54 protein-coding genes and 3 tRNA genes are annotated in these 55783 nt (G+C 61.7%); 30 read left to right on the top strand and 27 right to left on the bottom strand.

Annotated elements, in window-relative coordinates:
- Positions 1 to 240 precede the first annotated feature (240 nt).
- The 4 genes from ACT6QG_RS02470 to ACT6QG_RS02450 all read left to right on the top strand — a co-directional run bounded on the left by ACT6QG_RS02470 (position 241) and on the right by ACT6QG_RS02450 (position 8150).
- Positions 241 to 990, top strand: a complete 750-nt coding sequence (locus ACT6QG_RS02470) for a TrmB family transcriptional regulator (protein WP_444976012.1) — start codon at positions 241 to 243, stop codon at positions 988 to 990.
- Positions 991 to 1194: 204 nt separating this feature from the next.
- Positions 1195 to 2241 carry a helix-turn-helix transcriptional regulator gene (locus ACT6QG_RS16010; RefSeq protein ID WP_507237412.1) on the top strand — a complete coding sequence of 349 codons (1047 nt, stop codon included), beginning with the start codon at positions 1195 to 1197 and terminating at the stop codon, positions 2239 to 2241.
- A 42-nt stretch (positions 2242 to 2283) separates the two neighbouring features.
- A complete protein-coding gene (locus ACT6QG_RS02455) occupies positions 2284 to 4452 on the top strand; it encodes a TonB-dependent receptor (RefSeq protein WP_444976009.1) in 2169 nt (722 codons plus the stop codon).
- Between the two features lie 182 nt (positions 4453 to 4634).
- On the top strand, positions 4635 to 8150 hold the full coding sequence (locus ACT6QG_RS02450) for an ABC transporter ATP-binding protein (protein ID WP_444976008.1): 3516 nt from the start codon (positions 4635 to 4637) through the stop codon (positions 8148 to 8150).
- A 46-nt stretch (positions 8151 to 8196) separates the two neighbouring features.
- On the opposite strand, the gene ACT6QG_RS02445 is transcribed toward ACT6QG_RS02450, so the two are convergent.
- The 5 genes from ACT6QG_RS02445 to ACT6QG_RS02425 all read right to left on the bottom strand — a co-directional run bounded on the left by ACT6QG_RS02445 (position 8197) and on the right by ACT6QG_RS02425 (position 11118).
- Complete coding sequence (locus tag ACT6QG_RS02445) at positions 8197 to 8409, bottom strand: hypothetical protein (protein WP_444976007.1); 213 nt, start codon at positions 8407 to 8409, stop codon at positions 8197 to 8199.
- Positions 8410 to 8439: 30 nt separating this feature from the next.
- Positions 8440 to 8733 (bottom strand): chorismate mutase, encoded by a 294-nt coding sequence (locus tag ACT6QG_RS02440; protein ID WP_444976006.1) that lies wholly within the window; start codon positions 8731 to 8733, stop codon positions 8440 to 8442.
- Positions 8730 to 10214, bottom strand: coding sequence for an Asp-tRNA(Asn)/Glu-tRNA(Gln) amidotransferase subunit GatA (gene gatA / locus ACT6QG_RS02435; protein WP_444976005.1), 1485 nt, complete (start codon positions 10212 to 10214; stop codon positions 8730 to 8732). Before gatA ends, ACT6QG_RS02440 begins: the two co-directional genes overlap by 4 nt.
- Positions 10211 to 10498: an Asp-tRNA(Asn)/Glu-tRNA(Gln) amidotransferase subunit GatC gene (gene gatC, locus ACT6QG_RS02430; RefSeq protein ID WP_444976004.1), complete on the bottom strand. Its 288-nt coding sequence runs from the start codon at positions 10496 to 10498 to the stop codon at positions 10211 to 10213. The genes gatA and gatC overlap by 4 nt, the downstream gene beginning before the upstream one ends.
- A 101-nt stretch (positions 10499 to 10599) precedes the next feature.
- Positions 10600 to 11118: a MarR family winged helix-turn-helix transcriptional regulator gene (locus tag ACT6QG_RS02425; protein ID WP_444976003.1), complete on the bottom strand. Its 519-nt coding sequence runs from the start codon at positions 11116 to 11118 to the stop codon at positions 10600 to 10602.
- A 79-nt stretch (positions 11119 to 11197) separates the two neighbouring features.
- Between ACT6QG_RS02425 and ACT6QG_RS02420 the strand changes: the two genes are divergently transcribed.
- Positions 11198 to 12037, top strand: a complete 840-nt coding sequence (locus ACT6QG_RS02420) for an EamA family transporter (RefSeq protein WP_444976002.1) — start codon at positions 11198 to 11200, stop codon at positions 12035 to 12037.
- Positions 12038 to 12089: 52 nt separating this feature from the next.
- Here the strand turns inward: ACT6QG_RS02420 and recQ are convergent, their stop codons facing one another.
- On the bottom strand, positions 12090 to 13943 hold the full coding sequence (gene recQ, locus ACT6QG_RS02415) for a DNA helicase RecQ (RefSeq protein WP_444976001.1): 1854 nt from the start codon (positions 13941 to 13943) through the stop codon (positions 12090 to 12092).
- 90 nt (positions 13944 to 14033) lie between these two features.
- On the bottom strand, positions 14034 to 14750 hold the full coding sequence (locus ACT6QG_RS02410) for a metal-dependent hydrolase (protein ID WP_444976000.1): 717 nt from the start codon (positions 14748 to 14750) through the stop codon (positions 14034 to 14036).
- Positions 14751 to 15109: 359 nt separating this feature from the next.
- On the opposite strand from ACT6QG_RS02410, the gene alaS reads away from it, so the two are divergent.
- Both alaS and ACT6QG_RS02400 read left to right on the top strand, forming a co-directional pair.
- On the top strand, positions 15110 to 17770 hold the full coding sequence (gene alaS / locus ACT6QG_RS02405) for an alanine--tRNA ligase (RefSeq protein WP_444975999.1): 2661 nt from the start codon (positions 15110 to 15112) through the stop codon (positions 17768 to 17770).
- Positions 17771 to 17995: 225 nt separating this feature from the next.
- The gene (locus tag ACT6QG_RS02400; RefSeq protein ID WP_444975998.1) at positions 17996 to 19243 is read left to right on the top strand and encodes a cyclic nucleotide-gated ion channel; all 1248 of its coding nucleotides are present in this window, start codon (positions 17996 to 17998) and stop codon (positions 19241 to 19243) included.
- A 91-nt stretch (positions 19244 to 19334) separates the two neighbouring features.
- On the opposite strand, the gene ACT6QG_RS02395 is transcribed toward ACT6QG_RS02400, so the two are convergent.
- Complete coding sequence (locus tag ACT6QG_RS02395) at positions 19335 to 20549, bottom strand: NADP-dependent isocitrate dehydrogenase (protein ID WP_444975997.1); 1215 nt, start codon at positions 20547 to 20549, stop codon at positions 19335 to 19337.
- A gap of 225 nt (positions 20550 to 20774) precedes the next feature.
- On the opposite strand from ACT6QG_RS02395, the gene ACT6QG_RS02390 reads away from it, so the two are divergent.
- Positions 20775 to 21650 carry an RNA methyltransferase gene (locus ACT6QG_RS02390; protein WP_444975996.1) on the top strand — a complete coding sequence of 292 codons (876 nt, stop codon included), beginning with the start codon at positions 20775 to 20777 and terminating at the stop codon, positions 21648 to 21650.
- A 226-nt stretch (positions 21651 to 21876) separates the two neighbouring features.
- Here the strand turns inward: ACT6QG_RS02390 and ACT6QG_RS02385 are convergent, their stop codons facing one another.
- Positions 21877 to 23349, bottom strand: coding sequence for a DEAD/DEAH box helicase (locus ACT6QG_RS02385; protein WP_444975995.1), 1473 nt, complete (start codon positions 23347 to 23349; stop codon positions 21877 to 21879).
- A gap of 277 nt (positions 23350 to 23626) precedes the next feature.
- On the opposite strand from ACT6QG_RS02385, the gene ACT6QG_RS02380 reads away from it, so the two are divergent.
- Entirely contained in the window at positions 23627 to 24775 is a 1149-nt protein-coding gene (locus ACT6QG_RS02380) for an MFS transporter (RefSeq protein ID WP_444975994.1), read from the top strand.
- An 18-nt stretch (positions 24776 to 24793) separates the two neighbouring features.
- Here the strand turns inward: ACT6QG_RS02380 and dusA are convergent, their stop codons facing one another.
- A complete protein-coding gene (gene dusA / locus ACT6QG_RS02375) occupies positions 24794 to 25798 on the bottom strand; it encodes a tRNA dihydrouridine(20/20a) synthase DusA (protein WP_444976048.1) in 1005 nt (334 codons plus the stop codon).
- 151 nt (positions 25799 to 25949) lie between these two features.
- On the opposite strand from dusA, the gene ACT6QG_RS02370 reads away from it, so the two are divergent.
- Positions 25950 to 27059, top strand: a complete 1110-nt coding sequence (locus ACT6QG_RS02370; protein ID WP_444976047.1) for a site-specific integrase — start codon at positions 25950 to 25952, stop codon at positions 27057 to 27059.
- Here the strand turns inward: ACT6QG_RS02370 and ACT6QG_RS02365 are convergent, their stop codons facing one another.
- The 7 genes from ACT6QG_RS02365 to ACT6QG_RS02335 form a co-directional block, all read right to left on the bottom strand.
- The gene (locus ACT6QG_RS02365) at positions 27060 to 27323 is read right to left on the bottom strand and encodes a pyocin activator PrtN family protein (RefSeq protein ID WP_444975993.1); all 264 of its coding nucleotides are present in this window, start codon (positions 27321 to 27323) and stop codon (positions 27060 to 27062) included. It abuts the gene before it with no gap.
- Positions 27320 to 27529, bottom strand: a complete 210-nt coding sequence (locus tag ACT6QG_RS02360; RefSeq protein ID WP_444975992.1) for a hypothetical protein — start codon at positions 27527 to 27529, stop codon at positions 27320 to 27322. The genes ACT6QG_RS02365 and ACT6QG_RS02360 overlap by 4 nt, the downstream gene beginning before the upstream one ends.
- A complete protein-coding gene (locus tag ACT6QG_RS02355; RefSeq protein WP_444975991.1) occupies positions 27522 to 27890 on the bottom strand; it encodes an ASCH domain-containing protein in 369 nt (122 codons plus the stop codon). The genes ACT6QG_RS02360 and ACT6QG_RS02355 overlap by 8 nt, the downstream gene beginning before the upstream one ends.
- The gene (locus ACT6QG_RS02350; RefSeq protein WP_444975990.1) at positions 27887 to 28303 is read right to left on the bottom strand and encodes a hypothetical protein; all 417 of its coding nucleotides are present in this window, start codon (positions 28301 to 28303) and stop codon (positions 27887 to 27889) included. The genes ACT6QG_RS02355 and ACT6QG_RS02350 overlap by 4 nt, the downstream gene beginning before the upstream one ends.
- Positions 28294 to 29178 carry a DUF5131 family protein gene (locus ACT6QG_RS02345; RefSeq protein ID WP_444975989.1) on the bottom strand — a complete coding sequence of 295 codons (885 nt, stop codon included), beginning with the start codon at positions 29176 to 29178 and terminating at the stop codon, positions 28294 to 28296. Before ACT6QG_RS02345 ends, ACT6QG_RS02350 begins: the two co-directional genes overlap by 10 nt.
- Positions 29179 to 29264: 86 nt before the next feature.
- On the bottom strand, positions 29265 to 29867 hold the full coding sequence (gene dnaN / locus ACT6QG_RS02340) for a DNA polymerase III subunit beta (protein WP_444975988.1): 603 nt from the start codon (positions 29865 to 29867) through the stop codon (positions 29265 to 29267).
- Positions 29864 to 30229, bottom strand: a complete 366-nt coding sequence (locus ACT6QG_RS02335; RefSeq protein WP_444975987.1) for a hypothetical protein — start codon at positions 30227 to 30229, stop codon at positions 29864 to 29866. Before ACT6QG_RS02335 ends, dnaN begins: the two co-directional genes overlap by 4 nt.
- Positions 30230 to 30346: 117 nt before the next feature.
- Between ACT6QG_RS02335 and ACT6QG_RS02330 the strand changes: the two genes are divergently transcribed.
- From ACT6QG_RS02330 to ACT6QG_RS02315, 4 genes are read left to right on the top strand one after another with little or no spacing between them, the layout of a single operon-like run.
- Positions 30347 to 30517: a hypothetical protein gene (locus ACT6QG_RS02330; protein WP_444975986.1), complete on the top strand. Its 171-nt coding sequence runs from the start codon at positions 30347 to 30349 to the stop codon at positions 30515 to 30517.
- On the top strand, positions 30514 to 31812 hold the full coding sequence (locus ACT6QG_RS02325) for a DNA-methyltransferase (RefSeq protein ID WP_444975985.1): 1299 nt from the start codon (positions 30514 to 30516) through the stop codon (positions 31810 to 31812). Before ACT6QG_RS02330 ends, ACT6QG_RS02325 begins: the two co-directional genes overlap by 4 nt.
- Positions 31809 to 33116 (top strand): hypothetical protein, encoded by a 1308-nt coding sequence (locus tag ACT6QG_RS02320; RefSeq protein WP_444976054.1) that lies wholly within the window; start codon positions 31809 to 31811, stop codon positions 33114 to 33116. The genes ACT6QG_RS02325 and ACT6QG_RS02320 overlap by 4 nt, the downstream gene beginning before the upstream one ends.
- 2 nt (positions 33117 to 33118) lie before the next feature.
- Entirely contained in the window at positions 33119 to 33919 is an 801-nt protein-coding gene (locus ACT6QG_RS02315) for a phage antirepressor N-terminal domain-containing protein (RefSeq protein WP_444975984.1), read from the top strand.
- Between the two features lie 2 nt (positions 33920 to 33921).
- On the opposite strand, the gene ACT6QG_RS02310 is transcribed toward ACT6QG_RS02315, so the two are convergent.
- Both ACT6QG_RS02310 and ACT6QG_RS02305 read right to left on the bottom strand, forming a co-directional pair.
- Entirely contained in the window at positions 33922 to 34335 is a 414-nt protein-coding gene (locus ACT6QG_RS02310; protein ID WP_444975983.1) for a type II toxin-antitoxin system HicB family antitoxin, read from the bottom strand.
- 81 nt (positions 34336 to 34416) lie between these two features.
- A complete protein-coding gene (locus ACT6QG_RS02305; RefSeq protein WP_444975982.1) occupies positions 34417 to 34602 on the bottom strand; it encodes a type II toxin-antitoxin system HicA family toxin in 186 nt (61 codons plus the stop codon).
- 100 nt (positions 34603 to 34702) lie between these two features.
- On the opposite strand from ACT6QG_RS02305, the gene ACT6QG_RS02300 reads away from it, so the two are divergent.
- The 6 genes from ACT6QG_RS02300 to ACT6QG_RS02275 all read left to right on the top strand — a co-directional run bounded on the left by ACT6QG_RS02300 (position 34703) and on the right by ACT6QG_RS02275 (position 37653).
- Entirely contained in the window at positions 34703 to 35812 is a 1110-nt protein-coding gene (locus tag ACT6QG_RS02300; protein ID WP_444975981.1) for a DUF7146 domain-containing protein, read from the top strand.
- Positions 35809 to 36408: a hypothetical protein gene (locus ACT6QG_RS02295; RefSeq protein WP_444975980.1), complete on the top strand. Its 600-nt coding sequence runs from the start codon at positions 35809 to 35811 to the stop codon at positions 36406 to 36408. The genes ACT6QG_RS02300 and ACT6QG_RS02295 overlap by 4 nt, the downstream gene beginning before the upstream one ends.
- A gap of 32 nt (positions 36409 to 36440) precedes the next feature.
- A complete protein-coding gene (locus ACT6QG_RS02290; RefSeq protein ID WP_444975979.1) occupies positions 36441 to 36698 on the top strand; it encodes a hypothetical protein in 258 nt (85 codons plus the stop codon).
- Positions 36695 to 37006 carry a hypothetical protein gene (locus ACT6QG_RS02285; protein ID WP_444975978.1) on the top strand — a complete coding sequence of 104 codons (312 nt, stop codon included), beginning with the start codon at positions 36695 to 36697 and terminating at the stop codon, positions 37004 to 37006. Before ACT6QG_RS02290 ends, ACT6QG_RS02285 begins: the two co-directional genes overlap by 4 nt.
- Before the next feature lie 105 nt (positions 37007 to 37111).
- Positions 37112 to 37471, top strand: coding sequence for a hypothetical protein (locus ACT6QG_RS02280; RefSeq protein WP_444975977.1), 360 nt, complete (start codon positions 37112 to 37114; stop codon positions 37469 to 37471).
- Positions 37471 to 37653 (top strand): hypothetical protein, encoded by a 183-nt coding sequence (locus ACT6QG_RS02275; RefSeq protein WP_444975976.1) that lies wholly within the window; start codon positions 37471 to 37473, stop codon positions 37651 to 37653. The genes ACT6QG_RS02280 and ACT6QG_RS02275 overlap by 1 nt, the downstream gene beginning before the upstream one ends.
- 670 nt (positions 37654 to 38323) lie before the next feature.
- Here ACT6QG_RS02275 and ACT6QG_RS02270 read toward each other — a convergent pair.
- The 4 genes from ACT6QG_RS02270 to ACT6QG_RS02255 all read right to left on the bottom strand — a co-directional run bounded on the left by ACT6QG_RS02270 (position 38324) and on the right by ACT6QG_RS02255 (position 41577).
- Positions 38324 to 38399: transfer RNA gene (locus ACT6QG_RS02270), tRNA-Asn, on the bottom strand.
- A 144-nt stretch (positions 38400 to 38543) separates the two neighbouring features.
- Positions 38544 to 40328, bottom strand: coding sequence for an ABC transporter ATP-binding protein (locus ACT6QG_RS02265; RefSeq protein WP_444975975.1), 1785 nt, complete (start codon positions 40326 to 40328; stop codon positions 38544 to 38546).
- 205 nt (positions 40329 to 40533) lie between these two features.
- A tRNA-Cys gene (locus ACT6QG_RS02260) sits at positions 40534 to 40607 on the bottom strand.
- A 133-nt stretch (positions 40608 to 40740) separates the two neighbouring features.
- Positions 40741 to 41577 carry a sulfite exporter TauE/SafE family protein gene (locus ACT6QG_RS02255; RefSeq protein WP_444975974.1) on the bottom strand — a complete coding sequence of 279 codons (837 nt, stop codon included), beginning with the start codon at positions 41575 to 41577 and terminating at the stop codon, positions 40741 to 40743.
- Between the two features lie 200 nt (positions 41578 to 41777).
- On the opposite strand from ACT6QG_RS02255, the gene ACT6QG_RS02250 reads away from it, so the two are divergent.
- The gene (locus ACT6QG_RS02250) at positions 41778 to 42245 is read left to right on the top strand and encodes a MarR family winged helix-turn-helix transcriptional regulator (RefSeq protein ID WP_444975973.1); all 468 of its coding nucleotides are present in this window, start codon (positions 41778 to 41780) and stop codon (positions 42243 to 42245) included.
- Between the two features lie 72 nt (positions 42246 to 42317).
- Here ACT6QG_RS02250 and ACT6QG_RS02245 read toward each other — a convergent pair whose 3' ends face one another.
- The 4 genes from ACT6QG_RS02245 to aztA form a co-directional block, all read right to left on the bottom strand.
- Complete coding sequence (locus tag ACT6QG_RS02245; RefSeq protein ID WP_444975972.1) at positions 42318 to 43433, bottom strand: CobW family GTP-binding protein; 1116 nt, start codon at positions 43431 to 43433, stop codon at positions 42318 to 42320.
- 106 nt (positions 43434 to 43539) lie between these two features.
- Positions 43540 to 44562 (bottom strand): metal ABC transporter substrate-binding protein, encoded by a 1023-nt coding sequence (locus tag ACT6QG_RS02240; protein ID WP_444975971.1) that lies wholly within the window; start codon positions 44560 to 44562, stop codon positions 43540 to 43542.
- A gap of 11 nt (positions 44563 to 44573) precedes the next feature.
- Positions 44574 to 45446, bottom strand: a complete 873-nt coding sequence (locus ACT6QG_RS02235; protein WP_444975970.1) for a metal ABC transporter permease — start codon at positions 45444 to 45446, stop codon at positions 44574 to 44576.
- A gap of 39 nt (positions 45447 to 45485) precedes the next feature.
- Positions 45486 to 46220, bottom strand: a complete 735-nt coding sequence (gene aztA / locus ACT6QG_RS02230) for a zinc ABC transporter ATP-binding protein AztA (protein WP_444975969.1) — start codon at positions 46218 to 46220, stop codon at positions 45486 to 45488.
- A 471-nt stretch (positions 46221 to 46691) separates the two neighbouring features.
- Here aztA and ACT6QG_RS02225 point away from each other — a divergent pair.
- The 9 genes from ACT6QG_RS02225 to cas2e all read left to right on the top strand — a co-directional run bounded on the left by ACT6QG_RS02225 (position 46692) and on the right by cas2e (position 55692).
- Positions 46692 to 46767: transfer RNA gene (locus tag ACT6QG_RS02225), tRNA-Phe, on the top strand.
- Between the two features lie 538 nt (positions 46768 to 47305).
- A complete protein-coding gene (gene cas3, locus ACT6QG_RS02220; protein WP_444975968.1) occupies positions 47306 to 49840 on the top strand; it encodes a CRISPR-associated helicase Cas3' in 2535 nt (844 codons plus the stop codon).
- A gap of 156 nt (positions 49841 to 49996) precedes the next feature.
- The gene (casA, locus tag ACT6QG_RS02215; RefSeq protein WP_444975967.1) at positions 49997 to 51511 is read left to right on the top strand and encodes a type I-E CRISPR-associated protein Cse1/CasA; all 1515 of its coding nucleotides are present in this window, start codon (positions 49997 to 49999) and stop codon (positions 51509 to 51511) included.
- Positions 51508 to 51996 (top strand): type I-E CRISPR-associated protein Cse2/CasB, encoded by a 489-nt coding sequence (casB, locus tag ACT6QG_RS02210; protein ID WP_444975966.1) that lies wholly within the window; start codon positions 51508 to 51510, stop codon positions 51994 to 51996. Before casA ends, casB begins: the two co-directional genes overlap by 4 nt.
- Positions 51993 to 53114, top strand: a complete 1122-nt coding sequence (cas7e, locus tag ACT6QG_RS02205) for a type I-E CRISPR-associated protein Cas7/Cse4/CasC (protein WP_444975965.1) — start codon at positions 51993 to 51995, stop codon at positions 53112 to 53114. The genes casB and cas7e overlap by 4 nt, the downstream gene beginning before the upstream one ends.
- Positions 53107 to 53784: a type I-E CRISPR-associated protein Cas5/CasD gene (gene cas5e / locus ACT6QG_RS02200; RefSeq protein ID WP_444975964.1), complete on the top strand. Its 678-nt coding sequence runs from the start codon at positions 53107 to 53109 to the stop codon at positions 53782 to 53784. Before cas7e ends, cas5e begins: the two co-directional genes overlap by 8 nt.
- On the top strand, positions 53781 to 54452 hold the full coding sequence (cas6e, locus tag ACT6QG_RS02195; RefSeq protein WP_444975963.1) for a type I-E CRISPR-associated protein Cas6/Cse3/CasE: 672 nt from the start codon (positions 53781 to 53783) through the stop codon (positions 54450 to 54452). Before cas5e ends, cas6e begins: the two co-directional genes overlap by 4 nt.
- Complete coding sequence (cas1e, locus tag ACT6QG_RS02190; protein WP_444975962.1) at positions 54449 to 55402, top strand: type I-E CRISPR-associated endonuclease Cas1e; 954 nt, start codon at positions 54449 to 54451, stop codon at positions 55400 to 55402. The genes cas6e and cas1e overlap by 4 nt, the downstream gene beginning before the upstream one ends.
- Complete coding sequence (gene cas2e / locus ACT6QG_RS02185; RefSeq protein WP_444975961.1) at positions 55402 to 55692, top strand: type I-E CRISPR-associated endoribonuclease Cas2e; 291 nt, start codon at positions 55402 to 55404, stop codon at positions 55690 to 55692. The genes cas1e and cas2e overlap by 1 nt, the downstream gene beginning before the upstream one ends.
- The last annotated feature ends 91 nt before the right edge of the window (positions 55693 to 55783 follow it).

The following is a 55783-nucleotide window of genomic DNA, read 5'->3' as shown; positions in this document are numbered from 1 at the left end:
GGGGCTGGGGGCATGCATTTGGATATGTGGAAGATGCTATGACTGTCGGAAAATTCCGTCAATTGAATATTGTCGGCCTGATGCGGATAGATCAGGCAAACAAGCTGATTTTGGCGACTATATTTCCGGCTTTTCGCTTAAAATATGTGCGATGCACCATATTTTTGTCGGTATAAACCGATGGTAGACCTGGCGTGTCAGATCGGACATGCTTGATCTCTCGGCGGAATGAAAGTGACCATGGATATGGAAGAAAAACTGGCCCGGCTCGGGATAACCGGGACGCTTTACAAGCTCTATCTGACGGCGGTCGGGCTTGGCGGAGCATCGATCACCGAGGTCGCTTCCAAGGCCGGACTGGCCCGCACAACGGCCCATGACGCACTTGCAAAACTGGAGGCGGAAGGGCTCATCAAATTTGTGGATCACGGCAAACGGCGCTTCGTGGTGGCGCAGGATCCGGGTGTTCTGCTTGAGCGTATCGAGGCGCGCCGGCAGATGATCGAGGATGTAATGCCTGTGCTGCGCTCCATGTATCATCATGAGAGCGGCAAGCCGAATGTCCGCTTCCATCCCGGCCCGGAAGGTATCCGCACGACCTTGTGGGATACATTGACGGGGGGTGACAAGGTTCTGCGCGCGACTCTTTCAATGAAGGAGCTGATGGCGGAGCCAGGTCTTGAGGAGATGGAGAAATATCTCTCCGAACGCGCCCGCCGGGGCATATGGCTGCGCGTTATCCGCTCGGCGGAGCGGGATGTTGTTCCCATCTGGCCCTCCAGCAAGGAAAAGCTGCGGGAGCTGCGCTATTCCCCAAGTGCGCATACGCTGGCGATGACCTGCTTCATCTATGGAAACAAGGTTGCGCTGATTTCTTCCGCCCGTGAAAGCTACGGCATGATTATAGACAGCGCAGAATATGCGGCCTTTCAGGCCTCCATGTTCGATGCGATGTGGAGTCTCAGCGTGCCTACGGTGGAGCAGGCATAGGACATCATCTTTTCTCAGCTTTTATGGCGGCCGGGCAGTGGTGGCTTGCCGGAGCGCGTCGTCATGTGCTGACGCGGCTGGTTCTTGTGGGGGCCGAGTGTATCGCCTATTCTGAAGAGAATAGATAAATTGTATTTATTCTATTCTACTGGGTGGGTCACATATTTACACCCATCTGCCCCTGCCTGACAGAGTATTGCGATTATGGATGCGGCATATTCAACACCGGGAAAGATGCTGTTCCTTTCGGATATTGATGCCGTTGCGGATCGCCTTGCCATCATGAGGCATCAGGAGCTCCTTGAGCCGGTTCGAAACAGTGCGGTGATGGAAGGTTCTGTTCTGGGGCTTGAGGTGCAGGCGGGTCTTTTCGCAACCGGCTATAATGTTCGCTATCTCGATGATGTTCAGCTTGATGAAACGGTTGGCCGATCGCTCCTGTTCGCCTTTCCTCTGGAAGGTGAGGTCGCGCCCATCACGATAGATGGTGTTGGGGAGATCCCCATTCGGCGGGGTGAGCCGCTCCTGCTCTGTTTTGGCCGCAGCGGCCGGTGTCGCACGCTGTGCCGCAGCGGGGGAAGCTGTGCCGTGACAGGTTTTACGGTTCATCCGGCTTTTCTTGAGCGGCTTCACCTGCTCAATGGCGGGGAAGAACAGCAGGTGTTTGAGCATATGCTGGGCGACGACTTCTCGCTGCTGCGCCTGAAGCCGACAGAAACGCTCCGCATCATGGCGCATAGAATGCTGGATGAGAATTATCGCGGATCACTGGCGCGGATTCATCTGGAGAGCTGCACGCTCGCACTGGTGGCTGAAACCGCCCGCCTGCTGGAAAACCGGGAGAAGGTGCCCGCCGGCATGTCGCAGCGGCATTTCGATCAGGTCATCCGCGCAAGAGAACTGCTGGATGCGGATGTCGCCTCGCCGCCGGCCATTGATGTGCTCACAAGAGAGCTGGGCGTGAATGCAACGACCTTGCGGGCAAACTTCCTCAAGGCTTTCGGCACGACAATTTTCGGACATGTGCGGAACAGGCGGCTTGAAGTGGCGCAATTTCTTCTGCGCACTCATGATCTGACGGTTTCCGAAGTCGGCTATCGGGTCGGTTTCACCAACCCGGCGGCTTTTTCGACCGCATATCGCAAGCATTTCGGGCATGCCCCCCGCGATGAGGGCGCGCGCCGGGTACCCCAATTTTGCAGCACGAAAGCAAAGCTTCGCCTCACGAAAGTCCGCTCCTCTCTTTCATGAAATAAGCGCTCTTGAAGTGTTCACGCCTCAAGGGAAGCTGTCATGAATTTCAAAGGTCGGGCCAGCCTGCTCGGCGCTGCAACCGTTGCAGCATCTCTTGCCGCACAAGTGCCAGCAAAAGCCGAGGAGGCTCTTGGGGAGGAGGTTGTAACCCTTGATGCGATCGAGGTGACCGCGCGCAAGCGCAGTGAGCTGGTGCAGGATGTGCCAATCGCCGTCTCGGTGGTGGAGGGGCGCGATATTCCCGCCGATTATCTCGATCCCGGCCCGGAAATTGCCCGTTCGACCCCCAACTTCAATTTCGTGGACTTTGCGGTCCCGGGCGGTAATTTCGGCAATATCCGCGGTATCGGCCCTCTCGGCAGCCCATTGAATTCGCTGGATAATACGGTCGGTTTCGCGGTTGACGGCGTGCCAACCAGCTCGTTCGGTTTCGCGCCCACATTGATGGATGTCCAGCGGGTGGAAGTGTTGCGCGGCCCGCAGGGCACGCTTTTCGGCCGAAACGCCCTTGGCGGCATGGTCAATGTCATCAATACACCGGCCGATGGCAGGGGCGAGCTGCGGCTGAATGCCGAATATGGCACGAATGGCTATGGCTTTGTGGAAGGCATTGCCGGCGGATGGCTTTTGCCGGGCAAGATCGCCGGGCGCGGGGTGTTGCGGTTCCAGAATTATGACGGAGATATCCCGAACCCATTGCTGGGGAAGGATGAAGGGGCGGCGCGCGTGCAGGCCGGGCGCGGCACTCTGGCTTTCATGCCGGATGAGACATTGAACATCTCTTTCACCGGCGGGTTCGACTATGACTGGCGCAATAATCCGCTGTATCTGTGGCGTGAGAGCCCTGCATTCCCTGTCAGCGGTGTGGATCTGCCCCAGTATGGCAGCCGGCAGACCGGATATGGAAACATGACGATCACGAAGGAGTTCAACTCCTTCCTGTTCACCTCCATTACCGGATACCAGCATATCAAGCTTAAGCAGCTCAATGATGCAACGGATGCCTTCCTGTTTGGGGAGGCCATGAAGGATTACGGCATGACCGCGATCGATTTCATGAATCCGCTTCAGGACTTGAGTGATGTCGATGAAGTCGAGGGGATCTTCTCGCAGGAGTTGCGGATCAGTTCTCTGGCGGGCAGCGCCATCTCATGGGTGGCGGGGCTGAGCTATTTCCGGTCTGACTATGAAATGGACCGCCTTCAGACGAGCCTTCTGTTCGCATCGAATAATGGAACCTATAACACCCATATCCTGAGCCAGACATGGGCAGCCTTTGGCGATGTCTCGGTGCCGATCACCGATCGTCTCACTTTCTCCGGCGGGCTGAGACTGGCGCATGATATGCAGGGGCTGAACTCCCTTTATGTTTCCAATGGTTATCCCGGCACGGTGCCGCTGTTCCATCAGGTGCGTTCTTATGATGACACCTATCTCACGGGGCGGGCGGCACTTTCCTGGCACTGGAATGAAGACGTGATGAGCTATGTCTCCATCGCGCGCGGATATGCATCGGGCGGATTTGAGCGTTACACCTTGAATGCCGAGATCGGCGCGCTCTCCCCCAGCTTCCTGCCCTCAAAGGTGCTGACATATGAGTTTGGAAACAAGGCCCTGCTGCTGGACCGGCGCCTGGAGCTGAATGGCAGCATCTTCTACAACAATGTCATAGACGGGCAGATGGTCTCCTTCGATGCTGCCAACTTTGTCTATGCCTTCAGCAATCAGGACTATTTCAGCTATGGTGCTGAACTGGAGGCGCGGTTCCATGTGAACGAGAACTGGTCCCTGTCCGGTGGGCTGGGGCTCACAAAGTCCAGCATGGTCAATGTGGATCCGGCATCGGGCAGTGGCGCGGCGGATGGAAACCAGGTGCCGAACTCTCCCGAGGTGACGGCCAATGTGGGTCTTCAATATCGCCAGCCCGCGACATTGCTCAACATGAACGGAGCGTTCACGGCTTCCGCCGTCTATCAATATGTCGGCGCGCGGGAAGCGGATGTGCAGAATTCATTCAGGCTGAATGCCTATCAGATCATCAACTCGCAGATCGGGTTCGAGCATGAGGGCAATCGCTTCTATGTCTTCGGCCGCAACCTGATGGATGAGCGCCCCGAATTCTTCGGCTCCACCTTCAGCTCCACGGCCCGCAGCGTGATGATCGGCCGAGGCCGCATCCTTGGTGTGGGTGCAAGCCTGAGCTGGTAGCGGACCGCCACATCACCAGAATCCGAGTCCGGGCTTTTCAGCTTCCCATTGCCGATGGGAGGGAGATCCCTGCCGCCGGTCCGCACAGCGCCCGGCGGCCTGTAGCCAGCCTTTTGCCAGCCAAACGGATTTCCGCACGGCCCTGCGCCGTGTCGCAACGCCCCTCAGGTGGAGACATGCATATGAAGGCGATCCTCGTCTCGCACGGGCTGTTACTGGGGTTGTCAGCCCTGTTGTCGGTTCTGGCGACGGGGCTGGGGCTTGTGCCCTATTTCGCGGTCTATCTGCTGGCCACCGGCATTCTCGCTTCAGGCACCTTGCAGCCCGATGCCGTGCTGCTGCCGCTGCTGATGGCCTTCGGGGCGATCCTGCTCAAGGGCGTGCTTGCTGCCGCCTCCTCACACCTCTCGCATGTGGCAGCCTATGGCATGCTTCTGAACCTGCGTCAGGCTCTGGCACGGAAGCTTGATCGGGTGCCGCTGGGCTTCTTCACAGCCCATTCCAGCGGTGCGCTGAAGAAGACGATTGCCGATGATGTCGAGCAGATAGAAGAGGCGGTGGCCCATGCCGTGCCGGATCTGGCCGCAGCCATAGCGGTGCCGCTCCTCTCCGGCATCATGCTGGCATATGTGGACTGGCGTCTGGCGCTGGCGACGCTTGTGATGTTTCCTCTTCTGATGGCGGTCTATCCGCTGACAGTGCGCGCTACCGGGCCGATGAGCGCCGCCTATTTCGGCGCCCTGTCGCAGTTGCGCTCCGCCACCATTCAATATGTGCAGGGCATGAGAGTGATCCGTGCCTATATGCGCGCGGATGCCGCCCTTGCAACGCTTCAGGGGGCGATCGGGGATGTTCGCGAGAGCGGGGAGAACTTCTCCACCGCCGCGCTTGCCCCGATGAGCGTGCTCTATACCGGGCTGCGTGCAAACATCCTTGTCCTGATCCCGTGCGGCAGCCTGCTGCTTCTGTCCGGCAGCGTGTCTCCGGCGGATCTGATCCTGTTTCTGCTGGTGGGCATGGGCATGAATGCCCCCATCATGAAACTGCTGTTCACGGGGGGAAGCTTCTACTGGCGCATCAAAACTGCTGGCGGACAGATCAATGCCCTTCTGGCTGAAGCGGAACTGCCGGAGCCTGGCCAGCCCGCAAGCCCGCAGGGGCATGCTCTTGCCTTTCGCAATGTCTCGTTCGGCTATGGCGCGCGGGAGGTGATCCGCCATGCCGATTTTGTGGTGCCTGCAAACACGATGACCGCAATCGTCGGCCCTTCCGGGGCTGGCAAGTCCACACTGGTGCGCCTTGCAGCCCGTTTCTGGGATGTGGATGCAGGGCAGATCGAGATCGGCACTGCCGATATTCGCACTATCGAGCGCAGGAGTCTGGCGGAGCTCGTGAGCTTCGTGTTGCAGGACACCTGGCTGATGAATGACACCATCCGCGCCAATATCCGGTCTGGAAAGCCGGGGGCTTCCGATGAGGAGATCGAGGTGGCTGCCCGTCGCGCACGGGTGCTGGAGTTTGCAGAAGCCATGCCTCTGGGGCTGGATAGCCCGGCAGGTGAAGGAGGGCGTTTCCTTTCTGGCGGGCAGCGCCAGCGCGTGGCGATTGCGCGGGCAATGGTCCGCGGCGCGCCCATCGTGCTTCTGGATGAGGCGACAGCGGCACTGGACCCGGAAAACGAGACTCTGGTTCTGGAGGCCCTTGCCGAGCTGGCAAGGGGGCGCACGGTCATCACCATCGCGCATCGGCTGGAAACCATCCGGAGGGCTGACCAGATCCTCTATCTCGATGCCGGCGAGGTGTTGGCGCGGGGCACGCATGAAGAGCTGCTGGCGAGCTGCATGCCCTACAGGAGGCTGTGGGAGAGTTATCAGGATGTCGCCGGGTGGCATCTTGAGCGCGATGGGGCCGCATGCCAGCCCGTTCCGCATATCCCGCAAGGGAAGGCCGAATCCGGTGTTGCGGAAGATGAGCCGTTCGTGTCCCGGCGGGGGCTTGCGCTTCTTCTGGAGCTGGCAGGTCCCATGCGCAGGCTTCTGGTCTTCAGGGCGCTGCCGCTGCTTTTTCTGGAAGGACTGCTGATGGGTGCGCCGGTTCTGGCCACCTTCTGGATGCTGGAGCAGATCCTTGACGGCACACTGACGGCTGAAACCGCATGGCTGCTGACGGGTGCCGTTGCCCTCTGCCTCATCCTGCAGGCGCTCATCAATATGCGCTCGCACCGTATCTTGTGGCATGTGCAGGGGGAGGCTGTGGCAGCCCTTCAGCGCCGCCTTGCCCGCCATTTGCGCCATGTTCCGCTCGGTGTCTTGCAGGCGCGCGATACCGGTTCTCTTGAGACGCTGATGACCCAGCATGCCGCGGGGCTCAATTTCGTCACCCCGCCCGCACAGGCAATGCGGGTGCTGGTGGGGCCGCTTCTCAGCTTCGCGGTGCTGGTGTGGATTGACTGGCGGCTGGCCATGCTCGCCTTTGCAACGCTTCCGCTGTTTGCCCTCACCGTGGCATGGAGTGAGAGGATTTACGGGCGCATCTGGCCGCGTCTGCTGGCCTCGCAGGAGACGCTGAACAGCCGGATTCTGGACTATGTGCACGGCATGCCGACCCTGCGCTCCCTCGGGCTTGGGGGGCAGGGGTTCGAGGCCCTTGGCGCGGCGCTGCACCAGCACTGGCGCACAAGCTGCGATACCGTCACCAGGCTCACACCCACAGTTGCGCTCGGATGGACTGTCCTTGATTTCGGATTCTGCATCCTCATGGCCGGGGGCGCGTTCATGGTCATGGAGGGAGATGTCGCGCCGGGCATGTATCTCCTGTTTCTGGTCGTCGGTCTTGTCTTCTATGGCCCGATCGCGGATGCGTTTGATCTGGCCGGATATGGACGCCTTCTGGAGCGCACCATGATGCGTGTGCGCGAGGTTCTGGCGCTGGAACAGTTGCCGGAACCCGAGCAGCCGCAAGTGCCCCGATCCCTCGACATCCGGTTTGAGGCGGTCAGCTTCTCCTATGGTGAGACGCCTGCATTGCGCGCGGTCGATCTGGCGTTCGAGGCCGGAAGGATCCATGCGATGGTGGGTGCATCGGGCTCGGGCAAATCCACGGTGCTGGCTCTGCTCTGCCGGTTCTGGGACCCGCAGCAGGGGCGGATCACTGTCGGCGGGGTCGATTTGCGCGACATGGCCCCGGAGCTGAGAGCAAGCCTGTTCGCACCGGTGTTTCAGGACAGCTATCTGTTTGATGAAACGGTGGCCGGGAACATCCGCCTTGGCCGGCCGGAGGCGACGCAGCAGGAGATTGAGGATGCGGCGTGGGCCGCCAGATGCCACGATTTCATTATGGCCCTGCCAGAGGGCTACGGGACGAGGGTCGGGGAGGGTGGCTCGCGCCTTTCCGGCGGTGAGCGCCAGAGAATCGCCATTGCCCGCGCCATTCTGAAGGATGCGCCGATCCTGCTTCTGGATGAGGCGACAGCTTCAGTCGACCCGGATAATGAGCATGATATCCGCATGGCGCTGGCCCGGCTCTGTATCGGCAGAACCGTCATTCTGATTGCCCACCGTCCGGCAACCATCCGCAATGTGGATCAGGTGGTAACTTTCTCCGGGGGATCGGTGGTTTCGGCGGTGCGCCATTTCCAGGCGGCCGTGCAGGCTTCCGGGGAAGGGGCTGCCTCCTTTGCCCGCGCCCCAGATGCATGATCTGGAGCGCTTGTCCTGAAAGGCGGCACCATCGGTACCGCGCCTGCTACCCCTTCTTCTGGAGGGTGTAGGACAGGGCCTCATAGCGTGAATCGAAATGCTTCAGCTTCACATTGCGGCTGCCGCACATGTCGCATCGAAGCCGGGGAGCGACCTGTGCCTCTGCCGGGCCTTCCGCAGGCCCGGGCGGGTTCTGTACAATCGCCTCGTCTTCCAGAAGCGTGCGCTGGCCGCAGCGGCTACATTCTGCGCAATACATGCCGTGCCATCACCTTTTTGCATCCGCACATCACAGATGCTTTTCCTCATAGGCAATGGTGGCGGAAATCAGCTGTCGCCACAAGCTGGAGGCGAGGCCCTCCGGCAAGCCATGCCTGTGGGCCAGCGCTTCCACATTGGCCACCACTTCCTCCACCCTGTCCGGAAGCAAGGCGGGAATCCCCGCCTCGCGCTTGATGCCCACAACCCGTTCCGCAACGGCAAAACGCTCCACGAGAAGGGCGATGAGGCGTTGGTCAATATCGTCGATGTCCCGGCGCGCCTGCTGGAGCGCCGGGGGAACGGGCTGGGGCGCTTCACTCATCGCCGCCACCACATATTCTCGACAGGGAAGCGCCCGGCAGCCTCTTCCACCACTTCGGCGAGGGAGAACAGGCTTTCCTCCTCGAACGGACGGCCGATGAGCTGGAGACCCAGCGGCAGGCCATCCGCCGAAAGACCGGCCGGCACCGAGATGCCGGGCAGACCGGCCATGTTCACGGTGACGGTGAAGATGTCGTTCAGATACATCTCGACCGGGTCGGCCTTCACCTTCTCGCCAATGCCAAAGGCAGGCGAGGGGGTGGCGGGGGTGAGCACGGCATCCACGCCCTGGGCGAAGGCGTTGTCAAAGTCACGCTTGATGAGCGTGCGCACCTTCTGCGCCTTCAGATAATAGGCATCATAATAGCCGGCGGAGAGCACATAGGTGCCGATCATGATGCGGCGGCGCACTTCCGGGCCAAAGCCGGCAGCGCGGGTATTTTCATACATCTGCGCAATATCGGCGCCGGGCACGCGCACGCCATAGCGCACACCATCATAGCGGGCGAGATTGGAGGAGGCCTCCGCAGGTGCCACGATATAATAGGCCGGCAGGGCATATTTGGTGTGCGGAAGGGAGATGTCGACAACCTCCGCACCAGCCTCTTCCAGCCATTTCGCGCCTTCACGCCAGAGGGCGTCGATCTCGTCCGACATGCCATCCATGCGATATTCGCGCGGAATGCCGATCTTCTTGCCCTTGATGGAAGCACCGACCGCCTGCTGATAATCCGGCACGGGGCGGTTCACGCTGGTGGAGTCTTTCGGGTCATACCCGGCCATGGAGCGCAGCAGGAGAGCGGCATCATTCACCGTGCGGGCGAAGGGGCCGGCCTGATCGAGGGAGGAGGCATAGGCCACCACGCCCCAGCGCGAGCAGCGCCCATAGGTGGGCTTGATGCCGACAATGCCCGTGAAGGCCGCCGGCTGGCGAATGGAGCCGCCCGTATCCGTGCCGGTTGCACCCGCGCACAGGAACCCGGCCACGGCCGCCGCCGAGCCGCCGGATGAGCCGCCGGGCACCAGCGCCGTATCGTCCCCTTCACGCTTCCAGGGGGAGATGGTGGGGCCGAAAGCCGAGGTCTCGTTCGACGAGCCCATGGCGAACTCGTCATTGTTCAGCTTGCCCAGCATCACCGCACCATCGCGCCACAGATTGGCGGTGACGGTGGATTCGTACTGCGGCACGAAGTTTTCGAGAATTTTCGAGCAGGCCGTGGTCCGCACGCCATCGGTGCAGAACATATCCTTCACGCCAAGCGGAATGCCTTCCAGTGCGCCGGCCTCGCCAGCCGCACGGCGTTCATCGCTGGCCTTTGCCATGGCCAGCGCCTTTTCGGGCGTTTCCAGCACATAGGCATTCAGCGCGCGGGCCTCTTCCATGGCCTTGAGATAGGCTTCGGTCAGCTCGACAGAGGTGAAGTCACCCTTGGCGAGGCCCTCGCGTGCTTCGGTGAGATTAAGCTGGGTGAGCTGGGTCATTCCACTACCTTCGGCACGGTGAAGAAGCCGCCTTCGGCATCGGGGGCGTTGGCGAGCACCTTTTCGGGGTAATGGCCATCATTGACCACATCCTCGCGCATCGGCAGCTCTGTGGGCACAACGCTGGTGAGGGGGGCGACGCCCGAAACGTCGAGATCGCCCAGTTGCTCCACGAAATGGAGAATGGAATTCAGCTCGCTCTGAAGGTGGCCGAGCTCCTCTTCACGCACCGCGATGCGCGCGAGATGGGCCACCCGGCGGACAGTCGCCTGATCGACGGACATGATGCGCTCCCAAATGATTATGGCCGCTATAGCAAGGGGGAGCGGGTGGTGGAAGGGTTCTGCGCTTTTTCCTGCATATCTGCCTGTTTCTGTCACAGGGTTTATGAGCCGGACGGGGGTGTTTCTCCTGCCATTCGGGTCTCCAGCAGGTTGAGCCAGAGTCGCAGATGGGCATCCAGTTCCGCGCGCACATGCGGGGAGAGGCCGGCGACCAGGGCGTGCTGGTTGGCCACATGTTCTGAAACCACCTGATCGATCAGTGCAAACCCCCTGGGAGTCAGGGCGACCATGAAGCTGCGGCCATCCTGCGGATTGCGCTGGCGCGCGATGAGGCCGGCACTTTCCAGCCGGTCCAGCCGGTTGGTCATGGTGCCCGATGTCACCAGTGTCGAGGCGGTGAGGGCGGTGGGACTCAGCACATAGGGCGCGCCGGAACGGCGCAGGGTGGCCAGAACATCGAAACTGGGGGCGTTGAGGCCGTGGGCTGCATAAACGCGCTCAAGCCCTTCGGCGAGCTGGTCATGCAGGCGCTTGAGCCGCCCGATCAGCCCCATGGGGCCGACATCCAGATCCGGGCGCTCCCTGTTCCACTGGGCGAGAATGCGATCGATATGGTCCATGCCGGAGTGGTGCACTTCATTTATCTTGACGTCAAGGAAAACCCGAATTATCTCGACATCAAGATAAATGGAGCGACCCATGTCCCGAACCGTTGATGCCATGCTTGCCGCCGCCGCGCCGGCGATATGGGGGAGCACCTATATCGTGACCACACAGATGCTGCCCTCAGGCTATCCGCTGACGGCAGCCATGCTGCGCGCCCTGCCAGCCGGCCTGTTCCTGATCGTGCTGACGCGGCAGCTTCCTCCGGCAAGCTGGCTGGGGCGGCTGTTCATACTCGGGGCCTTGAATTTCACGATCTTCTGGAGCGCGCTGTTCGTTGCGGCCTATCGCCTGCCGGGAGGTGTCGCGGCCACGCTGGGGGCCATACAGCCGCTCATTGTTCTCGTTCTGGCGAAAATGGTGCTGGATACGCCCTTGACCCTGCGACACTTGGTGGCCGCGATCGCGGGCATAGGCGGGGTCGCCCTTCTGGTGCTGGGGCCGGATGCCCGGCTGGATCTGGTGGGGGTGGCGGCAGCGCTTGTGGGCGCGGTTTCCATGGCCTGTGGTGTGGTGCTGACCCGCAAATGGCAACCGCCGGTTTCGGCGCTGACATTCACGGCATGGCAGCTCACGACAGGCGGCCTGCTGCTTCTGCCTGCGGCGCTTTTCTATGAATTGCCCTTGCCGCCACTCAGCATCACCAATGTGGCTGGCTTTGTCTGGCTGGGGCTGATCGGCGCGGCGCTGACCACTTATTTCTGGTTCCGGGGCATTGAACGGCTTGGGCCTGCGGCGGTGACCAGCTTTGGTTTTCTCAGCCCCCTGACCGCCGTTCTGCTGGGCTGGGTGATTCTGGGCGAGGCGCTGACTCTGCCCCAGATCTGTGGAGCGCTGATCGTGCTGGTGTGTGTCTGGCTGGGAAGTCGCCGCTAGGTGTACGAATATATATGCATACAGGTATACGCATATAGGTGTGCGGGGGTGCCTATCCCGCGCGCGCCACATCCAGAAACTGTGGCCCATACCGTTCCAGCTTGGCCTCACCCACACCGGAAATATCACCGAAGGCAGCCAGCGAGCGCGGGCGGACGCGGGCAATCTCCATCAGCGTCGTATCATGGAAGATCACATAGGGCGGCACGCCCTGCTCGCGGGCAATTTCCAGACGCAGGGCTTTCAGGCGACGGAAGAGGGCGTCATCTTCAGGGTTGGAAAGGCTCGGCCGTTCAGCGCGCCCCCCGCCTGTCACACGTGCCGGACGCACCCGCTTTTCCGCCTTCAGCTCCACCTTCTCCGCTCCTCGCAGAACAGGCCGGGCGCGTTCGGTCAGGGAAAGGCCGCCATGGCCTTCCACATCCACGCTGAGGAATCCGGCCGCCACAAGCTGGCGGACAATGGCCCGCCAGTCATCGCGGGTGAAGTCCTTGCCAATGCCGAAGGTGGAGAGGTTCTCGTGGCCGAACTTGCGCACCTTGTCATTGTCCAGCCCGAGCAGGACATCAATCACATGGCCTGCACCAAACATCTGCCCGGTGCGGTAAATGCAGGAGAGCAGCTTCTGTGCCGCCTGTGTGCCATCAAAGGTGCGGGGCGGATTGAGGCAGGTATCGCAATTGCCGCAGGGCTCGGCCAGATCCTCCTCGAAATAGGAAAGAAGCACCTGCCGGCGACAGCGCGCCGTTTCGCACAGGCCCAGCAGGGCATCCAGTTTCTGCCGTTCCACGCGCTTGCGCGCATCCGGCGCATCCGAATTCTCGACAAACTGGATGAGCTTGGCCACATCCTCCGTGCCATAGAGCAGCAGTGCTTCGGAAGGCAGGCCATCGCGGCCCGCGCGGCCGGTTTCCTGATAATAGGCCTCGATGCTTTTGGGCAGGTCGAGATGGGCGACGAAACGCACATCCGGCTTGTCGATGCCCATGCCGAAGGCAATGGTCGCCACCATCACGATGCCCTCTTCCTTCAGAAAGCGATCCTGATGGCGCGCGCGCGTCTCCGCATCGAGTCCTGCATGGTAGGGCAGGGCGGTGCGTCCTTCCGTGGACAGCATCTCGGCCGTGCTCTCCACCTTTGCCCGGCTCATGCAATAGATGATCCCGGCATCCCCCTCATGCTCATCCAGAAAGGCGCGCAGCTGCGCGCGGGCATTCATCTTGGGGGCGATGCGGTAGCGGATATTGGGCCGGTCGAAGGAGGAGAGAAAGACCTCGCCCTCTTCCAGCGCCAGCCGCTCGACAATCTCGCGCCGGGTGGGGCCATCCGCTGTCGCGGTCAGCGCGATGCGCGGCACACCGGGGAAGCGCTCATGCAGCAGGGTGAGCTGGCGATATTCCGGGCGGAAATCATGCCCCCACTGGGATACGCAATGCGCCTCATCAATGGCGAACAGGGCGATATGCGCCCCTTCCAGCAGATGGAGGAAAGAATCAGTCAGCAATCTTTCCGGGGCGACATAGAGCAGGTCGAGCGCGCCTTGCGCCAGATCTCGCTCCACCTGTCGCGCTTCTGCCGGAGAGAGGGAGGAATTGAGCATCGCTGCCTTCACGCCAAGCTGGCGCAGGGCCTGAACCTGATCGTGCATCAGGGCGATCAGCGGGGAAATGACGATGCCCGTTCCGGGCCTGACAAGGGCAGGCACCTGATAGCACAGGGACTTGCCGCCACCTGTCGGCATCAGCACCAGCGCGTCGCCGCCAGCCACCATATGCTCGACAATGTCCTTCTGCCGTCCGCGAAAGGCATCATAGCCAAACACGTGGCGCAGAACCTGTTCCGGGCTGGCGCCCGCTTCAAGGCCGGGAAGGGGCTGGGGAATCGCAGAGGCTGGAGCGGTGGACATGAGGTGCCTTATAGCTCTCATGTCCACCGCTGCAATGCGCGCCGGGCGCAATCCGCCTCCGTATTCGCGGGGAGACGGAAGCGTTCCCGGTCAAACCTCGAACGAATCGCCAGAGGCCGGCACCACCACCTTCACCGGATGACCTTCAAGCTCGGCCACGAACTCGGAGGCATCGGCGGCAAGCAGGGGGAAGGTGCCATAATGGCAGGGCACCACCACTTCCACGCCCGGCAGAAAGCGCTTCACAGCCAGGGCCGCCACCTTGGCGCCCATGGTGAAGCGGTCTCCAATCGGCACGAAAACCACCTTTGGCTGGTGGATTTCGGCCAGCAGGGCCATGTCTGAGAAAATGTCCGTATCGCCCATGTGCCACACGGTGGGCTCACCCGGGGCCTTGATGATGAGCCCGGTGGGGTTGCCCAGATACTCGGCCGGCGTGCCCGGCCCGCCGGAGGAATGGTCCGCCCGCACCATGGTGACGGTGAAGCCGCCCATATCCACCGTGCCGCCGGTATTCATCATCACGGCGCTATCGCCCGCGCCCTGGCCGCCCAGCCATGCGCAGACCTCGGGATTCGTCACGACCGGAATATCCACACCGCTTTCCCTGGCGCGGGCCACAATGGCCGGCGTGTCGCCCACATGGTCGGAATGGCCATGGGTGAGCAGAATGTGGGTGGCGCCGCGGGTGGCGGCCTCAACCCCTGCGGTGAAGCTGGGATTGCCGGTATAGAAGGGGTCTATGAGGATGCCCTTGTCTGCAAAATCAAGGCGGAATGCGGCGTGGCCGAACCAGGTGATCTTCATGCGATGCGCCTTTCGGTAGGCCCCATATGGGGCTGAGCCAGAAGATGTGCCGGGCCGGAACAGGGCCCGCTGCACATTCGGCGCGGAGTATCCGGGAAGAGAGGGCCGGGTGCAATGATGAGCTTGAGCGCCGCTCCTGCACGCCAACGCTGCACTTTTCTGGACAAGACACCGCGCCATCGCTAAACGAACCCGGTTACGGTCCATATCTCATGGCGGCAGTGTCATATGTCTTCCATGGTGGCGTGGCACCGAGCGGGCGGCACACGGCTGCGCGTTTTCGCGCCCGGATGCCAGTTGTGAAATTCGCCGGCGCGCCTTACGCGCGGCCGGCCCTAAAGCGTAATGGTGGCCGGCATATGAGCGGCGTGAACGAGATCCGGTCGACTTTTATCGATTACTTCGTGAAGAACGGGCATGAGGCCGTACCCTCCGCGCCGCTTGTGCCGCATAACGACCCCACCCTCATGTTCACCAATGCGGGCATGGTGCCGTTCAAGAATGTCTTCACGGGCATGGAGAAGCGGCCCTACCAGCGCGCTGTCTCCTCCCAGAAGTGCGTGCGCGCCGGGGGCAAGCACAACGACCTCGACAATGTGGGCTACACCGCCCGCCACCACACCTTCTTCGAAATGCTGGGGAACTTCTCCTTCGGCGATTATTTCAAGGACCGCGCCATCGAGCTGGCATGGAACCTTGTGACGAAGGATTTCGACCTGCCGAAGGACCGGCTGCTCGTCACCGTCTATAGCGAGGATGACGAGGCATTCGGCCTGTGGAAGAAGATTGCCGGCCTGCCGGAAGAAAAGATCATCCGCATCGCCACCACGGACAATTTCTGGTCCATGGGTGATGTCGGCCCGTGCGGCCCGTGCTCCGAAATCTTCTTTGATCATGGCGATCACATTTTCGGCGGTCCTCCCGGCTCGGCCGATGAGGATGGCGACCGGTTCATCGAGATCTGGAATCTCGTGTTCATGCAGTATGAGCAGCTGCCCGGTGGCGAGCGCGTGGCCCTGCCGCGCCCCTCCATCGATACCGGCATGGGGCTGGAGCGTATCTCCGCCCTGCTGCAGGGCACGCATGACAATTATGAAACCGACATGATGCGGGCGATCATCGCCGAAGTCGCGGAGCTGACCGGGGTGAGCCCGGATGGCGCGCACAAGGCCAGCCACCGCGTGATTGCGGACCATCTGCGTTCCTCCGTATTCCTCACCGCCGATGGGGTTCTGCCCTCCAATGAGGGGCGCGGATATGTGCTGCGCCGCATCATGCGCCGGGCCATGCGCCATGCCCAGATTCTGGGGGCGAAGGATCCGCTGATGCACCGTCTGGTGCCGGTTCTGGTGCGCGAGATGGGCCGGGCCTATCCCGAGCTGCTGCGCGCACAGGCGCTGGCCGAGGAAACCCTGCTGCTGGAGGAAACCCGCTTCCGCCGCACGCTGGACCGCGGCCTTTCCATTCTTGAGGAGGAAAGCGCCGGCCTCACCTCCGGGGCGCGGTTCTCCGGCGAGGTGGCGTTCAAGCTCTATGATACCTATGGCTTCCCGCTGGATCTGACGCAGGATGCCCTGCGCGCCCGCAATATCAGCGTGGACATGCCGGCATTCGATGCCGCCATGGCGCGCCAGAAGGCGGAGGCCCGCGCCAACTGGTCCGGTTCCGGTGATGCCGCAACAGACACCATCTGGTTCGGCATCCGCGACAAGGTGGGGGCGACCGAATTCCTCGGCTATGATGCCGAGAAGGCGGAGGGCGTGGTGGTTTCCCTGCTGCGCGATGGCGCCGAGGTGGACAGCCTGAAAGCCGGTGAAAAAGGTCTCGTGGTTCTGAACCAGACCCCCTTCTACGCTGAATCCGGCGGCCAGGTGGGCGATACCGGCACCTTCACGGGTGAGGGCGGCGTGGTGGCGCGTGTCACCAATACCCAGAAGAAGCTGGGCGACCTGTTCATCCATGAGGTGGAGGTGCAGGAGGGCGCGCTGAAGCCCGGTGGGGCTCTGGTGCTGGAAGTGGAGCACGAGCGCCGCAAGGCCGTACGCGCCAACCATTCCGCGACCCATCTGCTGCATGAGGCCCTGCGCCGCGTGCTGGGTGACCATGTGGCCCAGAAGGGCTCTCTGGTGGCTCCGGATCGCCTGCGCTTCGACTTCTCCCACCCCAAGCCGTTGACTGCCGAGGAATTGGCCGCGGTGGAGGATCTGGCGAACCGCTTCGTGCTGCGCAATGAGCCGGTGGAAACCCGCGTCATGGCCGTGGATGATGCCATTGAATCCGGTGCCCGCGCCCTGTTCGGCGAGAAATACGGGGATGAGGTGCGTGTCGTCTCCATGGGCTTCGATGATGGCAATGGCGCGCCCTATTCGGTGGAACTGTGCGGCGGCACCCATGTGCGGCGCACTGGCGATATCGGTCTTGTGTCTGTCATCAGTGAGAGCGCGGTTGCATCCGGTGTGCGCCGCCTGGAAGCGTTGACGGCGGATGCTGCCCGCCACCATCTCAATGGCGGTACAGCCGCGCTTCAGGGCGCCGCGGCCATTCTCAAGGCCCCCGTGGCCGAGGTGGAAGAGCGCCTTGCCGCGCTGGTGGACGAGCGCCGCAAGCTGGAACGCGAGCTTTCCGAAGCCCGCAAGAAGCTGGCCATGGCCGGCGGCGGTGGTGCGGATGCACAGGGGCCGGCCGTGGTTGAGGTGAATGGCGTGAAATATCTCGCCATCGCCATCTCCGGTGCTGATCCGAAGGACCTGAAGGCCATCGCCGATGAGGGCAAGACCAAGATCGGCTCTGGCGTCGTGGCCGTGGCCAATGCCTCGGCAGATGGCAAGGGTGCCATCGTGGTGGGCGTGACGGCTGACCTGACAGAGCGTTTCAGCGCTGTGAACCTTGTGCGCGTGGGCTCCGAGGCTCTTGGTGGCAAGGGCGGTGGTGGGCGCCCCGATATGGCGCAGGCTGGCGGACCGGATGGAAGCAAGGCGCAGGCCGCGCTCGATGTCATCAAGGCAACGCTGGAGAGCTGACTTGCCGTGCGGCCTGAAAGCCGCAAGATACAGGAAACAGGCCGTGCCTGACTGATCCCGCCAGGGTGAAAGCAGGCACGGCTTTTTTGTAAAACCATGAGTATCCGGCGGCTTGTTAACCGGCTTTTCTCAAATATCGCTTCAGGCTCCCGCCTCCCGCATGCGATCTTGCCGGAATGTTCTGCGCCATGAAAACTGGTGTGTGTGGGGGAAGCGGGCAGGCCCATGATCTATAATCAAATCCGTCGGCGCATGTTCGACATACTGGAGCACGACACCACGGGTGATCGGGTTGCGGATTGGGTCTATTACTTTCTGGTCAGCACCATTGTGGTGAGCGTTGTGGCGGCTGTGCTGGCCACGGTGCCCTCATGGGCCTGGCAGGACAGTATCCTGCTGAACTCGCTCGAACATTTTTCCATTCTAGTGTTCTCGGTGGAATATGTCGCGCGCGTGTGGTGCGCGCCAGAGCATCCGCTGCGCCGGCATATGCCTGCCTGGAGGGCCCGGCTGCATTATGTGATGACCCCGGCAGCGATTATCGACCTTGTCGCCATCATGCCCATCATCCTTGCCGATTTCATGGATGTCAGCCTGCAAACCCTGCTGGTGCTGCGGCTTCTGCGCTTTTTCAAGCTGGCGCGCTATTCTTCGGGGTTCAATGCCCTCTACACCGCCATCCGGCATGAGCGGTATGCGCTGCTGGCCTGCTTTCTCATTCTTGGCGCCAGCGTGTTGCTGACAGCGACAGCGGCCTATCTGGCGGAACGCACGGCCCAGCCAGACAATATGGGCTCCATTCCTCTGGCCATGTGGTGGTCCATCACCACGCTGACCACGGTGGGCTATGGCGATATTGTGCCCCATACGGAAGCCGGACGTCTGATCGCGGCGGCAACCATGGTGATCGGCGTGCTCATGGTGGCGCTGCCCATCGCCATCATCTCATCTTCCTTCTCGACGCTGATTTCCAAGCACGATTTCGTCGTCACCTATTCGATGCTCTCGCGCCTGCCTTTGTTCAATGATCTGGATTCATCGACCCTGACGGACCTCTTGCCGGTGCTCGATTCCAGAAGCTTTGACAGGGGGCGCGCCGTTGTGGTGCCGGGGGAAACCTCGCACCGTATCTTTGTGGTGCTGGAAGGCTTGCTGGATGCGGAAACGGTTCATGGCCCGGTCTGTCTGGGGCCGGGGGATGTGTTTGGCACGGTTCCCAGCCTGGAGGCCGCCATACCGCCGCCGGATGCCGTGCGCGCCATGACCAAGGTGCGTCTGCTGGCCATTGATGCCGATGCCGCAAAGGTTTTCACCCTGCGCCACCCGGAAATGAGGGAGCGCTTTACGGAGGCGGCCATGCGGCAGGCGGGCGCCAGCGGCATGGCCGGGCTGGGAGGCTCCCGCGCCAAGCCGGCAGCCAGCCCGAAGGCAGCCAAGCCCGAACAGCCGCCCTCCGATCAGAAAACATCCTGATGCCTGACGAAAAAAGCCGCCGATGATGCCATCGGCGGCTTTTCTGATTCTCGGTGCCAATGGCCCGGCTATGGGCCGGGCCAAACTCGCATCAGGCAGCCATGGCCTTCTCAAGGTTCTCGGAAACCTTGTCGAGGAAGCCGGTGGTGGAGAGCCACTTCTGGTCCGCACCCACGAGCAGGGCAAGATCCTTGGTCATGAAACCGGACTCGACCGTATCCACGCAGACCTTTTCGAGGGTGGCGGCGAACTTGGCCAGTTCCTCGTTGTTGTCCAGCTTGGCGCGGTGGGAGAGGCCGCGGGTCCAGGCGAAGATCGAGGCGATGGAGTTGGTGGAGGTCTCCTTGCCCTTCTGGTGCTCGCGATAGTGGCGGGTCACGGTGCCATGGGCGGCTTCCGCCTCCACCGTCTTGCCATCGGGCGTCATCAGAACGGAGGTCATCAGGCCGAGCGAGCCGAAGCCCTGGGCCACGATGTCGGACTGCACGTCACCGTCATAGTTCTTGCAGGCCCACACATAGCCGCCGGACCACTTGAGCGCGGAAGCGACCATGTCGTCGATCAGGCGGTGCTCATAGGTGAGGCCACGCTTGTCGAACTCGGCCTTGAACTCGTTCTCGTACACTTCCTGGAAGATGTCCTTGAAGCGCCCGTCATAGGCCTTCAGGATGGTGTTCTTCGTGGAAAGATAGACCGGGTAGTTGCGGATGAGGCCATAGTTCAGCGAGGCGCGGGCGAAATCGCGGATCGACTCGTCGAGATTGTACATGGCCATGGCAACGCCGGAGCCGGGGAAGTTGTAGACATCCTTCTCGATCTTGGTGCCATCCTCACCCACGAAGGAGATGGTGAGCTTGCCCTTGCCCGGCACCTTGAAATCGGTGGCGCGGTACTGGTCACCGAAGGCATGACGGCCCACGACGATCGGCTGGGTCCAGCCCGGTACGAGGCGCGGCACGTTCTTGCAGATGATCGGCTCACGGAAGATCACGCCGCCGAGGATGTTGCGGATGGTGCCGTTCGGCGACTTCCACATTTCCTTCAGCTTGAACTCCTCGACGCGGGCCTCATCGGGGGTGATGGTGGCGCACTTCACGCCCACGCCATACTTCTTGATGGCCTCGGCCGCCTCAATGGTCACCTTGTCATCGGTGGCGTCACGGTTCTCGACCGACAGATCATAGTATTTCAGGTCGATGTCGAGATAGGGGTGGATCAGCTTGTCCTTGATGTACTGCCAGATGATCCGGGTCATCTCGTCGCCATCAAGTTCGACGACGGGGTTAGCCACCTTGATCTTCGCCATTTGGACGGACCTCTCGGATACCTGCTGAACGCAGAGGAAGACAATGGGGAATCACGGCCCGGCCGCACCATATGGCCGCCGCCCGTTTTTCCTGAGCGAGGCCGCTATAGCATTGCCTTGGTGCATTTCCCAAGTCCAAAGCGCGCCCTTCAACCTTTCGCCTATACACAAGGCTCGACGCGGGGCCGCCAGCATGCGAGAGAAGCGGCAAAACAGGACGATGAGATGCCAGGTTCCGGAACCGACAGTACCAAACCGTGGATCGCCGGCGGGCCGGTTGTGATCCTCGTTGAGCCGCAACTGGGTGAGAATATCGGGTCCGCCGCACGGGCCATGGGCAATTTCGGGCTGGCGCGTCTGCGGCTGGTGAACCCGCGTGATGGCTGGCCGAATGAAAAGGCGCGCATCTTCAGCGCGGGTGCGGACCGTGTGCTGGAAGGCGTGGAGGTTTTTCCCGACCTGCGCTCGGCCATGAGCGATGTGAATTTTGCCTTTGCGGCCACGGCGCGCGAGCGGGGCATGACCAAACCCGTGCTGGGGGCTGATCAGGCCGCGGCCGAGACTCACCGTCGCATGGGGGCGGGGGAGGAGGTGGCGCTGGTATTCGGGCGGGAGCGCACAGGGCTCTATACGGAAGAGGTGTCCTTGTGCGACGCCATTCTCACATTGCCTGTGAACCCGGCTTTCGCCTCGCTCAATCTGGCCATGTGCGTGGCCGTGAGCGGCTATGAGTGGTTCAAGGCCAGCACTGATGGTGCACTGCCTTTCGCCTCGCAGGACAAGTCTCCTCTGGCGGACAAGCAGGATCTGTTCGCGTTTTTCGATCATCTGGAAGGGGCGCTTGAAACGTCGGGCTTTTTCCGCTCGGCAGAAAAGCAGCCCTCAACCACGCGCAATATCCGTAATATCTTCCATCGGCTTGGTCTGACCAAGCAGGATCTGGCGACCCTTCATGGGGTGGTGACAGCGCTGGAGGAAGGGCGCGAGGGGCGGGAGGCGCGCAAGATCGCCAATAATGCCGCGGCTGAAATGCGCCAGAAGATGAAAGCTGCCGCGCGCACGCCCGGTGCATCACCGGCAGGCCCTGTAGCGGAAGACTGACCCGCCGGATAGCGGATGGGGATATTTTCCGCGCGGACGGGCTTGGGCTTTGTGGCTCGGGGTGCGCGGGTAAAATCTAGGTATAGATCTATATTTGTATACAAAACGTCGCCCAGGGGCCTCTTCACCCACCGGAACCCCTTTCCCGTAGGGGCATTCGGTGGTTTTCCGGAGAGCCGGGAGAGTCGAAATGAAAAACCCGGCGTTTAAGCGCCGGGTTTTTTTATCAGCTGGCCTTGATGCGCACGGGGCGCAACAGGAAGGCGGGGAGGTGGGACATATCCGCCGGCTCATTGGCCGGGTTGCGGTCCCTGCGGGAGGGCGCACGCGCCTCACCACTCTCTTCCCGAGGCTGGCGACGCGGGCGTTCAGGCCGCTCGGCCTTGGGGGCCCGTTCGGCCGGTTCCGCGCGTGCAGGACGCTCACTGCGCTCTGCCCGCGGCTCGCTCTTGCGGCTTTCGCGCGCTTCACGCGGCTCCTTCTCCACCTTGCGCTTGCCGCGCAGACGGGTGCTGTCACGCCCTTCGCGCTTCTGGCTGGGAGGAGGGGCATCGCCCAGAGGATCGCCCTGCCAGGTGAGAGCATTGCCGATCAGCTTTTCGATGGCCGCAAGGGACTTGGCATCCGCATGGGTGACAATCGAATAGGCCGTGCCCTCACGTCCGGCGCGCCCGGTTCGACCAATGCGGTGGACATAGTCTTCCGCATGGTGGGGCACATCATAGTTGAAGACGTGGCTCACCTCGGGAATATCCAGCCCGCGTGCCGCCACATCCGATGCGACGAGCAGGGTGGCATCGCCGGCGCGGAACTCATCCAGGGCCTTGATGCGGGCGTGCTGGTCCATATCACCATGCAGGGCCACGGCATTGAAACCGTGCTTCTGCAGGGAGCGCAGCAGAACGGCCACATCCCGCTTCCGGTTGCAGAAGATGATCCCGTTCTGCAACCCCTCGCACTGGCGGATGAGATTGCGCAGCACATCGCGCTTCTCGTAATCCTCCGAACGGGAGGCCACCAGAAGCTGGGTGACTGTTGCCGCCGTGGAAGAGGCGCGCGCCACTTCAACCTTTGCGGGATTGGAGAGGAACTGCTCCGTCAGGCGCTGGATCTCCGGCGGCATGGTGGCCGAGAAGAACAGGGTCTGGCGGGTAAAGGGTACGAGCTTGCAGATGCGCTCGATATCGGGAATGAAGCCCATGTCCAGCATGCGGTCCGCCTCGTCGATGACGAGCACCTCGATGCCGGAGAGCAGCAGGCGGCCGCGCTCCACATGGTCCAGCAGACGGCCGGGGGTGGCGATGAGCACATCCACGCCGCGCAGCAGCTTCGTATCCTGATCGCCAAACGAAACGCCACCGATCAGTAGCGCCACGTTCAGCTTGTGGTTCTTGCCATAGCGGGTGAAATTCTCTTCCACCTGGGCTGCAAGTTCACGGGTTGGCTCAAGGATCAGGGTGCGGGGCATGCGGGCCCGCGCGCGGCCCTGTTCCAGCAGAGTCAACATGGGGAGAGTGAAAGCCGCCGTCTTGCCCGTACCCGTCTGGGCAATGCCGAGCACATCCCGACGTTGCAGCACATGCGGAATAGCCTGGGCCTGGATGGGTGTTGGCTGGGTATAGCCAGCATCGGCGACTGCCTTGGCGACCTTGTCGCTCAGGCCAAGTTCAGAAAAAGGGCCGAGTTCGGAAAATGACATTGCATCTTTTGGATGCGGCTGTGCGCCGTTGATCGAACGTCCCGTGCCGTACGGGCGCAAACGAGTGGTCGTCGGTCGGCGCACTTGGATTCGACATATCTCGGACGACGTCGGCAAAATAGGTGAAATGTATCTCATGTCAATACTGATGCTGTGTTTCCCGGGAAAAAACCGTGGTCATCGCGGTTCCGGGCGTTTTTTGCTTTCCCTGCGGCAGCTTGACCGCCGGGGTTGCGAGGCTCAGGAGTAGGGGGTCTGCTCTTTCCTGCGGGTTGCGATGCCTTTTCTTCTTGTCTTTGGTCTTGCGGCCTTCGCCAGTTCCTTTTCCATGCGCACCGTGGACCCGATGCTGAATATTCTGGCGGCGGATCTGAGGGTGAGCGTGCAGGATGTGGCGTTGCTGGCCACGGCGTTCACCCTTCCCTATGCCGCCATGCAGCTGGTGTTTGGCCCGGTTGGCGATGCCGTGGGCAAGGTCAGGCTCATCCGCATCAATCTGGTGATGCTGGCGGTGGGCCTTGTGGCCTCCGCTATGGCGAGCGGCCATACCAGCCTGCTGGTGGCGCGGATGATTTCCGGGGCATTTGCCGGCGGAATCATTCCTGTCGTGCTGGCCGCCGTGGGTGACAGGGTGCCCTTTGCGGATCGCCCCCTCGCGCTCAGCCGCATTCTGCTGGCTCTTGTGAGCGGGCAGCTCGTGGGCTCGACTGTCGCCGGCTTCATCGCGGAATGGGTGGGATGGCGTGAGGTGTTCTGGACTTCCGCGGCCATTGCCGGTGTTGCCGCTCTGGCCGCCATTTTCGGCCTTCAGGAAAGCCGGAGCGGGGAGAGCGTCTCCGTGCGGGCGGCTGTGGAGCGCTATGTTCTGGTGATGCGCAATCCCTTGTCCATCAAGGTCTATGCTGTCGTCGCGATTGAGGGCGGGTTGATTTTCGGGGCGTTTCCGATGGTTGCGCCCCTCATGGTCTCCCATGGGATTGGCAATGCTGTGGAGGCCGGTGTGGTGCTTGCCGTGTTTGCCGTGGGGGGCGCGCTCTATTCCTTTGCCGTGCAGTTTCTGGTGCGCACGCTGGGGCTCAGCCGCATGGCGGGGCTTGGCGCGGTGCTGGTCGGGCTTTTTCTGGGTTGCGCCGCCGTGGCGACCAGCCTGTGGGGGGCGGTATTGCTGTTCGGTATTGCGGGCTTCACATTCTACATGGTCCACAACACCTTGCAGATTCTCGCCACAGAGCTTGCACCGCAGGCGAGAGGCTCAGCTCTCGCCCTTTTCGCCACCGCCTTTTTTGTGGGGCAGGCGATTGGCGCCATCGTTCTGGCTTCGCTGGAGCCATGGATCGGTGCGGAATGGGTGTTCATTCTGGCGGGAATTGGCATGGTCCTTCTGGCATGGCCAGTCTCGCGCCTGCCGCCAAAGGCTCCGCTCTGATCCGCTTGATGGAGGCGCTCAGGCGTTTTCCGGCTCGCGGATACGCTGGCGCACCTCATTCACCGCGTCGCGCAACACATCAAGGCCGGCACCGGGTTTGATGGCCTGGGTAGCCAGATGGCGACGATAAAGCCGCGAGCCGCGCTGGCCGCCAAACAGGCCGAGCATGTGCCGGGTGATTTCAGAAAGCCGCCCTCCGGCTTCCAGATGGGCTGCGATATAGGGCTCGAAAGCCTCAAGCGCCTCGAATGTGCTGGCATGGGGCGCGGGCGTGCCGTGGAGGCGCGGGTCCACCTCATGCAGCAGTTCGGGCTCATGATAGGCCATGCGGCCCAGCATCATGCCATCCAGCGGGGGGCCTTCGGGGTTGTTCATGGCCTCCAGTCCGTCTGCAATGCTTTTCAGGCCGCCATTCACCGCAACCGGAATGTGCGGCAGGCGCGCCTTCAGGCGACGGACCCGGTCATAATCCAGTGGAGGTATGTCCCGGTTCTCGCGCGGGGAAAGCCCCTTGAGCCAGGCTTTGCGCGCATGGACGATGAGAGCATCCGTTCCCGCGGCGATCACCGCATCCGCCAATATGTCCAGCGCCTCTTCCGGGTCCTGATCATCCACGCCGATGCGGCATTTCACCGTTACCGGAATGGCGACAACGGCTTTCATGGCGGCCACGCAATCGGCCACCAGCACGGGTTCGCGCATCAGGCAGGCACCGAAATTGCCGCCCTGTACCCTGTCGGAAGGGCAGCCGACATTCAGGTTGATTTCATCATAGCCGAAATCGGCACAAATCCGCGCGGCCTGCGCCAGAAGGGCAGGGTCGCTCCCGCCAAGCTGCACGGCCACGGGATGTTCAGGCGGATTGAAGCCGATGAGGCGCTGCCTGTCTCCATGAATGACGGCAAGGGCTGTCACCATTTCGGTATAGAGCCGGGCGTGGCGCGAGAAGGTACGGTGGAATGCGCGACAGTGCCTGTCCGTCCAGTCCATCATCGGGGCGACGGAAAATTTAAAATCCTTTATAATCAAAGTGATATGCCCTATTTGCCCATATATTGAGGGCTAAATTGTCGTCTCATTAGGTACCATTTTGCGCCATTTTCGCCCATTTTACTGCGGCCAGTACGGCGGCGCAGTGCCGTACGTGATGCTGCAGTACCGGGCGAAATCGACGATGGGAACGATTATAACACGCAAGCGCAAGGATGGCTCAGTGAGCTATCAGGCGCAGATCCTAATCAAGCGTAACGGTGAAATTGTTCACCGTGAGGCGCAAACGTTCGAACGCAAACAGGCAGCCGCTGCCTGGCTTGAAAAAAGAGAACGCAGGCTCGCCGAACCGGGCGCACTGGAGCGTGTTCATGCTCATGATCCAACGCTGGGAGAGGTTATAAGGCACTACATTGAGGACAGTAAGCGCCCGTTTGGCGATACCAAGCGACAGGTTCTGGCAGCAATCCAAAAATTTTCGATAGCGTCATTGCGCTGCTCCCAAATCAACAGCGTCGCAATAGTTGAATTTGCCAAAGAGAAGCTCGTGAGTGGTGTACAGCCACAAACGGTTGGCAACTATCTTTCTCATCTATCCGCGATTTTCGAAATTGCCGAACCTGCGTGGGGTTATCCATTACGAAAGGCGGAATTTGAGTCGGCCCGTGTGGTCGCGAAGCGGATGGGCATAATTGGCAAGTCCAAACACCGGGAGCGCCGGCCGTCTCTGGATGAGCTAGATAAGATTCTCACTCTTTTCAGGTTGAATCGTCGGTGGCGCCGTACTGCGCGCCCCATGCAGCACATCATCGCCTTTGCGATTTTCTCGACCCGGCGGCAGGATGAGATCACGCGGCTTCTATGGTCTGATCTAGACGAAGCGGGCGGAAGGGTACTCGTGAGGGATATGAAGCATCCCGATGACAAGGATGGGAATCATATCTGGTGCGATCTCCCCGATCCAGCCTTGGAAATCATCCAGTTGCTACCGCGTAAGGCGCAGGAAATTTTCCCTTATAAGTCAGCGACTATCAGCGCGGCCTTTACTCGTGCATGCAAAATCCTGGGGATTGACGATCTCCATTTCCACGATCTGCGCCATGAGGGCATTAGCCGTCTGTTCGAGATGGGGCTCACTATACCCCATGTCGCAGCGGTTTCGGGGCATCGCACTTGGTCGAGCCTTCAGCGATATACCCATCTTCGTAAGACAGGGGACAAGTATGCTGGCTGGCCCTGGCTTGAAATTTTAAAGGTCCAGGCGGGTGGCGGGTCATTGGAATCCTTATCTTGATCAGGCCGAACGTAATTGCTCACATTCCTTGCGCGCAGCCTCAACGCGTTTGTCCAGATATTGGGCAAGGTCATGCAGGTGCACGCCTTTCGCGCACTTCTGACTGGCCTCCATGCGGACCAGCGGAATGGCTATGTCGCCCAATGAGACCTTCCGAATGAATTTATCCGGGGTTAGATGGCTGAAGTAGTCCCGGCAAACCCATTCCACCGGGATGATGGCGCGGCCTTGGTACTGGGCCATCAACAGGAACGCTGTGTTCATTCTCGTCCCTCCGGTTTCAGGCGGAACAGCCGGGCCTTGAGGTTGCGACAGTCAGCGATTGCCCTGTCATATTTTGTGGGGTCGTTCCCCTCTGCTTTCTGCCTGCCCCGGCTGGTCCGCAGCATATCCTCCCAATGCCAGACGCCAACTTGGAGGAGTTCAAGTTCCTCTTTTGTGAGGCGGATTGTGTAGGGGCGCTCAGTCATGTGGTGCCTCCACTTCGAATAAGCCGAGCTGGCCTTTCATCGGCTGAAATGGCAGGGGCTCGACGTTATCCAGCACCAGCCCATAGGGGCCGAAAAACCATTTGGAGGGATGGTGGGTGACGCACGCTGACAGCCTGGCCATGCCGACAATCCCACCTCGTGGCAGTTCATCGGCTGGGGGCACGGTGAGCCCGAGCGAGGCCGCAAAAGCCCGACAGTCCTCATATTCGGCGCGGGTCATACCCTTTGCCGCGTGGATCAGCAGCGGGCCAGTGTAGGGCGTCCACCACCTGCGGTTTTCGACAGGCTTTCCGTGCAGGATGCACCATGCCCATGGCTGGCGGATGGAGAGGGCTTTCATGATGAGGCCCTCCGCACACTGCTGGCGCGTTGAAATGCACGGAACGTGAGGTCATCATCGCAATCTGATGCGGAGAGGTATGCTGAATAGCGTGCCTTCCCGGTGCTGGTGGCGACAACGCTCATCTCTATGCCGCCGAAAGCAACGACATAGGCCTTGTGCGGGTCTTTGATCTCCTTCAGGTGCTCCGCCAGCGCTTGGCGTCCGGCCTCGGTCACGTAGAAAAAGGCCATGCAGTCTATAGCTTTCCCGCCTTTCCAGAAGGGAGAAGCGCGCATCTCTTCTGCTACCCGGCCATCTGTGTCCGTCGCATAATGATTGCGATAGGTCTCGCTGAGCGGGTTGAGGGGGCGGCCAAGGGCGTGGTCGATACGGTCCATCGCCTTGTCCTTCAGGTAGCGGTTCACCTGCATGGCTCACCTCCCGGAAATCCGCTGTACTCCCAGCCATCTAACTCCCTACCGGCGCCGGCCTTCCCCCACCGACGAATGCCGGCATGAGGTTCGCAACTGGTGCGCTCAATGCTCCATGGGCGATGATCTGATTCGTGCGGAGTGCCCCAAGGCGCTATTGCGTGGGTCGCGCCCTCTGCTTCCGCGCGAGCCTTCAAGTCCTCAATGGCTTCGTCGGGCTGGCGCTCGACTTTCCATTGAGCCGGACCCCATTCACCCCATTGCTTGAAAAAGAATGGCACGCCAGCTTCCGTGCATTCATCGCGCAGCTTGCGTACCCAATCCGGATGCATTGGCCGGGCGTTCGGCCCGCTTTCGCCGCCGACAATGACCCAGTCCAGCCCGGGCAATGCATGGCCAGGAGCACCCCAGCCCTTGAGCAGGCTGACATAGAAACGATGCTGTGGCTGGGCCTCAACACCTGTCGTCAGCTTGATGGGGTCGCGATCTATGAGGGTCACGGGCCCCAAAAGCGGTTCGGCAGAGATGAACCTCAGCTCGGCAGGCGTCCGCAGAAGTTTTGGAATCCGCGCATCCGCGCTTTCCTGATCAGAAATGGAGGTGCCCAGCCAGACATTCGGAAGTGGCTCAAGTACCTTCAGGGTCAGGTATCGAGGAGCAAGAAGATCCTGCACGCGGCTCGCCCAGCCCTGTGTCAGATACGCATAGGCTCTCTCCGGCCGCTTGGTCAGCACCTGAAATATGTGCTGCGGGGCAGCGGCCATGGTCGCGAAAACCTGATCTATCCATTCATCCCGCACCCCGGGGTGGAATAGATCGCCATGAGCGCAGACAAAGATACGGCGCGGACGCCGCCAGCGCAGCGGCTGGTCCAACCAGTCTGCATTCAGTCGCACCTCTCCGGTCCATTTGGGGCGGCTGGCGCTGACACGGGTGAGGCCCGCGCGGCTGGGGTGGTGCTTCAGGCGCGTACCGGCAGGCTGGCTGCGCCTTCAGGTATAGTGAGCGCGTGCAGGCCGAGGCGGTGACCATCGGTGGCCACGGCGGTCAGGCGCGAGCCTTTCTCACCTTCTGCGATATGGAAATAGATGCCGTTGAGATAGTAGCGCGTTTCCTCAGTGGAAATGGCGAACGCCACCCGCTCTATCGCGGCCACCATCTGGCTGGCGGGCAGTTCAAAGCTGGCGAGCGGCTCCGCACCTGTGAAGGTGGGGAAATCTGCCGGCGGAATGGTTGGCAGGTGCAGCCGCGTGCGCCCGGCGCGCAGGGCGATGCGAGGATCATCCCCGGTCTGCTCGAGTGTGACCTTCTGCCCGGTGGGCAGTTTTTTGGCGAAGTCGATCAGTGTGCCCGCTGGCAGGGTGGTTTCACCCGGCTGGGCGACTTCTGCCTGCGCGCGCGTGGTGATGGCGGAATCCAGATCCGTGCCGGTGACGAACAGATGATCGCCCTGCGCCCGGATGAGCAGGTTGCCGAGGATGGGAATGGAGTTTCGCTTTTCCACCACGCGCTCGGCACGAGCTAGGGCATGGGTGAGCGCATCCTTTTCGAGGGTGAGTTTCATCGGGAGGCCCCCGCGAAGGCGGCGCGCATATTCCCGGGAGATTTGCCCAGTGCGGCATTCAGCATGGCGCGGAACGATTTCAGGTCCTGCTCTTTCTGGTTTTCATCGCAAAATCGTTTCGTTGCGAGGATGGCGGCCTGTTCATCATTGGCGCTCGCGGTCTGATATTGGCTGAACCACACAGCAAAACGCATCTCATCTGAAAGATTGTCGCGTAGTGCTCGGATGGCTGCTCTTGCCTCACCCCGTGCGGCTTCTTTTCCCTCATCATTTATAAGGTCGAAGTCGCCGCCATATGCTTTGCAGATAGCGCGGGCCACGATCTCAACCGTCGCGCTGCTTGTTTCGGAATACTGAGTCATGGGCTCTCGCTCGCGTTGAAAAGGTGCGCCGTCGGAAGGGCCGGGCTTTCCCGGTCCAGCCGAACCGGCGGCGCTTTCCTGCCCGGTGCGGTCAGGGCTTGCGCCGGGCAGAAACGGGTGGGGCAGACAGGGGCTTGGGATCAGGCCGCCGGCATTTCCGGCTTGCCCTCGAAGGTGGGCAGGCCGGTTACAGAGGCGACCTTGTCGAGGTCGGCTTCCACGCGCTCGGTGACCGTTGCGCGTGATGGGCTGTTTCTCGCGGTTCTGGATGATGAGGGCGGGGCATGACACCTGAGGCACTTCTTTCTGGATGGGTGCGTCTTTGGCTGGGTGATGTGCGCGCCGCACTGGAGGCGATGCCCCCAGATAGTGTTGATTGCGTCGTCACCAGCCCGCCCTATTGGGGGTTGCGCGATTATGGAGTTGAGGGGCAGATCGGGCTTGAGCCGACCCTTTTCGAGCATCTGTCTGTAATGGTCGAGGTGTTCAATCTGGTCCGTCGGGTGCTGAGGCCGACTGGAACCCTCTGGCTCAATTATGGTGATTGCTACGCGACGGCTCCGAATGGCCGTAGTGCGTCAGATGCCAAATCGGCCGGTGGAGATGACCGGACCTTCCGGGACAAGCCGCTCTCCACCATTGGTGGCACCCTGAAGCCAAAGGATCTCTGCATGATCCCGAACCGGCTGGCTATTGCCCTGCAGGATGCCGGCTGGTGGGTGAGGTCAGAAATAATCTGGGGCAAGACCAACCCGATGCCAGACAGTTCTGGCGCATATCGCCCATCCTCCGCACATGAAAAGATTTTCCTGCTGACGAAGTCCGACTCTGCCGATGTGTGGCGGGCAAGGGATACTGGCGAAATCAGTTTTGCCCCCGATCTGTCCGAGAGGTGCCCGCTCATCACCAGCCCGGATCGTGATGGCCCGCGCTGGATGCGTATGGGGGCTTATTATGATGCCGAGGAAGTACGGCAGGGGCATTATTCTGGCGATGCTCACAAGATGCCAGATGGATGGGATACGGGCCCCGGTAGGCATGGCTCAATTCATCGTGCTGGAAGAGAAAAGGGAATAATCCGGGGGCGTGAGGCCTATGGCCGTCACACACACTCGGCAGTGCTGCCGGAAGGCGAGCGGCGGGACAAGCAACGCGGCCATTCCCGCCGTCATCAGGGCTTCAATGAGCGCTGGGATGCGATGGGTCGCGATGAGCAGCGCGCCAATGGCCGGTATCTGCGCAATTACGAGCCTGCACCGCTCAACGTTTGGCGCATGGGCACAAAGCCATTTTCAGGCGCGCATTTCGCAACCTTCCCTCCTGAATTGGCTCTGCGTTGCATTGCTGCAGGTTGCCCGCCCGGAGGTTTGGTGCTCGATCCATTTGGTGGAGCCGGCACCACAGCGCTTGCTGCCCTCCGGTTAGGCCGGCTAGCAGCGCTGATCGAACTTAACCCGGAATATGCTGCCATTGCCCGGGCTCGCCTTGAGGCGGATTGGGCTGGTGCCATCGCGCGTGCGGCCCGGACTGCTGCGCCTTCAGATACGGCGCGTCCTCTGTTTGGCGGGAAGGCGGCGGAATGAAAGAGCTTGTCGTTGACAGCTTCGCCGGCGGCGGTGGCGCGTCTACCGGCATTCGCATGGCGCTGGGGCACGATGCGGATATTGCCATCAATCATGACTCTTCTGCACTGGCGATGCACCGCATCAACCACCCACCCACCCGGCACGTGGTGCCGGGTGGGTGGGTGAATCACGTTTCTCTCTGTGCCCATATAGTGGTCTTTAACCCATTAGATTTGTCCTTTCTGTGTCTCGGATTTACTTGTGTCATTAGAGATTTTGTTGTTTTGAAGTGCTGCTCTGGCTGCGCTAATTGCAATCAATACAGCAGAAGCATTGCTGAAAATAACCCCCCAAAATCCAAGTTCTGCATCTGGGGATATAGTTTTTACATTCATTATATAGGCAATAGATATTACGGAAACAATGATTACAATTGCAAGTGTTGCAGTCATTATATTGAGATATATGGTGGATTTATCTTTTCTATTCATGATATTATCCTGTATTTTTTTGGGGTTTTTGATCTATCGAGCAAGTATCCGCCTGTCGATCCGTCTTTCGCCCACACCCCCTTGACCCGGGCGGCGAACCGCGCCAGATTCCGCTCGATTGTCGCGCCTCAGAAACGCGCCAATCCGGAAAATACGCACAGGCGGTTCGCGGCTCCCCGAAAGGTCCGTTATCCGCATCCAGTCCAGGGTCTCCACGCGCATGTCCAGGGCGCAAGCCTAAAGGCGTGGGGGCACGACCTGTGCCGTGTTTCTGAACCCTGGGCGCGGTGCCGCTTCAGAAACGGTCCGCGCTCGCAACACGAGCACAGGATCGCTGTCATGGCACGGATGACAGGACGCGCCTACGCGCGCGCTTTCGCACGCCTTCCCCAAATTTCTCCCAGTCTGGTTCCCCACTCCGGCACAGGCAAAAGCCGCCGGCGGCTGGATATTGCCACCGCTGCCGAGGTGCTGGACCTGTTCGAGGAACTGGCCGCCTGCTTTGCCCCTGTTGCGGAAACGCCGGAGGGCACCGCCTTTGTGTGCGTGCTGCCTTCGGAGGTGATGGACCGTCTTGCAACGCTTGGTGTGGAACTGTCCGAGCGTGAGGAAGATGCTGGCGAGATGCCGGAGCAGGACCCTGCAGAGGATGGCCTTGCCGATGATGATGCGCTGCATCTGTGGCGGCAGGAAAACCCCCTCTATCCGCTCAATCTGGCGGCGCCACGCCCCAGCCCAAGGGACGCATTGGCGCGCACGGCACTGCTCGATCGCCTGAACCAGATCAGTAATGCCCATTGCATTATTCTCTCTGCCAAGATGGAGGCATGATCATGACCTCACATGCCCTGACCTCTGTGGATTTTCATGGCGACCTGCTGTGGGCTGGAGAGGCCGATGGCGAGGTGTATGTGGCGATCAAGGGGATCTGCCGTCGCCTCGGTCTGGATTGGTCAAGTCAGTCCAAGCGCCTTCATCGTGATGAGGTTCTTTCCGAGGGCATGGTCATCACGACCATACCCTCGGCCAGCGGCCCTCAACAAACGACACTGCTGCGTCTCGACCTGCTGAATGGCTGGCTGTTTGGCATTGATGAGAGCCGGGTGAAGGATGAGGCAACGCGCCAGCGGGTGCTGACCTATAAGCGCGAATGCTACCGGGTTCTGTATCTGCACTTTTTTGGGCAGGCAGCAGCGGCAGAAGATGGCCTGCAGGCCGGTGTGCGCACCCTGATGCCCGGCCACCCGGATTTCTCGCAGGCGGTGCGGCTGGTGCGCGAGGCCCGCCTTGCCCGTGGGCCGGTTGCGGCCATGGCCGTGTGGCGGGCCATTGGCCTGCCGTGGGTGGCTGAGCTGGAGGAAGCCCCCGCCACAGGCCTTGCCGGGCCGGATGATGCCGTGGCCCGCTTCGCACTGGAAGGCATTGAGCGCGTTCAGGGCGTGATGACCCCGGCTGCCATGCTCTGGCCCGCCTTTATGGAGTTCTGCCTTGTTCGCGGGCTGGTGAACCCCGGCAAGGGCAGTTTCCAGACCCGTTTCGGCCGCATGGGCTTTTCCAAGCGGCAGATGAACGGCCGCTCGGTTTTCGTGAATCTGCGCCCGTGTGCGGCGGCAGGGGTGGGAGAGGCGGAATGATTTCAGGCAGCCCCAGCCTCCACCTGTGCCCGGGCGCGCTCCAGCGCGGCGTTGACCAGATAGCCGCTGCGGGTCTGGCCCACGGCCTTGGCCGCACGGTCGATCCGCTCCAGCGCGCGTTCATCCACCGAGATGTTGATGCGCACACTTTTGCCGGGCAGTTCCACCGGCACGGCCACGGCCACGCCGCCTTCAGCCCATTCAGGCTCTGCATCGCGGATCTGCGCGAAGCTGCGCAGGGGGGGCAGGTCTTCCTTGTCTTCCACCATGCCGTCGATGTGGAAAGCGAGCATTTGCGCGCCCTTGCTCACGGCTTCATCAATGCTTTCGCCGGTGGAGATTGCGCCGGGAAAGTCTGGAAAGCTGATGCCGAAAACCCCATTTTCCTCGTGGATGATGCCGACTGCGTAAGCCATCTGTCTGTTCCTTTGTCTGTTGCCGGGTACTGTGGGAAAGAGTGGGAGGGTTGCCCCTCACCACTCCCAGCCTGCCTGCCGTCAGATGGACCGGAGCGTTCCGGTAGGTATCTCTCTGGCACCCATGTCCAGTGTGACCCTGCCTTTTCGTTCCGGGTGGAAGAACTGGAGGTGATCGCCGGGGCCTTTTCTCCCCATCTGCCACCCATCCTCTTCCAGCATCTGGCGTATCTCGCGAGGTTTGCTGCTCTTGCCCTTGCGACCCATGCCCGTGCTCCCCTCTTTCTGTGTGTATTAATACACAATAAGGGGTGCGGGGTCAAGCGTGATTTGTGTATTGATACACATTTTATGAGGGGCGCGTAGCATGACCGCCCCGGATCTCTCCGCATGGGTTGAAGACGCCCGCGCCGTGCGCGTGGAGGAGGTGCTCACGCGCCGTTCCATCAAATTGCGGCGTGCGGGCACCGAACTGGTAGGCCCGTGCCCCGTGTGCGGTGGGCGAGACCGTTTCGGCGTGAACCTGCGCAAAAACCTGTTTCACTGCCGCAAGTCCGGCCGGGGCGGGGATGCCATTGCGCTGGTGGAATATCTGGATGGTGCGGATTTCCTCGCTGCCTGCGAATGGCTGACCGGGCACCCGCCACCGCGCGGGGAGGGTACGCGCGCCAGTGCCGAGGAACTGGCCGCGCGAGAGGCCGAACGACGTGCGCGTGAAGAAAAGCTGCGGCAGGAGGCGGAATCCTACCGGGAGGTCGAGCGGCAGAAGTTGTATCGCCAGTGGAAAGCCCTGCACCCATTGTCCGGGACGGCGGCCGAGGTCTATCTGCGCGACATTCGCGGGCTGGATATCCCGGCCGGGGCACATCTGCGGTTTGCGCGTGATCTGCCCTATTACCACGGCAAGCACATGGTGAATGGCCGCGAGCGGCACCGCGTGCTGCATTCCGGTCCTGCGCTGGTGGCCGCCACCACGCTGGGCGATGGCCGGTTTGCGGGCCTTCACTTCACCTGGATTGACATCAACGCCCCCAAGGGGCGGCCTGTGTTGCTCTGCCCGGAAACCGGCGTGATGCTTCCGCCCAAAAAAGTGCGCGGACAGCAGCAGGGCGCGCGCATTGTGCTGGTGCCGGGCGGGGATGAACCCTGCGGCATGGCCAGCGGGGAGGGGATAGAAAGCACCCTCTCGGTGTGGACCTCTCTGGTGCGACAGGGCCGGGCCGAGGCGGGCTGGCTGTGGGCTGCTGCGGTTTCGCTGGGCAATCTGGCCGGGCCGTCTCTGGCCTCGGTCGCGCATCCCACGCTCAAAAATATCGGGAAGGATGGCAAGCCGCGCCCCCAGCGCGTGCCGGGGCCGGAACCCAAACTGACCGAGCGCGCCTTGCCGGTGCCGGACAGCGTGCGCGAGCTGCTGCTGTTGCGGTGGACTGGCTTGGCCTTATGCCTGCCGCCCTGCGCCCCGGCTGGGCTGGCATGACCCGCTTTGGCGAACTGCTCGCCGTGGTGCAGGAGCCGGACATCGCGAACCGCTATGGTCTCGCTCCAATTGCGGGCCTTGGCGATGCCGAGCCTCACCCCGACGCCATTATGGTTCATGAAGCCGTGGAGGGGCTGGCCGAATGCCACTTCGCACTGCCGGAGGGCTGGGACCCATTGGCCGATATGGGCGGCATTGATGCATTTGGCCGGGAAGGCTGGGCATCGCTGGGGCGGGCACTGGGCCTGCTCGCAACAGAGAATGCCGCGGGTGAACTGGATCTGCGCCGTCCGCCCCAGCGGCTGATCATCCGGCAGGCCATTCTCGGTGGCAGCCCGGTGTGGGAGGCGGAAGCGCCGGAACGGCGCGTGGTGAGCGAATATGGCCGCGCCAAATGGTTTCGCCGCGCGCGGATTGAAGCCGATGGGCTCTCCGGCCCCTCATCCTACGAGGTTGAGGTGGATGGTTTCGATTACAGGCGGCGCCGGCCCTGTGTGGACGCCTACCAGAAATTCGAGCTGGCGACGCCACCATCAAGCGGCTTGCAACGGCGGGACACCGGCAGGCGACTACCGATTCCGACCGCTCCACACTGACGGCCAAAGACCTGTCCAAGGCTGGTGATCAGGTGGTGAAGGGTGCGGAGACGGTGAAGACGGCCTCCATCGTCGCAGGCGGTTCGGCCGCGGTCATCGGCGTGGCTGAAAAAATCGGCGAGGCCACCGGGATGCTTTCCCCGCTCACCAGCCTGCTTTCCGATGTGCCGGGCTGGATCTGGGCATTGCTGGCCGTGGGAGTGGCTGTGGCCCTCTGGAAGACTGGGGCCAAAGTCGAGCGCACCCGGCTGAAGGCTGTGCGGCTCGGGGAAGATGCGGGGCCTGCATGAGTGATCTTCTCAACTGGTGGCCCTCGCTCATCGTCCTGATCGGCGGGGCCTTGGCTGTTTTCATCACCCTGCGGTTCGGCCTGCGGGCCGGGCTGCTCACCGGGGCAACGGTAGCCGCCCTGTTTATCGACCAGCGCGCACGACAGCAGGGCGCACAATCCCAGAAAGCAAAGGACAAGGCCAATGCCGAAAAGAGGGCGCAGGCGCGCGAGCGTATCCATGAGGACGTGGCGCGGGCTGATGATGACGATCTGCGTCGGCGCGCTGCTCGCTGGGTGCGCGACAATGGGGACGGTACCGGAAGCTGAATGTCGGGGGCGCTATCCCATTCTGCTCAATGAGCGGGTGATTGATGCCATGGACCGCGACCAGCTCGCGCGGGTGGTCGCACACAATGAGGCGCTGGAGCGCGAATGCGGGGCCAGGCCCCCGAGGGGGCGGTGATGACAACAGAGGTACAGGCGGCAGCGCGGGCGTCAGAGGATCCAATCGTTATCACGCGGCGGGAGCTGGTTTCTCTCGTCGAGGATGCGGCGGAGGAGGCTGGCCTGCGAGCGGCGCGGCGTGCCCTTCAGGAGGTGGGGCTTTCCATCTCTGATGAAACCCGGCGCGAGGAAATGCGCGCGGACCTGACGCACCTGCGCAAGTGGCGGCGGGCGTTTGACCGCGCGGCGGTGACGGTGGGCACCGCCCTGCTTATCGTTGTGGTGGGTGGACTGGGCAGCGTGCTCTGGCTGGGGTTCAAACTGCACATTCTGAAGGAGCCGCCATAGTGCCGGACTTTCCAGACAAAGCGGAAAGCGGGCCACGGACCCGCGTCATGATCGTGGTGGAGGATGGCGGGGTTTTCCTCGCCATCACCCGGCCGCGTGCCCCGGTGGAACGGGTGGCGCTGACCATGCGCGATCTGCTCCGGCTGGTGGGGGAGGCGGCGCGGGGCTTGTCCGGGCGATAGGGCAGGCGCTGGCCGGTTCGTGCCCATGCCGCAATCCAGCGGCATGGGTGTTTCGATGGCGGATTTTACAGGCGGGCCTTCGCGGCCTCGTACATGTCATCATAGGCGATGCCATCAACCCAGATGTCATTCATGATGTCCGCATCAGGGGCAGGTGGAGGGGGGGGGTGGGCGGGACGGCGTGATGTGGTACTGCGCCTAGTACTGCGTGTGTCTATCGAGTATATATAAGCATGTGTAATATATTGGAAAATTAATCCGTGGTGTCCAGTCCATCATCGGCGCGACGGAGAACCTGAAGTCTGTACCTATCGATGACATAAGCTCTGCCGGCCTTCCCTTGCTCTTGAAACTGCGCTCCATCATCCGCCCCCGCAGCCATGGTTGTGATGCAGGGGCGTTTGCCGGCCAATGTGGGCAGCCGATGGAGCTGGCTCAACTGCGCAGAGGCAATATGCCTTTGGCCTGAAGTCCGTCAATCTCACACGCCCAGCCTAGGAAGGGCCGGATGTGAGGTCTTTCCCCGCGGAGGCAAAAAGCAGGGCGGGATGGCGATTGAGGATCAAGGCGATCAGGGCGGATGTGGTTCTGGGCGAAATCAACCCGGCATCCTGGAAGGTTGGTGTGCCTTCCAGATCCATCAGGGTGAGTATGTGAGCCAGAAAAGAAGTGGCTCCCCGAGCAGGGCTCGAACCTGCGACAATTCGATTAACAGTCGAATGCTCTACCAACTGAGCTATCGGGGAACAGGTCTGTGCGACCGAGGCCGTTCGTATAGCAAGCACTTTTCCGGTTGTGAAGTCTTGCCGCGAAAATTTCTAAAAGTAATCCACAGGGGCTGTCAGGGCGGCGGGAGAGGCTTGGATTCAAACCCCTCCCGCCACCGGGTTTCAGGCGGCGTTTTCACGCTCGTGGGCGAACTGGACATTGTAGAAGCCGTAATAGCGGCCCTTCTGCTCCAGCAGCTCCTCGTGGCGGCCACTCTCCACCACAATGCCATTCTCCACCACGCAGATCTTGTCGGCGCGCACCACGGTTTGCAGGCGGTGTGCGATGACGATGGTGGTACGGGATTCCTGAAGCTCTTGCAGGGCCTTCTGCACGGCCGCTTCCGACTCGCTGTCGAGCGCGGCGGTGGCCTCGTCGAGCAGCAGAATCGGCGCATTCTTCAGGAAGGCGCGGGCGATGGCGATTCTCTGGCGCTGGCCGCCGGAAAGCTGTGCACCATGCTCGCCAACATGCGTGTCATAGCCATCGGTGAAGCTCATGATGAAGTCATGGGCATGGGCCGCCTTCGCCGCCGCGATGATCTCTTCCTCGCTCGCGCCTTCGCGACCAAAGCCGATATTCTCGCGGATGGAGCCGGAGAACAGGAATACATCCTGGCTCACCAGCGCCACGGAATCACGGACCGAGGTGCGCGTGACAGTGGCCGTATCGACATCATCAAACAGAACGCTGCCCTTCTGCGGGTCATAGAAGCGTTCGATCAGATTGATGATGGTGCTCTTGCCGCCACCGGAAAGACCAACCAGAGCGGTCGTCTGCCCGGGCTCCGCCACAAGGTTCAGGCCCTTCAGAACCGGCTCCTTGGCGCGATAGCCGAACACGACATCGCGCAGTTCCACGCGTCCGCGCGGGCGGGGAAGGGCCGGGGTATCCGGCGGATCGACTTCGGGGGTCTTGGCGTCCAGCAGCTCGAACAGCATGCGCGTGCCCATAAGATGGGTCACCAGCTCCACATTGAAGCGCGAGAGGCGCTTGGCCGGCTCATAGGCCAGCAGCAGGGCGGTCAGAACCGAGAAGAACTGGCCGGGAGAGCGGCCCAACTCCACAACATTATAGCCGGCATAGAGAATCACGCCGCCAATGGCCAGGCCGCCGAGGCTTTCCATCAGCGGGCTGGATTTGGCCTGGGTGCGGATGAGGCGGTTGGTGAAATGCTCCACCTCATCGATGAAGGCATAGCTGCGCGTGCGCATCTGCGGTTCAAGCGAATAGGCCTTCACCGTGCGGATGCCCTGGAACACCTCGATCACGATCGAGGAAAGCTTGACGCCAGCCGTGAAGCCGGAGGTGAACATCTGCTTGGCGCGCTTGATGAGCTTGCGGGTGCCGATAACCGCCGCAGGCATCACCACAAGGGCGATGACGGCCAGGAACGGGTCCTGCACGATGGCGACTGTCGCCAGCATGATCAGCGTCATCAGGTCGCGCCCGATGGATGAGATCAGCAGGTCCAGCGCCCCGCGCGCACCGCTTGCGCCATTGTTGAAGCGCATGATGAGTTCGGCAGTGTGCATCTTGGCGAAATAGCCGACATCCTGAAACAGCAGCTTGTTCAGGGCGCGCTTCTGGTTGTCGGCCACGATGCGGTTGCCGACCCGCGCCATGGAAATGTTCTGCCCATAGGCCGCGACACCCTTGATGATGGACAGGGCCATGACCGCGCCCGCCACACCCCAGACAGAGGCATAGGTCGGATTCACGAAGATGGCATTCACCGCATCATTCATGAGATAGGCCATGCCAGCCGTGCAGGCCGCCATGGCGCCCATGAAGGCAAAGGCGATGGCGTAGCCCTTCCAGTGGCGTTTGCCATCCGACAGCAGGAGGCGCCGTAACAGATGTACGGTTTCCTGTTCACTGATCTTCTTTTGAGCGTGATCGTTCATACCGGTCTCCGGCGGTGCACGCTGGCGCATGCCGCTTTGGTGCGTTGTTGAAACGCCATGGAGTGCGGCAAGTCAATCTCTGACAGTCAAAACGGCCCGCCGGAAAGGTATGAACAGCGGGCTGGCGTGTCAGGATTACAAGGAGCGGAAGCGCTATCTGCTGGTCACTCAGACCTTTCGGGAGGAAATCAGCAGATTCTGAAAATGGAGGCCACGCCCGGAATTGAACCGGGGTACGCGGATTTGCAGTCCGCTGCGTCACCACTCCGCCACGTGGCCTCAACAGAGGGCGTACTTAAAGCAGGATAACGCTTTGTGCAAGGGCATGCCGCGTCATCCACATGTCATTTGCATGGCAGCTTTGCACCCGGCGCCTCCGCCGGAAGGTGCCGGGTGCATATTCTTGTGATGATCAGCCCGCGAGCAGGCCATAAACGAAGCGCGATGCGATGAGCAGCAGGAACACGCCAAACATGATTTCGAGGTGACGCCGGCTGAGGCGATGGGAGAAGCGCGCGCCATAGGGAGCCACCAGTGCGCTGATGGGCGCCATCATCACGAAACCGATGACAGACACATAGCCGAGCGAGAGGGGCGGCAGTTCCGCCAGATGCGGCCATCCGGCAATGGCATAGCCGATGACGCCGGGAATGGGAATGAAGATGCCAATGCCGGCCGAGGTGGCCACAGCCGCATGAATCGGCACGCCATAAAGCAGCAGGAAGTTGGTGGAGATGCCGCCGCCCGAAATGCCGACCATGGATGAGGCAAGGCCGATGACAAGGCCGTAGAACCACATCAGCCCCCGTCCGGGCAGGGTCTCGGCAATACGGATGTCATTGCGCCCCAGCAGGCTTTTCAGCCCCAGCGCGCCAATCACCACCACGAACACCACCTGAAGCACCCAGCCCGCCACAAGACCTGCAATGGCACTGCCGATGATGATGCCGGTGATGGCGGGCACGCGCCACTGCTTCAGCACATCCGGCAGCACCGCGCCCTTTGCCTTGTGCGCCCGGTAGGAGCGTATGGAGGTGGGGATGATGATGGCCAGGGATGTGCCGATACACAATTGCATGCGGACGGATTCATCCACGCCCATCATGCCGAATACCTCATAGAGAATGGGCACGATGACGCCACCGCCCCCCACCCCCAGCATGCCCGCAATCAGGCCCGTGAGAATCCCGCCAAGGAGCAGGGCGCCCAGGAGAAAGGCAATATCGTTCCAGACAATGGCGGAGAGCATGTGGGCCTCTGGCAGGGGAGTGAGACGCATAAAGACAAGAACTGATAGACTGAATATGACACTTGTCCAGTCACCCAGGGGAAGCTGGGCCATCTAACGAAGGCATGAGTGCCATGCCTGTTTCAAGTCATTCCAGTAGTAAGCCATGTATTGAGCGCATGCCTTGAAATGAACAGGATTTCCCTTAACTTGCGCCCGCAATGACTGAGTTGATCAAGGATCTCACCAAACACGACGATGCGCTCTGGATGTTAATCATGCGTGTTGCCCGACACTGGCGGCGTGCGATTGATCAGGAGTTGTCCGGGTCTGGACTGTCTTTGGCTCTGGGCTGGCCCCTTCTTGTGCTTTCCAGCGAGGAGCGGGAGATGCGTATGTCTGTCGTCGCGGCCGCGCTTGGCATTGAGGGGCCTTCACTGGTCCGCACCATGGACGCTCTCGTCCGTGATGGATTGGTCAGCCGCAGGGCTGATCCGGATGACAAACGCGCACGTCTTGTGAAGCTGACAGCTTTGGGCAGAAGCAAGGTTCCCCATTTGCTCGACGCCATATCCGCCATGCAGAAAAGCCTTGTGAGGGATATTCCCGCAGAAGAGCGCAGGGCCATGGTGCGTGGGCTGGAGAGAGTGGACCGGCTTCAGGTCGGTTTGGCTGCAACGGGCGATTGAGCCCCCTATCAACGCGAAAGCCGGGCCCATGGCCCGGCTTTCGTTTGTTGCATCAGGCGGATCTGTGCCTGATCAGGCCACGCAGGACATGAAGCCCTGTTCCAGCGCTTTCTGGTCGAGATGACGGCCAATGAAGACGATGCGGCTGATGCGTGCTTCATCCTCCTTCCAGGGGCGCTGATGGTCGCCATCCAGAATCATGTGCACGCCCTGAAACACGAAGCGCTCGTCATCATCCTTGAAGGAGAGGATGCCCTTCGAGCGCAGGATGTTCTGTCCTTCGGTGGCAACCAGATTCTGCACCCAGGGGAAGAACTTGTCGGGTGAAAGCGGCTTCTCCGTGGAGAAGGAGAAGGACTGCATCTCATGATCATGCACCGCCTTCAGGCCGTGATGATGCCCCTCATGACCGTGATCGTGGCCATGGTTGTGCTCATGGTGATGGTCATGTCCGCAGCCGCAATCCGGGCCATGTTCATGGTGGTGATCATGCTCATGGTCGTGGCTGTGGCTGTGCTCATGCTCGTCGTCCGCCTCCATGAAGGCGGGTTCCAGCTTCATGATGCGGTCGAGATCGAACGCCCCCTGATTCAGCACCTTGTCGATGTCGATTTCAGAACGCTGTGTCCGGTAGAGGCGGGCATAGGGATTGATGCCGCGAATGCGGGCCTCGACCTCCTCCAGCTCCGGCGGGGTGACGAGATCCGTCTTGTTCAGCAGGATGACATCGGCGAAGGCCACCTGGTTCTTGGCTTCCGGTGCATCCTTGAGGCGGTCGGAGAGCCATTTGGCATCGGCAACCGTCACCACCGCATCCAGCTTGGTCTTGGCCTGAACGTCCTCATCCACGAAGAAGGTCTGGGCGACAGGGGCGGGGTCTGCAAGGCCGGTGGTCTCGACGATGATGCCGTCAAAATCATTCTTGCGGCGCAGCAGGCCATCAATGATGCGGATGAGGTCGCCGCGCACCGTGCAGCACACGCAACCATTGTTCATCTCGAACACTTCCTCATCGGCGCCGACGACCAGATCATTGTCGATGCCGATTTCGCCGAATTCGTTCACGATGACCGCGAACTTTTTCCCGTGCGGCTGGGAGAGAATGCGATTGAGCAGCGTCGTCTTGCCCGCACCGAGATAACCGGTCAGCACGGTAACGGGGATCTTCCGGGACTGTGTGTCAGCCATGAGTCTCACCTGATCTGATCCTCCCCGGTTTCAGGCCGGGGCGGGACGCTGATGGGTGGGCAGGAAAAAGCCGGACCTGCCCGTTTAAGCCCGCCGGAGTGCGTCCTCACTGCGACAGGGCATTGGAGAGAGCATTCGCATTGAAGCGGATCATCTCGATGTAAGTGCTCGCGGGGCCTTTGTCATCGGAGAGGGCGTCAGAATAAAGCGCGCCCCCCACCTTCGCGCCGGTTTCCTTGGCGATACGCTCCATGAGGCGGGGATCGCTCACATTCTCGATGAAAATGGCCGGGATTTTCTCCGCCTTGATCTGGCGGATGATGCGCGCCACATCCTTGGCGGAAGCCTCGCTCTCCGTGGAGACGCCATCAGGAGAGATGAAGGTGACGCCATAGGCATCCGCGAAATAGCCGAAGGCGTCATGCGAGGTGATGATGCGGCGGCGTTCGGCGGGCAGCTTTTCGATGGACTGCCGCACTTCGGCGTCCAGCGCATCGAGCTTGGCGGTGTAGGCGGCGGCATTGGCGGTGTAGCTGTCCTTCCCTTCCGGGTCGGCGGCAATCAGCGCATCGCGGATATTGTTCACATAGATCCGTGCATTGCCGACAGACTGCCAGGCATGCGGGTCCTGATCTCCATGGTGATGGTGGCCGTGGGATTCATGCCCGTGATCATCATGTGCATCATGCCCGTGGCCGTCCTTGCCGTGGTCATGGTCATGATCGTGGTCGTGGTCGTTTTCATGGCCCTTGTGGTCATGGTCATCCTCATCCGCCTTGCGCGGGGTGATGCCATTGGTGGCGACAATGATGGGCGCTTTGGTGCCGGAGGCCTTTGCCAGACGATCCACCCAGCCCTCAAAGCCCAGACCGTTCACGAAAATGATTTTCGCATGGGTCAGCTTTTTCGCATCGGCCGGAGTGGGCTGATAGACATGGGAATCGGCATTCGGGCCCACAATGGTGGCCACATCCACCCGCTCCCCCCCAACCTGCTTCACAAAATCCCCCAGAATGGAAAAGCTGGCGACGACGGGCAGCTTGCCATCATCCGCAAGGGCGGGGCGCATGAAACCGGGCGCAACAAAGGCTGCCAGCGTTGCAGCCAGCATAAAGCGTCTTGAAAACATGTTGTTTCCCTTCAGGCTTCCAGATGGCGGCGCGGGAGAAGGCGTGAGAGCACGCCGCCCGCCGGGCCGAAGATGACGGCAAGCCCATAGGCAATGCCGGCCACCAGAACGATGGATGGGCCAGATGGCGTGCCCATGTGATAGGAGAGCAGCAGCCCCGCAGCCCCGCTGCAAAAGGCGATGACGGTCGACAGCGCCACGAGCGCGGTCAGATCCCGCACGAAGAAACGGCTGGTCGCAGCGGGCAACATCATCAGGCCCACCGCCAGCAGCGTTCCCAGTGCGTGAAACCCGCCCACAAGGTTGAGCACCACCAGCGCCAGAAAAGCGATGTGGCATGGCCCGCCGGCGCGGCTCACCGAGGCGAGGAAGACAGGGTCGACACAATCCATCACCAGCGGCCGCCAGATCAGCGCCAGGGTGAAAAGGGTGAGCGTGGTGATGCCGGCGATCAGCAGCAGCGTGGCATCATCAATGCCCAGCACCGTGCCGAACAGCACATGCAGCAGATCCACATTCGAGCCGCGCAGGGAGACGATGAGCACGCCCAGCGCCAGAGAGATGAGATAAAAGGCCGCCATGGAGGCGTCTTCCTTCAGCTCTGTCGCCCGCGCCACCACGCCGGCGCCCACGGCAACCAGCAGGCCGGCAATGAGTCCGCCAAGGCTCATGGCATAAAGGTTGAGCCCTGCGAACAGAAAGCCGATGGCCGCACCCGGCAGAATCGCATGGGACATGGCATCCCCCGTCAGCGACATGCGCCGCAGCATCAGGAGCACCCCAAGCGGCCCCGCGCCAAGAGACAGCGCGAACACGCCGATGAGCGCGCGGCGCATGAACTCGAATTCGGCAAAGGGGGCAACAAGGGCGTCGTAAAGGGTCATGCACTCTGTTCCGGGGCAGTGCCGTTCGGGTCAGCGGATTCAGGCGGCGCAGGAGGGGGCATCATCGCGCCAGGCCTCGCTGTTGAGGCGCGCCTTGAGAAGGTTCTCCTCACACAGGGCATGGCTCGTATCGCCCCATGCGACGGCGGAGCGGGCCATCAGCAATGTCTTGGGAAACACGCTGCGCACCATGTCGAAGTCATGCAGTACGGCCACAACGGTACGCCCCTGCGCATGCCAGTGCTGGACTAGGGCGATCAGATCCGCGGTGGTGCGCGTATCTAGTGCGCTGAAGGGCTCATCCAGCAGAATGAGCTGGGCATCCTGCACGAGCAGACGGGCGAAAAGGGTGCGCTGCATCTGCCCGCCGGAGAGGGTGCCGATGGGGCGCGTTTCAAAACCCTGAAGGCCAACGGTGGCGATGGCCTGCTCGATGCGCTGCCTGTCAGCCTTGCCGATTCCACCAAACAGCCCGGCCCGCCGCCACAGGCCCATCGACACCAGATCATAGACATGGATGGGGAAGGAGCGGTCAATCTCCGCGCTCTGGGGCAGATAGGCGATGTCGTGCGTGGAAAGGCCGTGACGATCCACCTTGCCGCCGAGCGGGCGAAGGCTTCCGCAGATGCCCTTCAGCAGGGTGGATTTGCCGGCGCCATTCGGCCCGCATATGGCAAGCAGGTCGCCTGTCTGTATCTCGCCACTCAGATGATGGACGGCCGGATGGCGTTCATAGCCCAGGGTGAGGTCATGAAAGGAGAGGCATGCCGGCATGATCACCCCATCACCAGAAAAACGGCGATCCACAGGGGCAGCAGCAGAACTGCTGCTATCACCAGCCGGGCCGCAGCCGAAAGGCGCAATATGGATGGGCCAATGTGAACTGCCCGACCGGGAGAGGCTGGCGCGTGGTGATGTTCCGCATGTGAAGGCTGCCCGGCAAAAGGCGTTTCCTTTGCAGGGTGGCTGTGTGGAGCGACAGACAGTTGGGCAGCTTGCGTCGGCATCTGAAATCCATCTTTGTCATTCTTGATACAGTGTATCGCCCGTAAAGTCCATATGAACGCCGCAGGGCCTTCTGGCCGGATAGCGCATGAAGTGGTGCAGGAGGGCGGGTGGGGCCGTCCTTCAGGCTGTTGCGTCAGGCTTGTCCACAGGCGGAGCTGATGTGTGACAGGACTATGGACAGGCGGCTCAATCCTCTCTATACACGCCACCACTCCGGGGCCAATGCAGCCCCGAGATGCCCGGGTAGCTCAGTTGGTAGAGCATGCGACTGAAAATCGCAGTGTCGGCGGTTCGACTCCGTCCCCGGGCACCATGAACTTTCCAACATGTTTTTCTGACAGTGACTTAGGGTTGGGTTTGCCAATTCTGGCTATCGCCCCAACTGGCAAGAACAATGTCCGCGCTCTGATGCTTTCTGATGTCAGCTTGAGCCCGCATTTTCTGGCTGGTCTCGTGTCGTGATCGAGTGACTTTCGGGGCTTGTGACTGTGGCCGGTAACCGCCATGGTCTTGCGATCAGTGAAGCCTCATTCAGCCGCATGTGCTGAAAATACATCCCTGAACCATGCGCAGAACGTTCTTTCAGCCGCGCTGCCAAGCACCGGTCGCGATGCGTGGTGCCGAGGCAAATGGCGCCCCTGTTCGGAGTTTCCGCCAGGCCGCCTGGAATCCTTGCATCATCTCGTTGATCAGTGGCTGAGTGTGACCGGCTTGAGCTTTTGGTCTCGTGCTGGATGGGAGCTATAAGCAGAAATGCAGACACTCCTGAAAGCTCTGGCGAAAAAGAATATGCTGTAGCCGCAGAAATGCGTCCGGGATGACAGGGCCTCAACAGGGCGGGAGATGGGCAGGTGCGTGCAGGCATTCTTACAGATTGGCCGGGCAAGTCAGATGCGCATGGCAGCCGCCATCCAGCCCTGTGGCATATGCTTGATGTGGCGGCCGTGGCATTGGAGCTTTGGCCGCATGGCCCGTTGAGGGACCAGCCGGAGCCTGTGCGCAATGCACTGCTGTTCCTGATTGCCCTGCATGATCTTGGCAAGGTATCCCGCACTTTCAGGCAGCAGATCGAGGCTCGTCGTGTTCCCCCGGACAACGGGCGGCATTGGCAGCTCACCTATCGCCATCTTCGGGACCAGGATGCGCTTCTGGCGCAGCTGTGCGGAGGAAGCCAGGCCGTTCGCAAGGCGTTGTATGGTGCGGTTGCGGGCCACCATGGTGACCCTGTTGGTGTGCTGGAGGCGCAGGCCCTGCGACGGCAGGGGGCATGTATCGGGGCCGACGCACAGGCCGCTGCCATCTGGGTTATCGAGACGCTTGCGGCGCACTTCGCCCCCCTGTCGCTTGATGGGCTGACGGAAGATGCGGCGCTTAGGCTCTCCTGGCTGCTGTCGGGCCTGACTGTTGAGGCGGACTGGATCGGCTCCAATACGGCCTGGTTTCCCTTCTCTCCCTCTATCGATGATCTTGCGGATTACTGGAGCATTGCGCGCAAGCAGGCGGCCAGTGCCGTGCAGCAGGCGGGATTGAGCCTCGCCCGCCCCGCTATACTGCATGCGGAAGAGCTGGCAGGCGGCGTCCTGCGGCCGATGCAGCAGATGGTGGCTGATATTGCCTTGCCGCAAGGGCCGATGCTGGCACTCATAGAGGATGCGACAGGGGCTGGAAAAACCGAAGCCGCGCTGATTCTGGCCAGCCGCATGATGCAGGCCGGAAAGGGACGGGGAATCTATTTTGCCCTGCCATCCATGGCCAGTTCCGAAGCCATGTTCATACGGATGCGGGCACAGATGTCCCGCCTGTTCGAGGGCCGGCCCTCTCTGGCTCTGGCGCATGGACGGCGTGGCCTGAGTGATGCCTTTGCTGAAGTGCGCGGCAACTGGAACCGCTCCGGTGAGGAGATCTTCGCCGAAGATGCCTGCGCACCATGGCTGGCGGATGATCGTCGCCTCTCATTGCTGGCGGAAATTGGCGTTGGCACGATTGATCAGGCGCTGATGTCCATATTGCCGACACGCTTTCACACATTGCGGCAGGCTGCCCTTGCCGGGCAGGTGCTGATTGTGGATGAGGCGCATGATTACGATCCCTATATGGAGAGGGAGCTGCGTGCGCTTCTGGAGTTTCATGGAGCTTTCGGCGGCTCTGCCATTTTGATGACTGCAACCCTGCCGCAATCCATGCGTGCCGGTTACGTTGCCGCGTGGCAGGAAGGCCGGAGGCGTGCAGGCGCGCCCTGTGCGATGGATGTGACGCTGCCTTCAGCCTATCCGGCCCTCACCCTGCTGGGGCAGACGGGGGAGGCGCGGGCTGTCGACCCAGTGCCGCAAACGTGCCGCCGGATCGAGATCGTGCGGCTGGGCCAGATCGAGGCCGCCGTTCAGCTGCTGGCAGAAGGGGTGCAGGCGGGCGCTGCCTGTGTGTGGGTGCGCAATGCCGTGGATGATGCCCATGCCGCGGTCGAGGCCCTGCATTCTGCCGGCATTCCCGCTCAATTGCTGCACGCCCGTTTCGCCATGACTGATCGACAGCGCATCGAGCAGCAGATGATGGCCCGTTTCGGGACGAACGGGCAGGGGCGGGCAGGGCCGGTGCTGGTGGCCACGCAGGTGGTGCAGGCTTCTCTTGATCTCGACTTCGATCTCATGGTCTCCGATCTGGCCCCGATGGGAGACCTGATCCAGCGCGCCGGCCGTCTCTGGCGGCATGCCGACCGGAGCAGGCCGGTGCCGGGACCGCGCCTGCATCTGCTGACACCCGACCCGGATATGGTGACGAGTGCGCGCTGGGTCTTTGATCTCCAGCCTTCCGGGGGCTGGATCTATCCTTCGGATGTGCTCTGGCGCACGGCCCGCGCGCTTCTGCGTGAGGCGGCCATTCTTGCTCCCGAAAACCTGCGCGCACTCATTGCAGAGGTTTATGAGGGGCATCTGCCCGTGCCGGAGGTTCTGGAGCGGGCCGAGCTTGAACATATCGGGAAGGAGCAGGCACAGGTGAGCCAGGCCCGGTTCAATGTTCTCAATGTTGCGGAGGGCTACGGGCAGTCTTCCCAATCTTTCGATGATCGCAGGTTCCCGACCCGGTTGGGGGAGGAGCAGGTTGTGCTGGTGCTGATGCGGCATGTCGATGGCCAGCTCGGCTTTTGGGCCCAGGCAGATACAGATTTCCGCGCCGCGGCGCTCTCCGAAGTCCAGATGTCACGTCGCCTTTATGAGCGTACCGGTCTTGAAGCTGCTCAGACCCAGCCGGATATCGCCCGATTGCGGGCTTCATGGCAGGACTGGGAGCGGGAGGTGCGCAAGATCGCGGTGGTGGAGGAGGACGGCACCATTGTCGAGGGGCTGCGTTATGAAGCGGATCGCGGCCTCGTCATGGCGAGCGCCTGATTGTGCGGAATGCTCTTAAAAGTTGTGTATAGGGTGATGTGGTGCGCACAGCCTCAGGTTTCTCTGATCTAATCCATATGTGAATCGTCAGCCGGAGCAGGGCATCCTCGGTGGCATGCCTGAAGACGGCAGGGCATATGTGACGGGAGGGGCTGCGTGGGGTTGAACCTCATTCTTGATCCGTGGATACCCGTGCGGTACGGCGACCGCCCGGCCGTCATCCGGCCCGATCAGATTGCTGAAGCCGGCCTTACCGCGCTTGACTGGCCGCGGCCGGATTTCAATCTGGCCTGTCTGGAACTGCTGATCGGTCTGGTCTATCTCGCCATGCCTCCGGAATCGGACAGCGCATGGCAGGCCCGGAAGCCGGACCCGGAAGCGCTGCGCGCAGCCCTTGCCCCGCTCGCCCCCGCTTTTGAACTGCTGGGAGAGGGGCCGCGTTTTCTGCAGGACAAGGCCCGCCTTGAGGGCAACCCTTCCCCGCCGGACATGCTCTTCATCGATTCTGCTGGTGAGAGTACGTCCAGCAAGAATGCGGATCTGATGGTCAAGCGGAAGCGTTATCCGGCGCTGGATCTGCCGCTGGCAGCCATGGCCCTGTATACGCTTCAGGCATTTGCGCCTTCTGGTGGGGCCGGTAATCGCACATCCATGCGGGGCGGGGGGCCTCTGGTCACGCTGGCCAAGCCTTCTGTTCCGGGGGAGGCTCCGCTCTGGTCACTGATCTGGGCGAATGTACCGCGGGGGCGTCCGCTCACAGACCTGACCGCTCTCCCATGGATGCGTGCGACGCAGACCTCTGAAGCCGGGCAGCTTGTGCACCAGCCGGAGGGAGATTTCCCTCCTGCTGAAGTGTTTTTCGGCATGCCGCGCCGCCTGCGTCTGGTGGCGGAAGAGGGGCGGGTGACGGGGGTTATCCAGCGGCCCTATGGTACCAATTACGGCCTCTGGCAGCATCCGCTCACCCCTTATTATGCCATGAAGGCGGGGGCGGATCGCTTGCCTGTGCATCCAAAGCCCGGTCCGCAGAGCTATCGCCACTGGCTGGGCATTTCACTGGCCGCCGAGAGTTCGGGCAAAGAGACTTTGCGCTGGCGTGCCTCCACTCTGGAAAACCATATCCGCCGCTCCGATGATGTGTTCGCAACGGTCATTGCTGCTGGCTGGGCCATGTCTAACATGAGCCCGCAGGATTTCCTGTGGTCGGAGCAGCCGCTTTTTCCGTTTGGGCCGGAAGCGCCGGAGGCGGGGCAGGCCGCAGATCTGGTGGCGGCGGCGGATGTGGCCGCGCGGGCCTTGATGAAGGCCGCGACCACGGCACTGGGCTTGTCCGGCAGTGAGGGCACGCCCATTGAGCCTCTGCGGGAGCGTTTCTTTCTGGAAACGGAGAGTGCCTTTCGGGATGCCCTGCGCGCCATCATGGAAGGGCAGGATCAAGACAGCATCGCACGCAAATGGTTGGTCCTGCTGCGCCATCAGGCTCTCGCGCAGTTCGATGCCCTGGCGCGCCCTGTCGACTATGACGCGATTGATCCTGACACGACCCCATTCAGTCGCCGCCCGACCATGAAAACGCTGGTGCAGGCCCGTCAAACCCTGCTGCGCACCTTTTTTGGCCCTGTCATCCACGATCTGCTCGGGCTGGAACGCCCGGTGAAGGAGAAGCCATGAGCGCACTGGAGGTGGGCAAGATCGCCTTTGCCTGGTGGAGGGAAGCTCTGGGGGATACAGGGCCGGGGCGTGCCGCGCGGGCGCAGTTGCGCCGTGCCTCTTCTGCATCCGAGATCATCAGTATCGCCGCAACGCATGACCTGAACGCTTCTCTTGGCGGGGTGCTGACATCGCGGGCAGAAACGCTGGCCCTGATCGCTTCCGCATTGGCCAATATCCGCGAAACCAGTGCCCAAACGGCAGCCGAGCAGATGGAGGGGACTATTTCCCCGCTGCGCTTCCAGAGACTGGTTCGGATCGAGAGGCCGGGCGAGCTGATCCTTCCGCTGCGCCGTGCCCTCATCCAGATCGAGGGCAGGGCACATGTCGGCAAACTGGCGGCAGACCTGTTCTACTGGTCGGATCAGGTCCGCAATCAATGGTGCTTTTCCTATTATGGCGCGGGTTTCCCTGTGCCAGAGACAGCCGGAGAAACTGAAGCATGAGCCGGTTCCTGCAACTGCATTATCTGACGATCTATCCGCCTTCCAATCCCAACCGTGATGATCAGGGCCGTCCGAAAACCGCACGCTTTGGCGGCGTGGACCGGCTGCGCATTTCCAGCCAGTCCCTGAAGCGGGCCGTGCGGACATCCGAGCTTCTGGAAACCCGCCTTGCCGGGCATATGGGTGCACGCACCCAGCGCATTGGTGAGGTGGTGGCCGCGCGCTTGCGGGAACTGAAGGCGGAAGAGCCGCGCCTGAGCGAGATTTCCCGCGCCATTGCCGATGCGTTTGGCAAGATGAAGCCTGCGCCCTCCCTGCTGACCGAGCAACTGGCCTTCATTTCGCCGGCAGAGCGGGCGCGTGCCTTGGAACTGGCCGAAGCCATGCTGGCAGATCCGGAACTGTATCGCGCCAAGGCCGGGGCGGGCAAGAAGGGTGGCAAGAAGGCCGAGAAGGCGGGAGAAGATAATGGCGCTTATGCCATTCCCGTTCAGGATCTTCTGCGCACGGCCGATGGCGCCGTGGATGTCGCCATGTTCGGCCGGATGCTGGCGGATGACCCTGACTTCAACCGTGAGGCTGCGGTGCAGGTCGCGCACGCCATCACCACCCATCGCGCGCTGGTGGAGGATGATTTCTACACGGCTGTCGATGATCTGAAGACAGCCGCAGAAGATGCCGGGGCGGGTTTTGTGGGTGATGCCGGCTTTGGCTCAGGCGTTTTCTATCTTTATGCCTGTGTGGACTGCGACCTGCTGGAGAAAAACCTTGCAGGAGACAGCGCACTTGCGGTTGCAGGTGTCGAGGCGCTGGTCGAGGCGCTGGCGACCACATCACCTTCCGGCAAGCAGAACAGCTTCGCGCATCGCCCGCGCGCCGGTTATGTGCGGGCAGAGTTCGGGCATCAGCAACCCCGCAGTCTGGCCTGTGCCTTTTTCCGTCCTGTGGCAGGGGGAGATCTGCTGACGGCATCCATCTCCGCGCTGGAGGCAGAGGCCGCTGCGCTTGACCGTGCCTATGGCCAGAACTGGGAGAGTGCGGCCATGAATGTGCCGGCCGGTGCCGGTACGCTGGCGGATGTCCTGGCCTTTGTGCGCCGGACACTTGCCGATGGCTGAATTCGTCGTGTTCACCCTTGCCGGTGCCATGGGAGCCTTTGGCGACCTTGCCGGCCATGAGCGGCGCGGCTCCCTGCTGTGGCCCGCGCGCTCTGCCATATTGGGGCTGATGGGGGCAGCTCTGGGGGTGGAGCGCGATGATGGCCCCGGCCAGCAGGCGCTTGGCGTGTGGAAAGTGGCGGTGGGCACCATGATGACAGGTGCCATGCTGCGGGACTTTCACACAACGCAGACTGTGCCTACCGCCCGCATTCGCAGGCCCAATTCCCGCCGCGCGGCCCTTGCCGCCCTCGCACCCGGTGACAATCCGGTGCTGACACAGCGCGATTATGTTACCGATTGCGCCTTTGCTGTTGCGGTGTGGGGTGGCGCGCGCGAGCCCTTGGTCGCTGCATTGGAGAAACCGCATTTCGTGCTCTATCTGGGGCGCAAGTCCTGTCCGCTGACGATGCCTGTGGCGCCGCGCCTGATTGATGCTGAAACGCCGGCGCTTGCACTGGCTGCAGCAGCGCGTCCGCATTGGGCGCAGCACGCCGCCATTGGCTCTGTTGCCAGCGATGTCTTTGATGGCATGGGCGGAATGGAAAGCCTGCGCTGGGATGATCCGGTAGATCGTTCGGTGTGGGGCTTCCGTTCCCGGCGGGTCATCCATACCGGAGGGCCGGGATGACGCTTTTCTTTTCTCGTCTCACACTGAACCGCTCAGCCGGGAATGCGGCCCTGAAAGCTGTGCTGGACCCGGCCCATGCGGATGAGGCCATGGATGCCCATCATCGCCTGATGTGGGTGCTTTTTGGCGATGGGCCGGACAGGCGCCGCGATTTTCTCTGGCGCGCCGAGGGGCAGGGCCGTTTCTATGTGCTCTCTGCCCGTGAGCCCGTGCCGCATGATCTTTTCGAACCGCCCGAGGTCAAACCCTTTGCTCCGGTGCTGGCGAGTGGAGATCGGCTGGAGTTCATGCTGCGGGCGAATGCAACGCGCCAGCGCAAGGGCATTGGCAGGGTCGATGTGGTGATGGATGCGCTGCATGCCCTGCCTGCGGGTGAGCGGGCCGCCGCGCGGATGGATCTGGCACAGCGCGAAGGTTCTGCCTGGCTGGAGAGGCAGGGCACTAAGGCCGGTTTTGAACCCCTTGCGGTGTGTGCGGAAGATTATGGCGTACGCGCACTGCCGGGGCAATCCGGTGGGCGACGTGGGCAGCGCCAGTTTGGCATTCTGGAACTTTCCGGGGTGCTGGAGGTGAAAGAGCCTGCCCTCTTTCTTGACCATCTCGCGCAAGGGTTCGGGCGCGCCCGTGCATTTGGCTGCGGCCTCATGCTCATCCGGCGCGCCAGATGAGCAGCGCCGGCGGTTCCGGGCTGCCGGGGCTTGCTCCGCCAAAGCCTATCCCGCTGAAGGACAGGGCCTCCATGGTCTTTGTCGAGCGGGCGCAACTGGATGTGGCGGATGGGGCATTTGTTGCTGTCAATGCCGATGGAACACGCACGCAGATTCCTGTTGGCGGTCTGGCCTGCATTCTGCTGGAGCCGGGTGCCAGAATAAGTCATGCCGCTGTGGCTCTGGCGGCGAGAGTTGGCACCTTGATCACATGGGTCGGCGAAGCCGGGGTCCGCCTGTATTCGGCCGGTCAGCCGGGTGGTGCGCGGGCTGACAGATTGCTCTGGCAAGCCTCCATCGCACTGGACCCCGACGCACGATTACGCGTTGTGCGCAAGATGTACGCCATGCGGTTTGGTGAGGATGCGCCTTCGCGCCGCTCCATCAACCAGCTGCGGGGCATTGAAGGTGCGCGGGTTCGCGAGAGCTATGCCCTGCTGGCGCAGAGCCATGGTGTGAACTGGAACAGACGACGCTATGATCGGGCAGACTGGGAGGCTGGCGATGTGCCCAATCGCTGCCTTTCCGCAGCCACGGCCTGCTTGCATGGATTGACAGAGGCCGCAGTTCTCGCCGCAGGCTATGCGCCGGCCATCGGTTTTCTGCACACCGGAAAGCCTCTCTCCTTCGTCTATGATATTGCAGACCTTTTCAAGCTGGAAACCGTTGTGCCGGAGGCTTTTCGCATTGCCGGGAAGGCGCAGAAAGGGCAACTGGACATGGTGCCGGACAGGGCTGTGCGCCTGGCATGCCGGGATTCTTTCCGGCGCTCGGGTCTGCTTGGCCGCATTATTCCGGCTATTGAGGAGGTTCTGGCGGCAGGAGAGCTGGCCCGGCCTGAACCCGCCCCTGAAGCTTTGCCACCAGCTTTTTCTGATGACCCTTCCACGGGCGATCCAGGGCATCGCTGATGATGGTTGTTGTGGTGAACAATGCCCCGATGCGGCTGAGAGGACGCCTTGCAGCCTGGCTGGTGGAATTGCGGGCCGGAGTTTATGTGGGCGATTACTCGGCTCGCACGCGCGAGATGATCTGGGAACAGGTTCTGACCGGGATTACCGAGGGCGATGCCGTCATGGTCTGGAAAGCTCCAACCGATCAGGGGTATGAGTTTCTAACAGCCGGCCGCAATCGACGTATGCCGGTTGATTTTGACGGGCTGAAACTGGTCAGTTTCTTCCCGCCAGCCCAAGGTGATTGACCTCCTGAAAATCGGTGCGCTGTTTGAAAAGTAAAATACTGATATGGATCAGTCATATACAAGAAGTCTGTTCCCCGCGCATGCGGGGATG

This window comes from Haloleucobacter ellipsoideus, assembly GCF_052491725.1.
The sequence above is the reverse complement of the archived record's forward strand: the minus strand, read 5'-3'. Positions and strand labels throughout refer to the sequence as shown.

Coding starts and splice junctions, on each gene's coding strand:
- ACT6QG_RS02470 (WP_444976012.1), top strand. CDS start 241: ATGGATATGGAAGAAAAACTGGCCCGGCTCGGGATAACCGGGACGCTT.
- ACT6QG_RS16010 (WP_507237412.1), top strand. CDS start 1,195: ATGGATGCGGCATATTCAACACCGGGAAAGATGCTGTTCCTTTCGGAT.
- ACT6QG_RS02455 (WP_444976009.1), top strand. CDS start 2,284: ATGAATTTCAAAGGTCGGGCCAGCCTGCTCGGCGCTGCAACCGTTGCA.
- ACT6QG_RS02450 (WP_444976008.1), top strand. CDS start 4,635: ATGAAGGCGATCCTCGTCTCGCACGGGCTGTTACTGGGGTTGTCAGCC.
- ACT6QG_RS02445 (WP_444976007.1), bottom strand. CDS start 8,409: ATGTATTGCGCAGAATGTAGCCGCTGCGGCCAGCGCACGCTTCTGGAA.
- ACT6QG_RS02440 (WP_444976006.1), bottom strand. CDS start 8,733: ATGAGTGAAGCGCCCCAGCCCGTTCCCCCGGCGCTCCAGCAGGCGCGC.
- gatA (WP_444976005.1), bottom strand. CDS start 10,214: ATGACCCAGCTCACCCAGCTTAATCTCACCGAAGCACGCGAGGGCCTC.
- gatC (WP_444976004.1), bottom strand. CDS start 10,498: ATGTCCGTCGATCAGGCGACTGTCCGCCGGGTGGCCCATCTCGCGCGC.
- ACT6QG_RS02425 (WP_444976003.1), bottom strand. CDS start 11,118: ATGGACCATATCGATCGCATTCTCGCCCAGTGGAACAGGGAGCGCCCG.
- ACT6QG_RS02420 (WP_444976002.1), top strand. CDS start 11,198: ATGTCCCGAACCGTTGATGCCATGCTTGCCGCCGCCGCGCCGGCGATA.
- recQ (WP_444976001.1), bottom strand. CDS start 13,943: ATGTCCACCGCTCCAGCCTCTGCGATTCCCCAGCCCCTTCCCGGCCTT.
- ACT6QG_RS02410 (WP_444976000.1), bottom strand. CDS start 14,750: ATGAAGATCACCTGGTTCGGCCACGCCGCATTCCGCCTTGATTTTGCA.
- alaS (WP_444975999.1), top strand. CDS start 15,110: ATGAGCGGCGTGAACGAGATCCGGTCGACTTTTATCGATTACTTCGTG.
- ACT6QG_RS02400 (WP_444975998.1), top strand. CDS start 17,996: ATGATCTATAATCAAATCCGTCGGCGCATGTTCGACATACTGGAGCAC.
- ACT6QG_RS02395 (WP_444975997.1), bottom strand. CDS start 20,549: ATGGCGAAGATCAAGGTGGCTAACCCCGTCGTCGAACTTGATGGCGAC.
- ACT6QG_RS02390 (WP_444975996.1), top strand. CDS start 20,775: ATGCCAGGTTCCGGAACCGACAGTACCAAACCGTGGATCGCCGGCGGG.
- ACT6QG_RS02385 (WP_444975995.1), bottom strand. CDS start 23,349: ATGTCATTTTCCGAACTCGGCCCTTTTTCTGAACTTGGCCTGAGCGAC.
- ACT6QG_RS02380 (WP_444975994.1), top strand. CDS start 23,627: ATGCCTTTTCTTCTTGTCTTTGGTCTTGCGGCCTTCGCCAGTTCCTTT.
- ACT6QG_RS02370 (WP_444976047.1), top strand. CDS start 25,950: ATGGGAACGATTATAACACGCAAGCGCAAGGATGGCTCAGTGAGCTAT.
- ACT6QG_RS02365 (WP_444975993.1), bottom strand. CDS start 27,323: ATGAACACAGCGTTCCTGTTGATGGCCCAGTACCAAGGCCGCGCCATC.
- ACT6QG_RS02360 (WP_444975992.1), bottom strand. CDS start 27,529: ATGACTGAGCGCCCCTACACAATCCGCCTCACAAAAGAGGAACTTGAA.
- ACT6QG_RS02355 (WP_444975991.1), bottom strand. CDS start 27,890: ATGAAAGCCCTCTCCATCCGCCAGCCATGGGCATGGTGCATCCTGCAC.
- ACT6QG_RS02350 (WP_444975990.1), bottom strand. CDS start 28,303: ATGCAGGTGAACCGCTACCTGAAGGACAAGGCGATGGACCGTATCGAC.
- dnaN (WP_444975988.1), bottom strand. CDS start 29,867: ATGAAACTCACCCTCGAAAAGGATGCGCTCACCCATGCCCTAGCTCGT.
- ACT6QG_RS02335 (WP_444975987.1), bottom strand. CDS start 30,229: ATGACTCAGTATTCCGAAACAAGCAGCGCGACGGTTGAGATCGTGGCC.
- ACT6QG_RS02325 (WP_444975985.1), top strand. CDS start 30,514: ATGACACCTGAGGCACTTCTTTCTGGATGGGTGCGTCTTTGGCTGGGT.
- ACT6QG_RS02320 (WP_444976054.1), top strand. CDS start 31,809: ATGAAAGAGCTTGTCGTTGACAGCTTCGCCGGCGGCGGTGGCGCGTCT.
- ACT6QG_RS02315 (WP_444975984.1), top strand. CDS start 33,119: ATGACCTCACATGCCCTGACCTCTGTGGATTTTCATGGCGACCTGCTG.
- ACT6QG_RS02310 (WP_444975983.1), bottom strand. CDS start 34,335: ATGGCTTACGCAGTCGGCATCATCCACGAGGAAAATGGGGTTTTCGGC.
- ACT6QG_RS02305 (WP_444975982.1), bottom strand. CDS start 34,602: ATGGGTCGCAAGGGCAAGAGCAGCAAACCTCGCGAGATACGCCAGATG.
- ACT6QG_RS02300 (WP_444975981.1), top strand. CDS start 34,703: ATGACCGCCCCGGATCTCTCCGCATGGGTTGAAGACGCCCGCGCCGTG.
- ACT6QG_RS02295 (WP_444975980.1), top strand. CDS start 35,809: ATGACCCGCTTTGGCGAACTGCTCGCCGTGGTGCAGGAGCCGGACATC.
- ACT6QG_RS02285 (WP_444975978.1), top strand. CDS start 36,695: ATGAGTGATCTTCTCAACTGGTGGCCCTCGCTCATCGTCCTGATCGGC.
- ACT6QG_RS02280 (WP_444975977.1), top strand. CDS start 37,112: ATGCGGGGCCAGGCCCCCGAGGGGGCGGTGATGACAACAGAGGTACAG.
- ACT6QG_RS02265 (WP_444975975.1), bottom strand. CDS start 40,328: ATGAACGATCACGCTCAAAAGAAGATCAGTGAACAGGAAACCGTACAT.
- ACT6QG_RS02255 (WP_444975974.1), bottom strand. CDS start 41,577: ATGCTCTCCGCCATTGTCTGGAACGATATTGCCTTTCTCCTGGGCGCC.
- ACT6QG_RS02250 (WP_444975973.1), top strand. CDS start 41,778: ATGACTGAGTTGATCAAGGATCTCACCAAACACGACGATGCGCTCTGG.
- ACT6QG_RS02245 (WP_444975972.1), bottom strand. CDS start 43,433: ATGGCTGACACACAGTCCCGGAAGATCCCCGTTACCGTGCTGACCGGT.
- ACT6QG_RS02240 (WP_444975971.1), bottom strand. CDS start 44,562: ATGTTTTCAAGACGCTTTATGCTGGCTGCAACGCTGGCAGCCTTTGTT.
- ACT6QG_RS02235 (WP_444975970.1), bottom strand. CDS start 45,446: ATGACCCTTTACGACGCCCTTGTTGCCCCCTTTGCCGAATTCGAGTTC.
- aztA (WP_444975969.1), bottom strand. CDS start 46,220: ATGCCGGCATGCCTCTCCTTTCATGACCTCACCCTGGGCTATGAACGC.
- casB (WP_444975966.1), top strand. CDS start 51,508: ATGAGCGCACTGGAGGTGGGCAAGATCGCCTTTGCCTGGTGGAGGGAA.
- cas7e (WP_444975965.1), top strand. CDS start 51,993: ATGAGCCGGTTCCTGCAACTGCATTATCTGACGATCTATCCGCCTTCC.
- cas5e (WP_444975964.1), top strand. CDS start 53,107: ATGGCTGAATTCGTCGTGTTCACCCTTGCCGGTGCCATGGGAGCCTTT.
- cas6e (WP_444975963.1), top strand. CDS start 53,781: ATGACGCTTTTCTTTTCTCGTCTCACACTGAACCGCTCAGCCGGGAAT.
- cas1e (WP_444975962.1), top strand. CDS start 54,449: ATGAGCAGCGCCGGCGGTTCCGGGCTGCCGGGGCTTGCTCCGCCAAAG.
- cas2e (WP_444975961.1), top strand. CDS start 55,402: ATGATGGTTGTTGTGGTGAACAATGCCCCGATGCGGCTGAGAGGACGC.